At 41.4% G+C, this 57671-nt stretch carries 38 protein-coding genes and 4 pseudogenes (2 of these 42 only partly in view); 16 read left to right on the forward strand and 26 right to left on the reverse strand.

Annotated elements, in window-relative coordinates; genetic code table 11:
- From V7K31_RS24535 to V7K31_RS24565, 7 genes are all read right to left on the reverse strand, one after another.
- A protein-coding gene (locus V7K31_RS24535; protein ID WP_442941373.1) for an amino acid adenylation domain-containing protein crosses the window boundary here: on the reverse strand, window positions 1–3328 show its 5' portion. Its footprint begins 350 nt before the window's first position; the window shows 3328 of its 3678 coding nt (coding positions 1–3328); its start codon is at window positions 3326–3328; the stop codon falls past the left edge of the window.
- Window positions 3329–3352: 24 nt separating this feature from the next.
- Window positions 3353–4408: a TauD/TfdA family dioxygenase gene (locus V7K31_RS24540; RefSeq protein WP_335097496.1), complete on the reverse strand. Its 1056-nt coding sequence runs from the start codon at window positions 4406–4408 to the stop codon at window positions 3353–3355.
- A 74-nt stretch (window positions 4409–4482) separates the two neighbouring features.
- Window positions 4483–5241, reverse strand: coding sequence for a class I SAM-dependent DNA methyltransferase (locus V7K31_RS24545; RefSeq protein ID WP_335097499.1), 759 nt, complete (start codon window positions 5239–5241; stop codon window positions 4483–4485).
- 170 nt (window positions 5242–5411) lie between these two features.
- Window positions 5412–13238 carry an amino acid adenylation domain-containing protein gene (locus V7K31_RS24550; RefSeq protein ID WP_335097501.1) on the reverse strand — a complete coding sequence of 2609 codons (7827 nt, stop codon included), beginning with the start codon at window positions 13236–13238 and terminating at the stop codon, window positions 5412–5414.
- A 30-nt stretch (window positions 13239–13268) separates the two neighbouring features.
- Window positions 13269–14309, reverse strand: a complete 1041-nt coding sequence (locus V7K31_RS24555; protein ID WP_335097503.1) for a TauD/TfdA family dioxygenase — start codon at window positions 14307–14309, stop codon at window positions 13269–13271.
- A 291-nt stretch (window positions 14310–14600) separates the two neighbouring features.
- On the reverse strand, window positions 14601–15152 hold the full coding sequence (locus tag V7K31_RS24560) for a GNAT family N-acetyltransferase (RefSeq protein WP_335097505.1): 552 nt from the start codon (window positions 15150–15152) through the stop codon (window positions 14601–14603).
- Between the two features lie 100 nt (window positions 15153–15252).
- Complete coding sequence (locus tag V7K31_RS24565; protein WP_335097508.1) at window positions 15253–18789, reverse strand: condensation domain-containing protein; 3537 nt, start codon at window positions 18787–18789, stop codon at window positions 15253–15255.
- A gap of 1006 nt (window positions 18790–19795) precedes the next feature.
- On the opposite strand from V7K31_RS24565, the gene V7K31_RS24570 reads away from it, so the two are divergent.
- The 4 genes and pseudogenes from V7K31_RS24570 to V7K31_RS24585 all read left to right on the forward strand — a co-directional run.
- On the forward strand, window positions 19796–22474 hold the full coding sequence (locus V7K31_RS24570) for a TonB-dependent siderophore receptor (RefSeq protein ID WP_335097510.1): 2679 nt from the start codon (window positions 19796–19798) through the stop codon (window positions 22472–22474).
- Between the two features lie 28 nt (window positions 22475–22502).
- Complete coding sequence (locus tag V7K31_RS24575) at window positions 22503–23648, forward strand: PepSY-associated TM helix domain-containing protein (RefSeq protein ID WP_335097512.1); 1146 nt, start codon at window positions 22503–22505, stop codon at window positions 23646–23648.
- Window positions 23649–23758: 110 nt separating this feature from the next.
- Window positions 23759–25063: an MFS transporter gene (locus V7K31_RS24580; RefSeq protein WP_335097515.1), complete on the forward strand. Its 1305-nt coding sequence runs from the start codon at window positions 23759–23761 to the stop codon at window positions 25061–25063.
- 303 nt (window positions 25064–25366) lie between these two features.
- Window positions 25367–25759: pseudogene (locus V7K31_RS24585) on the forward strand (ISL3 family transposase); the annotation flags it as partial.
- Window positions 25760–25893: 134 nt separating this feature from the next.
- Here V7K31_RS24585 and V7K31_RS24590 read toward each other — a convergent pair.
- Window positions 25894–26028, reverse strand: a complete 135-nt coding sequence (locus tag V7K31_RS24590) for an integrase (RefSeq protein ID WP_335097517.1) — start codon at window positions 26026–26028, stop codon at window positions 25894–25896.
- Window positions 26029–26285: 257 nt separating this feature from the next.
- Here V7K31_RS24590 and cobO point away from each other — a divergent pair, with 257 nt between their 5' ends.
- Entirely contained in the window at window positions 26286–26963 is a 678-nt protein-coding gene (gene cobO / locus V7K31_RS24595; RefSeq protein ID WP_335097519.1) for a cob(I)yrinic acid a,c-diamide adenosyltransferase, read from the forward strand.
- Window positions 26964–27484: 521 nt separating this feature from the next.
- On the opposite strand, the gene V7K31_RS24600 is transcribed toward cobO, so the two are convergent.
- The 5 genes and pseudogenes from V7K31_RS24600 to V7K31_RS24620 all read right to left on the reverse strand — a co-directional run.
- On the reverse strand, window positions 27485–28186 hold the full coding sequence (locus V7K31_RS24600) for a hypothetical protein (RefSeq protein WP_335097520.1): 702 nt from the start codon (window positions 28184–28186) through the stop codon (window positions 27485–27487).
- Window positions 28187–28541: 355 nt separating this feature from the next.
- Window positions 28542–29525, reverse strand: coding sequence for an RNA polymerase sigma factor, RpoD/SigA family (locus V7K31_RS24605; RefSeq protein WP_335097521.1), 984 nt, complete (start codon window positions 29523–29525; stop codon window positions 28542–28544).
- A 575-nt stretch (window positions 29526–30100) separates the two neighbouring features.
- Entirely contained in the window at window positions 30101–31831 is a 1731-nt protein-coding gene (locus V7K31_RS24610; protein ID WP_335097523.1) for an ATP-binding protein, read from the reverse strand.
- 223 nt (window positions 31832–32054) lie between these two features.
- Window positions 32055–32849: a glutathione S-transferase family protein gene (locus V7K31_RS24615; RefSeq protein WP_335097525.1), complete on the reverse strand. Its 795-nt coding sequence runs from the start codon at window positions 32847–32849 to the stop codon at window positions 32055–32057.
- Between the two features lie 379 nt (window positions 32850–33228).
- A pseudogene (locus V7K31_RS24620) lies at window positions 33229–33318 on the reverse strand (IS5/IS1182 family transposase); the annotation flags it as partial.
- A gap of 262 nt (window positions 33319–33580) precedes the next feature.
- On the opposite strand from V7K31_RS24620, the gene V7K31_RS24625 reads away from it, so the two are divergent.
- On the forward strand, window positions 33581–34438 hold the full coding sequence (locus tag V7K31_RS24625; RefSeq protein WP_335097527.1) for a fasciclin domain-containing protein: 858 nt from the start codon (window positions 33581–33583) through the stop codon (window positions 34436–34438).
- A gap of 146 nt (window positions 34439–34584) precedes the next feature.
- On the opposite strand, the gene V7K31_RS24630 is transcribed toward V7K31_RS24625, so the two are convergent.
- The 4 genes from V7K31_RS24630 to hemL all read right to left on the reverse strand — a co-directional run bounded on the left by V7K31_RS24630 (window position 34585) and on the right by hemL (window position 39455).
- Window positions 34585–34887 carry a hypothetical protein gene (locus V7K31_RS24630; RefSeq protein ID WP_335097529.1) on the reverse strand — a complete coding sequence of 101 codons (303 nt, stop codon included), beginning with the start codon at window positions 34885–34887 and terminating at the stop codon, window positions 34585–34587.
- A gap of 133 nt (window positions 34888–35020) precedes the next feature.
- A complete protein-coding gene (locus V7K31_RS24635) occupies window positions 35021–35929 on the reverse strand; it encodes a polysaccharide deacetylase family protein (RefSeq protein WP_335097531.1) in 909 nt (302 codons plus the stop codon).
- Between the two features lie 555 nt (window positions 35930–36484).
- Window positions 36485–37717 carry an RNA-guided endonuclease InsQ/TnpB family protein gene (locus V7K31_RS24640; protein ID WP_335097533.1) on the reverse strand — a complete coding sequence of 411 codons (1233 nt, stop codon included), beginning with the start codon at window positions 37715–37717 and terminating at the stop codon, window positions 36485–36487.
- 439 nt (window positions 37718–38156) lie between these two features.
- Window positions 38157–39455 (reverse strand): glutamate-1-semialdehyde 2,1-aminomutase, encoded by a 1299-nt coding sequence (gene hemL, locus V7K31_RS24645; RefSeq protein WP_335097534.1) that lies wholly within the window; start codon window positions 39453–39455, stop codon window positions 38157–38159.
- A 106-nt stretch (window positions 39456–39561) separates the two neighbouring features.
- On the opposite strand from hemL, the gene V7K31_RS24650 reads away from it, so the two are divergent.
- Together V7K31_RS24650 and hisIE are read left to right on the forward strand one after the other, a co-directional pair.
- A complete protein-coding gene (locus V7K31_RS24650) occupies window positions 39562–39756 on the forward strand; it encodes a ChaB family protein (RefSeq protein ID WP_335097536.1) in 195 nt (64 codons plus the stop codon).
- A 95-nt stretch (window positions 39757–39851) separates the two neighbouring features.
- Window positions 39852–40502 (forward strand): bifunctional phosphoribosyl-AMP cyclohydrolase/phosphoribosyl-ATP diphosphatase HisIE, encoded by a 651-nt coding sequence (gene hisIE, locus V7K31_RS24655; protein ID WP_335097538.1) that lies wholly within the window; start codon window positions 39852–39854, stop codon window positions 40500–40502.
- A 19-nt stretch (window positions 40503–40521) separates the two neighbouring features.
- Here the strand turns inward: hisIE and V7K31_RS24660 are convergent, their stop codons facing one another.
- Complete coding sequence (locus tag V7K31_RS24660; protein WP_335097540.1) at window positions 40522–41793, reverse strand: MDR family MFS transporter; 1272 nt, start codon at window positions 41791–41793, stop codon at window positions 40522–40524.
- Between the two features lie 474 nt (window positions 41794–42267).
- Between V7K31_RS24660 and V7K31_RS24665 the strand changes: the two are divergent.
- Window positions 42268–42459: pseudogene (locus V7K31_RS24665) on the forward strand (DUF2811 domain-containing protein); the annotation flags it as partial.
- 310 nt (window positions 42460–42769) lie between these two features.
- Here V7K31_RS24665 and V7K31_RS24670 read toward each other — a convergent pair.
- Complete coding sequence (locus V7K31_RS24670; protein ID WP_335097541.1) at window positions 42770–43489, reverse strand: response regulator transcription factor; 720 nt, start codon at window positions 43487–43489, stop codon at window positions 42770–42772.
- A gap of 646 nt (window positions 43490–44135) precedes the next feature.
- Here V7K31_RS24670 and V7K31_RS24675 point away from each other — a divergent pair.
- Window positions 44136–44762: a CPP1-like family protein gene (locus V7K31_RS24675; protein ID WP_335097543.1), complete on the forward strand. Its 627-nt coding sequence runs from the start codon at window positions 44136–44138 to the stop codon at window positions 44760–44762.
- A gap of 156 nt (window positions 44763–44918) precedes the next feature.
- Here V7K31_RS24675 and V7K31_RS24680 read toward each other — a convergent pair whose 3' ends face one another.
- From V7K31_RS24680 to V7K31_RS24700, 5 genes and pseudogenes are all read right to left on the reverse strand, one after another.
- Window positions 44919–45611 carry an HAD family hydrolase gene (locus V7K31_RS24680; protein WP_335097774.1) on the reverse strand — a complete coding sequence of 231 codons (693 nt, stop codon included), beginning with the start codon at window positions 45609–45611 and terminating at the stop codon, window positions 44919–44921.
- Window positions 45612–45718: 107 nt separating this feature from the next.
- Window positions 45719–46897, reverse strand: coding sequence for a DNA double-strand break repair nuclease NurA (locus tag V7K31_RS24685; protein WP_335097546.1), 1179 nt, complete (start codon window positions 46895–46897; stop codon window positions 45719–45721).
- Between the two features lie 406 nt (window positions 46898–47303).
- Complete coding sequence (locus V7K31_RS24690) at window positions 47304–48089, reverse strand: HAD family hydrolase (protein WP_335097548.1); 786 nt, start codon at window positions 48087–48089, stop codon at window positions 47304–47306.
- Between the two features lie 138 nt (window positions 48090–48227).
- The gene (locus tag V7K31_RS24695) at window positions 48228–48797 is read right to left on the reverse strand and encodes a Rieske 2Fe-2S domain-containing protein (RefSeq protein ID WP_335097551.1); all 570 of its coding nucleotides are present in this window, start codon (window positions 48795–48797) and stop codon (window positions 48228–48230) included.
- A gap of 94 nt (window positions 48798–48891) precedes the next feature.
- A pseudogene (locus tag V7K31_RS24700) lies at window positions 48892–49089 on the reverse strand (metal ABC transporter permease); the annotation flags it as partial.
- Between the two features lie 233 nt (window positions 49090–49322).
- Here V7K31_RS24700 and V7K31_RS24705 point away from each other — a divergent pair.
- The 5 genes from V7K31_RS24705 (at window position 49323) to V7K31_RS24725 (ending at window position 54949) form a co-directional block, all read left to right on the forward strand.
- Window positions 49323–49655, forward strand: coding sequence for a hypothetical protein (locus tag V7K31_RS24705; RefSeq protein WP_335097554.1), 333 nt, complete (start codon window positions 49323–49325; stop codon window positions 49653–49655).
- A 451-nt stretch (window positions 49656–50106) separates the two neighbouring features.
- Window positions 50107–50805, forward strand: coding sequence for a dienelactone hydrolase family protein (locus V7K31_RS24710; protein ID WP_335097557.1), 699 nt, complete (start codon window positions 50107–50109; stop codon window positions 50803–50805).
- A 382-nt stretch (window positions 50806–51187) separates the two neighbouring features.
- The gene (locus V7K31_RS24715) at window positions 51188–51493 is read left to right on the forward strand and encodes a hypothetical protein (RefSeq protein WP_335097560.1); all 306 of its coding nucleotides are present in this window, start codon (window positions 51188–51190) and stop codon (window positions 51491–51493) included.
- Window positions 51494–51625: 132 nt separating this feature from the next.
- Window positions 51626–53017: a GTP-binding protein gene (locus V7K31_RS24720; RefSeq protein WP_335097775.1), complete on the forward strand. Its 1392-nt coding sequence runs from the start codon at window positions 51626–51628 to the stop codon at window positions 53015–53017.
- 207 nt (window positions 53018–53224) lie between these two features.
- A complete protein-coding gene (locus V7K31_RS24725) occupies window positions 53225–54949 on the forward strand; it encodes an ABC transporter ATP-binding protein (RefSeq protein WP_335097777.1) in 1725 nt (574 codons plus the stop codon).
- A gap of 152 nt (window positions 54950–55101) precedes the next feature.
- Here the strand turns inward: V7K31_RS24725 and V7K31_RS24730 are convergent, their stop codons facing one another.
- Window positions 55102–55632, reverse strand: coding sequence for a pentapeptide repeat-containing protein (locus V7K31_RS24730; protein WP_335097563.1), 531 nt, complete (start codon window positions 55630–55632; stop codon window positions 55102–55104).
- 204 nt (window positions 55633–55836) lie between these two features.
- Between V7K31_RS24730 and V7K31_RS24735 the strand changes: the two genes are divergently transcribed.
- The gene (locus V7K31_RS24735; protein ID WP_335097565.1) at window positions 55837–56451 is read left to right on the forward strand and encodes a hypothetical protein; all 615 of its coding nucleotides are present in this window, start codon (window positions 55837–55839) and stop codon (window positions 56449–56451) included.
- Between the two features lie 557 nt (window positions 56452–57008).
- Here the strand turns inward: V7K31_RS24735 and V7K31_RS24740 are convergent.
- A protein-coding gene (locus tag V7K31_RS24740; RefSeq protein ID WP_335097567.1) for a protein adenylyltransferase SelO crosses the window boundary here: on the reverse strand, window positions 57009–57671 show its end. Its footprint extends 795 nt past the window's final position; the window shows 663 of its 1458 coding nt (coding positions 796–1458); its start codon lies off the right edge, out of view; the stop codon is at window positions 57009–57011.

Below are 57671 nucleotides of genomic sequence, written 5' to 3' on the forward strand. Positions count from 1 at the left end.
TATCTTTATTCGGATGAAGTTTTCTCCATTCATAAAAAGCTTCCATAACATGGTCGTCACATTCTATGATTGTGTGTGATTTCACACCTAATTCTTGAATGTAATTTGCAGAAATTCCTCTACCAAAGCCTATTTCTAAGACATCGCCATGAGTCTTTGTAACAATATTTGCCATAGCTTTCATTAGAGGAAGCTGCCAATCCTCCATTATCCGTTGGTCTCCAAAAACCTGTTGTGAGGGATCATAGTTGACTGGACTTTGACTCAAATCCTTACGCACTTGTATAGTTGCTCCAGAAACAAATTGTTTGGATAAACTATGTAAATGTATTAAATCGTCCGTAAACTCATCAATAGCCACGTTAATAAGTCTATCTCTTTGTGTCTCTAAAGGAGTACTAATAAATTTAGGATTCTTGATTTGCAGAGACAAATCAAAGTCCGGCAGTTTTCTCAATCTTTGCAGCGTTCTTTTTTCTTCTTCAAAATAGGTACCCATTTCGCTGTTCAGTATTTGCTCTACCTCAAGCTCAGAGAGTTTCTCGATGTCTGCTAAGAGTTGCTCTGCTGTGTTTTGAGTTAGAGATAACATTTGTGTTGCCAAATTTTCTGTCTCTTCTTGATCAATTTGCTGAGGCTGTACGTTACCTTCTTCTATGGCAACAACTACAACTTCCTGCACTATAGGATGTTGTTTTAAAGCTGTTTCAATTTCTCCTAGTTCAATGCGGTAGCCTCGAATTTTCACTTGGCGATCAATCCGTCCCAAAAATTCGATATTTCCATCTGTACAGTATTGAGCTAAATCTCCAGTTTTATATAGGCGTGCTGTTGGTTCTTTGCTAAATGGGTTAGTGATAAATTTCTGGGCTGTTAGTTCTGGCTGGTTGAGATAACCCAAGGCGATACCGTCACCGCCAATATATATCTCGCCAGGAACGCCAATAGGAACAGGATGAAGGTTTACATCTAAAATATAAATTTGGGTATTGGCAATAGGATATCCGATGGGAATTCGTGTTAGTTCTTGAGACTGGCAAAGATAAACACTACTCCATACAGTCCCTTCTGTCGGGCCGTATTCGTTATATAAAGAAGTTTGTGGAAGATATTTTTGGTGTAGTTTTACTAACTCGCTGGGGCATACCTCACCAGCAACAATAATAGCCTGTAGGGAAGCTAATTGTTCTTGTATTGCTTGTTGCAAAATTAGAGCATAGAGGGAAGGAAGGCTTAAAAGATGGGAAATCTGATTTTCGCAAATTAATTTAACTAGCTTTGGTATTTCTAGCTGTAAACCTTCTTGGGGTAAGACTAAAGTTCCTCCACAGCAAAGTGTCCAAAAGATACCTGCAACTGAACTATCAAAAGCAAAGGATGAAAGTAATAAGAAGCGGCTGACAGATTTTTGATAATAATTAATCCGAGCAGTTGTAGAATGAACGAGGTTTCGATGAGTAACTTGCACTCCCTTGGGTTCGCCTGTGGAGCCGGAAGTGTAAATGATATAAGCTAAGTTGTTAGGCGTAAGTTGCTGTGTTAGATTTTCCTGGTTTTGGCGTGCAATTATTTCCCAATCAGCGTCTAAACAGATAACTTGCGCTTGGTGTGCGGGTAATTTTTCTAGTAATGGTTGCTGAGTTAATAGAACGGGTGTTTGGGTATTTTCTAAAATCCAAGCTAATCTTTCTTGGGGATAAGTTGGATCTAAAGGTACATAAGCACCGCCAGCTTTGAGAATACCAAAAATACCAACAATCATATCAAGCGATCGCTTGACACATATCCCTACCAAAGCTCCTGGTTTTATGCCAATCTTTTGTAGGTAATTAGCGAGTTGATTAGCACGGTTATTGAGTTGAATGTAGGTTAATTGTTGATTCTCAAACTCCACAGCAATATTATTTGGATACTGTTGTGCTTGCTGTTCAATTAACTGATGAATACATTTATCTTTGGGATAATCAGCTTGCGTTTGGTTAAACTCTATTAATAGTTGGTATTTGGCGCGATCGCTTAAAATTTCTAACTCACTGATTACGGCTTCTGGATTTTTTACTGCACTTTCTAATAATGTGTGAAATTGTTCTGACAAGTACTGTATATCTTGTGGATAAAAACGCTGAGAATCATAATGAAACTCTGTAAGCAGAACATCATGATTATGCACACAAGAGAGCTTTATTTTAAATCGCTCTATGCAGGTATAATGGTTTTGAATTGCAAAAGATATATTATCATTGGTATATTTTACATAATTTTCTTCATAATCAAAGCATACAGGGTAATAAGGTAAGTCGGAGGTATTTACATTTTGATTTGTAATTAATTCCCAAGAAAAACACTCCTGCCATTTGTAAAGTTCATCCTCAGTTTCGCCGATTTTTTGTAAGATTTCTGTAAATTTTGATTGCTCTTCTAAATGGCAAGTAAGTGGTAAGTATTTGGCAAATAATCCCATCGCCTCTTGTAGTTCTGGAAATTTTCTGCCATCAAAAATTTTACCAATAAGCAGGTTTTGTTGTTGAGTCAAGCGCCAGAGTAAAACTGACCAGCAAGCTAGCATAAATACAGAACTAGAAGTATTATACCTTGGTGCGATCGCTGCAATATTATCTTTTAAATTAGGATTAATTTTTAAACTCAAAACCTCTGGTTTAAACTCTTTTGCTTCAGCAAGATATTTTTCAAAAGGCAACTGTAAATTGAGAATATCTGAAAAATCTTGCTTGCGCCAATATTCTCTGCCAATTTCAGCCCCTTCTGATTCTATGAATTTATTCTGCCATTCTGAAAAATCTGCATATTGCAGTGGTTCTGCTAATAGTTGCTCACTATTAGCAGATGAACGACTGAGTTCACCAACTAAATTTTTGAGAGTTATTGTATCTGCATAGAGAGCAGGTAAACCAATAAATAATACATGCTTCGATGACGATAAAGTGGCTAAGGATACATGCAAAGGGGAGTCTTTTTCAAAGTCGAAATTTTGCTGATTAAATTCCTCAAGAATTGCTGCAATTTTCGCTTCTTGTTCCTGAGAAGTATAACCGTCTAGATTATAGTGGTTATTTAATCTGACGTTGCCATTAGTAATAACTTGAACTGGAACTATCATTCCAGGTACATATTTAAATGTCGTGCGAAGAATCTCATGACGATTTACAATATTTTGTAAAGCTGCAACTAATTTAATTGTCTCGATATTTCCCTCTATGAGAACAGTAGACTTAACAAAATAAGCCGAACTTGGAGTTACTTGCTGTAATAACCATAAATGTTCTTGTTGAGGTGAAAGTTGAAAACCCTCAATTAGTTCTGTAGGCATATTCATAAATTCCAATTGTAAAATCTAAAGTTCTTTGATATTTAGTGCTTCTGCCATCCCGACTAAAACTTGGCGTGGCCCTAAAAATGGGCGGCGTCCATGCACTGCTAACATATTGTCCAACATTAAGATATCCCCTTTTTGCCAGGGAAAAGTAACCATTGCTTGCTGATAAACTTCGCGCAGAGACTCTAAAACTGAAGGCTCAATTGGAGAACCATCACCATAATATGTATTAGTTGGTAAATCTTCTTCATTGAAACCTGCCAATAATGCCTCGCGGGTATTTTTTTCTAATGTAGAAACATGAAAAAAAGTTGCATGATTGAACCAGACAAGTTCACCTGTTCGAGGATGTTTAACAACAGCAGGCCCAACTTGACGTGTTCTTAAGCGATCGCCATCTTTCCATTCAACTTTTATATCATGAATGTGGCAATATTCTTCTACTTTCGCTTTTTCAGTTGTCTGAAATACAGTCTGCCAAGGTAATCCAAAACCATCACCAAAATTCCGCATATACATTACTTTTTTTTCCATGAAACGTTCTCGGATTTTTGAATCTATGCGTTCAAAAATCTGCCGACAACTACCAACCGGTGTTTCTCCTCCCTGCTGTGCTGGTGTCAAACAAAAAAAGAATATTTTCAAAGGAAAGGTAGGAGAATAAGCATGTTCATTATGAGGAAAGATACTTTGATCGGCGGGGTAATCAGTTGACGTATAAATTCTATTGCTCACTTGAGTACGTGGTGAAGCTCGATAACGATACTCCATCGCTTCAAAGCAAATAGCTTTAATTACCTGCTCAAATCCTACTACAGTATCGACATTAAAACCCCGGAAAAGAATGGCTCCATGTTTCAACAACTGTGTATCTATAAAATCCCTATTGATAAATGCCCAAACTGCTAAATCTACCTTTCTTACAGAAGATTTTATCACCAAAGGAAAGTTTTTTTCAGGTTCTAAATATTCTGTCACAATTAAATTTTGTGAAGATATATTGAGCGATTTACGCTTAAATACTTGACTTTTTAGAGATAGTTGATTATCTGGAGTCTTTTGTAGTTTTTCCATGTCAAGACAGAGATAGTTGAGATGTTAACCAAGAGTATAGACAATTAGAAATTGCTAGTTTTTGATAAAGATAGTTAATCATTTAGTCCTTTGCGGCAAATAAAACAACCAACATGATTTGAGGATTCTATGCCAAAATCAGCTTTTATATCGTAGAAAATAATGTCTGTAAAACCTATCTTTTCTAAAGTAGATTTCACCTCTGATACAGAATAAACTTTATATACAAAATTCATGTTGTAACGCTGCCATTGTCCATCGATTAATTCAAATCTCGTAGTGCGATCGCAACCTAATTCCTTTTCTGTATCGTAGTGAAACTGACTAATCCAGGCATGGTTATCTTTAGCATCCCCTTGGACTTTAGTACGTTGCCAATCTTCTCCACACAGTTCTTCTACATACAAGTCGAACACGAATATACCATTTTCTCGCAATGCCTGATACACATTTCTAAAAACACTTTGTAACTCTTCAAGAGTAATCACAAGGTTAAGACCAACATCTGTGGAAATCACTGCATGGTAAGTAGGCGGAAATTGAAAAAAGCGTGCATCTTCAAGGATAAATTCAGCACTGGGTGCATTTTTTTGAGCATAGCGCAGCATTTCCTCAGAGCCATCAATGCCTGTGACTTGATAGCCTTGTTTTAGCAGTCTTTGTGCTATTTGTCCCGTACCACAACAAACATCTAAAATCTGCGCTCCGTTGGGGAGATGTTGTAACACTAAATTTTCTAATTGAGCTACTACAATATCATGGCGTTCTGTACCTTGGTCATCATACATAGAAGCCAAACTATCATATTCGGAATAACGAGTTGTGGAAGACATAATTAATTTCTCCTATTGGTTTTCAAGGTATACAATGTTTGATGCTTAAAATTCGCAAATTTATACCAATTCAATTAATGATTGCAATATATCCTTGGATGAAGACGCGATGAATCGCGTCTCTACAGATGGTCTATTTGTCGCATTCTTTTTTGAAATTGGTATTACTCTTACTTAGACCTTGGCTTAATGTTCATTAAATTCTGTTGGAGAGTCTTTTGATACTCTTGCTCTTTAACAAGATGTTGTTGGTTGTCTGCTTCAATAAGTATTGCTTTTAATTCATGCAGTTTGACATCAGGCTGTGACACAATGTGACTCATAATTATTTCCAGATTTTTCAATATTTGGGATACAGTAGCAGCCTTAAACAAATCTGTATTGTATTTCAAATCTGCAATTAGTCCTTGCTCTGTATCTGTCACTACTAAGAGTAAGTCAAACTCTGCAACTTTTTTCTCAACATCTAAGATGCTGAGTGTTAACCCTGGCAATTCTAGGGGTGGCATTGGGGCATTTTGGAGAATACATTTCACTTGGAACAAAGGTGAACGACTTAAATCGCGTTCTGGATTGAGTGCTTCTACTAATTTGTCAAAGGGCAAATCTTGGTATGTATAAGCTGATAAAGTGCGATCGCGTACTCTCTCTAGCAACTCCCGAAAACTGGGATTTCCTGCCATATCAGTACGTAACACCAATTGATTGACAAAAAATCCAATTAATGTTTCTGTCTCTGCGTGATTGCGGTTGGCAACATCAGTACCGACCACAATATCATCCTGATTTGTGTAGTAATGCAGTAGAGTCTGAAATCCAGTTAACAGAGTCATAAACAACGTTACGCCAGTATTGGTACTCAATTGTTTAACAGCTTGGGATAAACTCTTTGGTAATATCAGAGTTTGTTTTGCTCCTCGGAAAGTTCGCTGCGGTGGTCGGGGAAAGTCCGTAGGTAATTCTAGAATAGGTAGGTTTTTTAATTGCTGCTGCCAATAGTCGAGTTGGGTTTGTAATACCTCACCCTGCAACCACTTTCGTTGCCAAACAGCAAAGTCTGCATACTGAATAGGTAAATCTGGGAGTGTAGCAACCTCTCCAGTAGCAAACGCTGTATACAAAGGTATGATTTCTTGAGTAATTACACCCATTGACCAACCATCAGAAACGATGTGGTGCATCGTGAACAACAAGATATGTTCGGTTTTTGCCAATTTTAGTAAGCTAGCTCGTAATAACGAACCATTACTTAAATGGAATGGTCTTTGCTGCTCTTCAAGGATCAGATTTTGGACGATTTCTGAAGCTGAATTTTGGATTGTTGTTAAATCGACGATCGCCAATTTCAAATCGTATTTGTCATGAATTTCTTGAACTGTTTGCCCATTCAGCTTACTAAAGGTGGTTCGCAATATTTCATGACGCTTGATAATTTCATTAACGCTTTGCTCTAAGGCGATTACATTCAAGCTACCAGTCAGTTGTACTACTGCCGATAAGTTGTAGATAGTACTACCAGGTTGGAACTGTTCGAGGAACCAAAGACGCTGCTGTGCAAAGGATAGGGGTAAATTACCATCTCGGTGAACGCGCTGGATGGGAGGAATCTCTCTGACTATTTCTGCTTTCATTGCCTTGTGAATTTGTGCGGCTAGTCCAGCTACCGTTGGTGACTCAAATAAGCGACGTAGAGGTACATCAACCTCAAAAGTTTTCCCCACACGAGAAATAACTCTGGTTGCTAATAATGAATGTCCGCCTAACTCAAAGAAATTGTTGGAGATACTAAAGATTTGCACACCCAGGACTTCTTGCCAAATCCCGGCTAATACCTCCTCAACTGGATCGCGAGGTGCGATCGCAGATCCTTCGAGATGGAGTATATCTGTATTAGGTGCAGGCAAGGCACGGCGGTCTATTTTACCATTAGGTGTCAGGGGTAGTGCTTCCAGAATCACAAAGGCTCTGGGGATCATATAACTAGGTAGTTTCTTCTCCAGGAAGCGGCTCAGTTCAGTAATTGCCACTACCTGATCTGGCTGGATAATTACATAAGCTACCAAACGCCGATCGCTAGGTTCATCACCCCGAGCCACAACTACACTTGTCTGCACCCCTGGATGTTGGTTCAATAACGCTTCAATTTCTCCGAGTTCGATCCGGAAGCCCCGAACTTTTACCTGATGATCAATGCGTCCTAAGAACTCTATGCTTCCGTCGGCTTGGTAGCGAACCAAGTCCCCAGTTTTGTAAAGGCGAGAGTGCTTCGCACACGCTTGGCGATCGCAATTTGAAAATTGTTCTTCTTTCACTCCCCTGCTGCTTTGAAAGGGGTGCGAGATGAACTTCTCGGCTGTGAGTTCTCCTCGCTGAAGATAACCACGGGCTAACCCAGCACCACCAATATGCAACTCACCAGGAATTCCCACAGGAACTAGTTTCTGCGCTGCATCTAGGATATAGAATTGTGTGTTGGCAATGGGGCGACCGATAGAGACTATGCCATCTTCTCGCTCTATCTTCTCTACCTTATGAATAGCTGACCAAATAGTGGTTTCTGTTGGCCCGTATAAATTCCACACTTGGCAACCTCCTTTGAGCAACTGATCCGCAAGACTGCGATCGAGGGCTTCACCGCCACAAAGAATTTTTAATTGCCTACTACCCTGCCACCCAGCAGCCAGCAGCAGCCTCCAGGTAGCTGGCGTAGCTTGCATAACTGTAGTACCACAAGAAACTAGCTGTTCTAACAACTGCGTGGCATCAGTGGCCACTTGACGGCTGACTATTACCAAACGAGCGCCAACAATTAATGGTAGGTATAGTTCTAGTGCGGCAATATCAAAGGATAATGTGGTGACAGAGAGGAGGATATCTTGCTGAGTCAGCCCAGGATTCAAGCGCATCGAACTTAAGAAGTTAACGACAGCGCTGTGGGTAATCTGCACTCCTTTTGGTTGACCAGTAGAGCCGGAGGTATAAATCACATAAGCCAAGTTGTCAGCAGTAGCATTATTAATGGGATTGTCAGCACTACCTTCGGGAATTTCCTCCAGACATACTACCTGAGCTTGATGTTGTGGCAACGCTGCAAGTAAATTCTGTTGAGTTAGCAGCACTGAAACTTGGGCATCTTCTAGCATGAATGCGAGGCGTTCAGCAGGATAGGCTGGATCAAGTGGTAAGTATGCACCACCGGCTTTCAGGATGCCCAATAATCCAACCATCATTAGGAGCGATCGCTCTACACAAATTCCTACTAGCGTTTCTTTTCCCACACCCAATGTTTGTAAATGGTGTGCTAGCTGATTTGCACGGGTATTTAGCTGTTGGTAGGTGAGTTGCTGGTCTTCAAAAACTACTGCTACAGCATCTGGCGATCGCTCTACCTGCGCCTCAAATAGCTGGTGGATAGAAACTTTGGGATAATCAGCTTGTGAATCGTTCCAATCTACTAGTAGTTGCTGTTGTTCAGCCTGCGTCAAAATTGGCAAGTCTGATAGCTGCTGATCTGGATTGGCAACAATTCCTTCCAGCAAGGTTTGGAAATGCCCTTGCATCCGAGCGATCGCAGCTGAAGAGAATAAATCGGTGTTGTACTCGAACACCCCGATTAATCCTTGTGCAGTATCAGTCAGTGACAGAGTTAAATCAAACTTGGCTATTTCAGTGTCTACTTCCACCGGAGTGAGACTCAATCCTGAAAGCTTCAGTGTTTCCATTGGAGCATTCTGGAACACGAACATCACTTGAAATAGCGGCGTGTGTCCCAGGTTGCGGTCTGGCTGCAACTCAGCTACTAGCTGCTCAAAGGGCAAATCTTGGTGAGCATAAGCATCTAGTGTTACCTCCCGAATTCGCCGCAGCAATTCTCTAAAACTCGGATTCCCTGATAAGTCGGTACGTAAAACAAGGGTATTGACAAAAAAGCCGATTAGTCGTTCTATCTCACTGCGGTTACGGTTGGCGATCGCAGAGCCGACGAGGATATCGGTTTGACTTGTATAGCGATACAGCAAGGTTTTAAATGCTGCAAGCATTGTCATGAACAGGGTAACTGCTTCCCGTTGCGAAATTGACTTGAGCGCTTGGGAGAGAGTTGGGGAGAGAGTCCACGACTGCTTTTTGCCTCTAAAGGTTTGGATAGCTGGGCGCGATCGCTCGCTTGGGAGTTGCAGCACTGGTAAATCCCCACCTAACTGCTGTTTCCAGTAAGCCATCTGAGAAGAACGTACTTCTGTTTGCAGCCACTCTCGTTGCCAAATGGTAAAGTCTGCATATTGAATGGGCAAATCGGGCAGTGGTGAAAATTTGCCAGTAGAGAATGATTCATAGAGGGCAGCCACTTCCCTAATCAGCACCCCTGCTGACCAAGCATCAGCAACAATGTGGTGGATAGTGAACAGCAAAATATGCTCATCCTCTGCCAGTTGCAAGAGGGTGGTTTGTAGCAATGGACTTTGGGTCAAGTCAAAAGAATGCCGTGCGTGTAAATTAGTCAGTCGTCGAGTCTTTGCCTCTCGTTCCTCTGAAGATAATTTTTGAAGATCCACCACTGGCAAGGTGATGTTGACTGCTGGCGTAATAACTTGCACTGGTTCCCCATTAACGTTGACAAAACTAGTTCGCAAAGCTTCATGGCGTTGCACAATTTCCTGAAAGCTCTGCTCTAGAATTGGGACATTGAGTGAGCCTTTGAGTAGAATTGCACTGGAAATGTTGTAAAAAGGATTGCTCGGATCTAATTGGTCAAGGAACCACAATCTTTGCTGGGCAAAGGATAAAGGCAATGCTTCGTTCCTCGGAACGCGCTCAATTGGTGAAATTTCTAATTTCTCCCCCCTCCTCATTGCCGTTTCAATCAGTTCCGCAAGTCCGGCTATTGTAGGTGTTTCAAATAAACTACGTAACCGCATCTCTACTTGGAAGGCTTCGCGCACTTGGGAAACAACTTGTGTAGCTAGTAACGAATGTCCTCCCAAATCAAAAAAGTTATTGTGGATGCCTACACGCTCAATACCAAGCAGCTCAATCCAAATTCCCGCTAGTACTTCTTCAACTGGTGTGCGAGGAGTTGCCAAACTCGTTTCTAATTCAGGGCGCACGGGGTTTAGTTCTAGCAACGCCTGACGGTCTATCTTGCCGTTGCGAGTTAATGGTAGTGCCTTGAGGATGATAAAGGTTGAAGGTAGCATATACTCAGGCAGTTTCTCCCGAACATAGCCACGCAGTTCATTGATAAAGCAAGGGGATTCCTCCGAAGGTACAACAAAAGCTGCGAGATATTTCTGCCCAGACTCTGATTCTCTTACTAAAACTACAACCTCCCACACATTAGGATGCTGATTTAATACGGCTTCAATTTCGCCCAGTTCGATGCGGAAACCCCGAATCTTAACTTGGTTGTCGATGCGACCAAGAAATTCAATCGTGCCGTTTGACAGATAACGACCTAAGTCACCAGTTTTGTAAAGTCGCGCTCCCGGTACGTCATTGTAGGGATGGGGAATAAACTTCAAAGCCGTTTGGTCTGGCTGATTGAGATAGCATCGAGCCAGACCCGCACCACCAATGTAGATTTCGCCTTTCACTCCTATGGGAGCTAGTTTGTGGTTTTCTTCTAGGATATATATCTGGGTGTTAGCAATTGACCGACCGAGGGGAACTGTTGCTGCCAAATGACGCTCCACTTGCCCAGGCACAATCTCTAAGGTACACACACCTACACAAGCTTCTGTGGGACCGTAGTGATTGAAGATTAGGCAATCTGGGGCATACTGCTGAATCTGCTCGATCAACTGCCAACTAGCAACCTCACCACCCAGGATCAATCGCTGACGGGGCAAGATTAACTTAGCCCAAGAAGATGCCAAAAGAGAGGCTAGATGAGAGGGAACAATTTTAAGACAATCGATCGGATGTTTGTCACAGTATTCTGCCAAGGCTGCTGAGTCAGTAGCACGCTCATAAGATATTAGATGCAGACATCCTCCTGTACAAAGAGCAGGGAAGATAACGGTGTTACCCAAATCGGCAGCTAAGGTGGAAACAGTGGCGAAGTTGATGCCAGTAGGCAAGTTTAATCTATCTATAATGGCATTGACGTAATTAAGAAGTTGTTGATGTGCGATCGCAACTCCCTTCGGTTTACCTGTAGAACCAGAGGTAAATAGTACATAGACTAGATTCTCAGGTGTCGCTTTACTGCTGGGATTCGTATCTTTATTTTGAGCAATAACTTCCCAATCTGTATCTAAACAGATTATCTTGGCTACATCTGTTGGCAAAATATCTAGCCAGCGCTGTTGTGTCAAGATGATATCTGTCTGAATATTTTGCAAGCGTAAGTTTAGACTTGCCTGTGGCCAAGTTGGATCTAGCGGTAAGTATGCGCCACCAGCTTTGAGGATTCCTAATAATCCAATGATCATTTCTAGCGATCGCTCTGTGCAAAGTCCAACTACAACTTCCGCGTTAACTCCTTGTTGCTGCAAGTAGTGAGCTAGTTGATTGACTTTGCTGTTCAACTGTGCATAGGTGAGTTGTTCGTCTTCAAAGACAACGGCAATGTTATCAGGTGTTTTTTGTACCTGTTCTTCAAACAGTTGGTGAATACACTTGGTTTGTGGATAATCGCGCTGATTATTATTTACCTCACATAGCAGTTGTTGTCTTTCAATTTGACTGAGAATTTCCAACTCACTGATTGTCGCATCTGGATTAGCGATCGCACTAGCCAACAAAGTCTGAAATTGCTCTATCAAGCGTTTAATGTCTTCTGCCTGGAATACGCTAGAGTCGTAGTGCAATGCTGCTGTTAATGCATCATCCTGACGCAGGCAAGAAAGCTTTAATGTGAACCGCTCAATACAGGCATACTGCTGATAAATGGTAAACGATACATCAGCACCTATATACTTAGCTGGCTGTTCCTCAAATTCAAAGCAAAGCGGGAAAAAGCGTAAGGTATTTGGTATTAATGCTGCCACCTGTTCCCAGTTAAAATAATCTTGTAATTTCTCTAACTGCTGAATTACTTCGTTATTTTTATATATAAAATCTGGAATTTTAGATGTTACTTCTACATTAATACTTAACGGTAAATATTTACCAATTAGCCCGACACATATCTCTAAATCTTCATATTTTCTCCCAGCAAAAGCTATGCCTATTGTGAGATTTTCTTGCTTGGCTAAACGCCAATTTAATACCTGCCAGCAAGCTAATAAAAACTCCAAGATTGAAGCATTTTTATGTTGAGTTATGATGTCAATTTGTTTTATTAATTCAGGAGCGATCGCAAAAGTTTGCATTTGCGGTTTAAATATTAATTCGTCAATACTTCGCTTTTCAAAAGGAAGTTTTAATCCTTGCAAATTCAACGAAATATCTTGTTTTTGCCAATAGTCTCTACCAGCTTCTGTCTCTTCTCCTTCCAGCAATTCATTTTGCCATTCAGCTAGGTCTGCATATTGCAATGGTTCGTTATCTAATTCTTCCACCTGCAACCAAGCTGCATAAGACTGACTAATTTCTTGCACCAAAATTTTCAGTGTAGCAATATCTGCACAAAGCGCTGGTAAGCTCAAAATTAATACATACTTGGATGCCGCTAAAGTCACTAAAGATAGCTGCAAAGGAGAATCCTGTACCAAGTCAAAAGGCTGTTGACTGACTTGATTAAATAATGCTGTCAGCGAGTCTTCCTGCTCTTGAGATGTCAAACTGCTCAAATCGTAAGTCCTATCCAAACTGATTTTCTGCTTCCCAATTACCTGCAATGGGATAGTCATTCCAGGCAAAGAATGAAAGTTTGTACGGAGGATTTCATAACGATTGACAACTTTATCTAAGACTAATTTCAAGATGTTGACATCTAAATCTCCCTCAATCAAGACAGCACACTGAGAACGATAGGGAAGGTTATCAATTTCTTGTAATTGCCACAGATGTTTTTGCTGGGGTGAGAGTCGAAAACCTTGCATTTCCTCTAGCATTGTAATTCTCTATACTTGGCACTAAATATCTTAATTACTAAATTCTTCAGCCATTCCCACTACAACTTTTCGCACTCCCATAAATGGCATCCGTCCATGTGCTGTGAGCATATTGTCAAGCATTAAAATATCTCCAGCTTGCCACGGAAAAATAACCATTTCTTGTTGGTAAGCAGAGCGAATTTCATCTAGCACAGCAGGTTCAATTGCTGAACCATCACCATAATAAGTATTGTGAGGCAAATCTGATTCTGGAAACTCTGCTAATAATGGTTCGCGGATGCTTGCTTCCAAAGTTGAGATATGAAAGAAGGCAGCGTGATTAAACCACACTAGTTCATTTGTTTGTGGGTGTGTAGCAACCGCCTGACGAACTTGACGGGTTCTCAAGCGATTACCCTCTTTCCACTCGAACTCAATGCCATTGCTACGACAAAATGCTTCTACCTCGGCTGGATTGGTTGTTTGAAAAACTGTTTGCCAAGGTAAGCCAAAGCCGTCGCCAAAGTTACGAACGTACATGACTCCTTTTTGACTGAAGCGATCGCAAATCTTACCATCAATCCGTTGCAACAATTTGCGAGTGTCTGCAATTGGTGTTTCTCCTCCTTGTTGTGCAGGCTGAATGCAAAAAAAGAAAATCTTTAAAGGCCAGGTTTTGGCGTAAGAAAGTTCGCTATGCAGAAAAATACTGGAGTTGGCAGGATAATCAGTTGAAGTATAAATATTACCTTGGATTGGACTGCGTGGTGAAGAGCGATCGCGATATTCCAGCAACTCTCCAGTCACGCTTTTGATAAACTGCTCAAACTCCAGGTAGTTCTTCACCAGAAAATTCCGAAACAAAATTCCTCCATGCTTAAATAGATGATTTGTAATCAACTCCCGATTACTCGCCGCCCATATAACTAAATTAATTTCTTTTACGGTAGGCTGTAACAGCAATGGTAAAGAATTGTTAGGTAAAAGAGGTATCGCTTCTATTAATTCTACCTGCGATAAATTAACACTTTGCCGTCTTTTAGACCTGATTTGATGGAGGCTCATTTGTGAGGAGTCTGGGATTTGCATAATTTGTTTTCTGCAAGTATTGTAATTTCATAAACATCTTTTAGTTTGGCATTGCTAAATCAAAATAAAATATGAATCATCCGAGATATTTTGACACAAAATTATTTTATTTAACTCATTTTTTTTTCATCAGTCTAAATGTTAGTCAATGTACTATTTTAACATCTTATATTGAACGTTTTAATTTACGTTTGTATTCTGTCAATTCTCTACTTTTATATCTACAATTTCAACTAAGCCTAGTAAGCAAAATTTTGGTTTTCCATAATTTATTTTATTAGTTTAACTTATTCAGCTTTTATTTAGCTCATAAAGTACAGCTTCTTGAGCAATTTCCTCAGAAAATAATCTCTCCTTAAGTTTTAAGCCTGCTTTTTCCATAACTCGGATAGAAGCCGTATTTACTGCAAAAGCACAAGCCAAAATACGTTTTGTCCCTAACTCTGATAAACCCTTGAAAATCAGTGCTTTAACCCCTTCAGTTGCATAACCTTTTCCCCAAGAGGCTTTTCGTAACCGATATCCTATCTCAACATCAGTAGAGTTAGCCAATTTAGGATTGAAGTAAGAGGCGTGTATTATAGGTCTAAAGAGAAACCAGCCAATGAATGCTTTGCTTGACTTTTCAATTGCTGCCCAGCAACCGTAACCATCGTATTTTTCATAGTATGCAAAATATTCAGGCAGAATTTGAGTTTGAATGACTATATATGGAGTGGGCTGACCTAAATTTGTTGTAAAACGGAGCACATCAGGATCGCTATCTAATTCAAACAAGTTCTCAGCATCTTTTTCTGTAAACTGTCGTAGAATTAAACGCTCTGTCTCTAAGAAAACCTTCATACATCTTATCATTTATTTTGTACTGCACGAAATCAGAATATTGAATTTATAGCCATTACAGCAAGCTTTAAAAGCATACTATTTTATATAACTCATTTATCTATCCTCCGTTAATAAGCTTACGCTTTATTAGCTTTAGCTTTTGGGTAGAGATGTACTCAAGTTTTTGCTCTTTTGTTAACTGTTGTTTTATGTCATCCTTTGCAAGGATTTTTTCTAATTCGTTCAATTTAATATCTGGCTGTTCAACAACATTACGTAGCAGAATTTCAAAATGAGCAATCATTCGCGCAATAGTCTTGTCATCAAACAAGTCTGTTTTGTACTCCAATGAGCCTTTAAAACCTTCTGCACCTTCCCAAATGGTGAATTTCAAATCAAACTTGGATGTGCCGCTATCAACCTCTAGAGGATGCAGAGTTAGTTCTGGAAGCTCTATAGATGGAATGGGAGCATTTTGCAGAATAAACATCACTTGAAACAACGGATTGCGGCTTAAGTCCCGCTCCGGTTGCAATTCTTCCACTAACTTTTCAAAGGGCAATTCTTGATGAGCGTAAGCGCCCAAAGCTACTTCGCGGACTCGCGCTAACAACGTCCGAAAACTTGGATTACCCGATAGGTTGGTACGCAGCACCAGGGTATTGATAAAAAACCCTATTAGCCCTTGAGTTTCTGCTCTGGTGCGACCTGCTACAGGTGAACCAACTAAAATTTCCTGTTGGTTTGTATAACAGTACAACAACGTCTTGAATACTGCGATGAGTGTCATAAACTGAGTGACACCCTCTCGCTGATTTAATTCTTTTACTGCCTCACTTAGAGCTTTAGGAAATGCTAGAAATTGCTTTTTCCCAGTGAAGGTTTGTATAGCTGGTCGGGGTCTGTCTGTAGTCAGTTGCAGTACTGATAGATTACCACTTAACTGCTGTTTCCAGTAATCAAGTTGGGTATGAAGAATCTCTCCTTGCAGCCATTTTCTCTGCCAATCAGCAAAATCTGCGTACTGAATGGGAAGTTCAAGAAGTGGTGTTCGCGTAGCGTCTCGCAGAGAGGGTAAGCCATGAGAAATAGCTTGATAAATCGTTGCTAGTTCTTGAATCAGAATACCAATAGACCAACCATCCGCAATAATATGGTGCATGGTCAAGAGCAATATATGCTCCTCTGATTTTAGATACAGAAGTTGAACTCGTAGCAGTGGCGCCTGTGATAAATCAAAGGGTTTTTGCGCGAACTCGGTGGCGACGCGCAAAGCCTCAGCTACAGTTGCTTCTGGTAATTCCAAAACTGGTAGTGCCAACTTAACATTTGGGCTAATCACCTGAATTGGTCGCCCTTTGACAGATGAAAAGCTAGTTCGCAAGGCTTCGTGACGCTGCACGACTTCGTTAAGACTTTGTTCTAATGTTGCCAGGTGAAGCTTCCCAGTTAAACACACTGCAATGGGAACATTGTAGAAGGGATTATGAGGTTCTAACTGGTTAAGAAACCACAAGCGTTCTTGGGACAGACACAAGGGTAGTTCTTGATTACGAGGAATGGGCTGTAACGGTGGTTCTGAGGGTTTTGTAGTTGTTAATTGAGGAAGTATTTGCATTGCCAGCAGAATTACACTAGCATCTTGGAAAAAATCTTCGACGGATATTGTTACCCCAAAATCTACCTGAATTCGATTTTTTAAATCGAAGACTATTAGGGAATCCAGTCCCAAGGTATTTAGTGGTTGCTCTGGTTTCACTTGGGAAACTGCAACTTTTAATATCTGAGCAATTTGTTTTTGTAAGTAAGATATCAGCAATGGTAGGCGTGCTTCTGGTGCTGTTGCCATAATTGCTTCACGGCTCAGATTCGTCTCGTTATCAAGGTCATCTGCACTATGGAGGATACTCTGGCTGATAACTTCCAGCTTGTTTGCCAAAAAATTTGCTTTTGTTGCCCGGCGTTGAATTTTACCGCTAGAAGTTTTGGGAATACTACCTGGTTTGATTAGTACTACTGCATATACTTGCACCTCATATGCTTCTGTAACCGCCTGACGAATTGCGGCAGTAACTTCTTCAAAATTTGGTTTGGCACGAAACTCCAATTCCTGCACTATTATTAGCCGTTCTTCATGAGCAACTTCTACTGCAAAAGCTGCACAGCTACTTAACCGCAATGATGAATAGCTGCGTTCTGTAGTTAGTTCGATGTCTTGTGGGTAGAGATTACGACCTCTGATGATAATTAAATCTTTGGCTCTACCTGTAAGGAAGAGTTCTCCATTGTGCAAAAAGCCTAAGTCACCAGTCCGTAAAAATGACCCTGATGGGGTGCTAACTCCTGTGTCTTGAAGATAGGCGTGGAATATTTGCTCTGTCTCTTCTTGCCGATGCCAATAACCTTTTCCAACACTAGGGCCTGATACCCAAATTTCTCCAACTTCGTTAGGTTGACAACGGGTAAGAGTCTCTGGGTGTGCGATCGCAATTTGTTGTTGTGGTAAAGTTTGACCACAACTGACAAAACTTTGACTATCTTCACTATCAATATTTGCTTCAACAACCTGGTTTCTAGAAAGTGCAGATTTTGCAACTGTTTTGCCAGGAGGTAAAGCTTTCTTTATCCCGCCAGTAATCATTAGGGTTGCTTCTGCCATCCCGTAACAGGGGTAAAATGCTTCAGGACGAAAGCCACACTCTGTAAAAGCGTCTGCAAACCGTTTTAATGTATCCTGCCGGATGGGTTCAGCCCCATTAAAAGCAACACTCCAGCTACTTAAATCAAGGGTTTGTTTTTGTTCAGGGGTAATCTTTTGAATGCACAATTCATAAGCAAAGTTAGGACTCCCACTAGTAGTACCTCTGTGCTGAGAAATTGCCTGCAACCAGCGATAAGGTCGTTGTAAAAAAGCTGTGGGAGACATCAAGATGCAAGGAAATCCCCCATACAAAGGTTGCAAAATGCCACCAATCAACCCCATATCATGGTAGACAGGTAGCCAGGAAACAAATTTACTACTAGGAGAATGTTCCATAATTTGGTAAGTCATGGCGGCGTTGTGGACCAAATTGCCGTGACTGAGCATGACTCCCTTTGGTGTGCCTGTAGAACCTGATGTATATTGCAGAAAAGCTAAGGTATCTAGATTGATTTTAGGTTGTTGCCAAGCATCTTCTAGACCTGGCGCTATATCGTCTGTAGTCAACCAGTGGAGACTTTCTAGGTTTGTTGTTTGTGCAAATATGGATTGTAATGTCGGGAGCATCGCTGTTGTAGTCAGAGCAATGCTAGGTTGTGCATCTATAGTAATAGCGCTTATCCTGGGTGTTTTGCGTTGATTACGAGGTGGATAAGCCGGAACTGCAACAACTCCAGCGTATAGACAACCAAAAAAAGCAGTTAAGTAATCTAGTCCAGGTGGATAAAGTAATAAGGCTCGTTCTCCCTTTAAGTTTAAAGCTTGGAGTTGAGATGCGATCGCACAAGAGCGCTTCACCAGTTGTTGATAAGTCAGTGTTGATTGTTGTGTTTCTCCATCTTCAAGGAAGGTGAAAGCAATTGTATCTGGCTGCGTCAAGCTTCTTTGATGCAGAAGATCAACAACCGTCAAGTTACGGTCAATTTCTTTGAAGTTCTTGATTTGTATAGCCATTTGACTTTCCAGAACTAGATGCACTCTTGTTTAAATACTAATTCGTAATTGGTAATGACGCTCTCTACGAGACGCTCTTGCTAGCAAGATCCCCGGAGGGGTACGCGGACTAGCTCTAAGCGTTCGCGTAGCGTCTCTAAGAGTTGCCATGCCGCAGGCTTTACGCTGCGCTAATGTAATTCGTAATTAAAAAAACGGGTTATAGTCCGAATCCTTAGCGGAATACTATACGCTATTGCAAATCTCACCTCAATAAACTTTTAGTAATTTTATTGAGAGCTTTTTTCAACTACTTTGCTTACTTTAGAGGAGAGTACGCCTTTATGCAACTAGCCATTGATAGGTAATACTTATCTATTTATGTCAAAACATTAGCTTTTGTTAAAAAACCCTCTTTGCAATAGATTAAGCTGGTTTCTGGTCAGCGATCGCAGTAAGTACAGCAGTTTTTAAGCGGGCAGAATACAAACCATCGTAAGGACAATATACTGATCATAGGTGTCAACTTAAGCCCAAATCCCATTAAAACCTCGTTTCCAGTCTCAGGCTGGAAATGCAAGTCAAAAGCGGCTCTGCCGCAAGTCTTGAGGCGGCAGCCCTCTCATTAGGCCATTCCCAGTCTCAGACTGGGAACGAGAGAATCTCTCGAAGCTTTCAGCTTTAGTTGACACCAATGGATTCAGATGAATTCTTGTTCATGTCGCTGCATAATAATATACCTAAGCTTATTTATAAAAGTATTTTAAAGTCTTGCAAATATTGATTAGGAGAACATTTTCTCTAGCGGTATTTATCTTATAAATGTATCAATTTGAGTACATCTGCTCAAGAGACTAACTATTTTGTGGCTTTAGGAGACTAAAAAACTTGATAAAGACTGTCAAATATATTGCAATATATTCTCACTTTACTTTATGGCTAAAATAGTTTAATTTCAGATTTAGAATGAAAAAATTTTCTATTAAACCCTTAAGGGTATTAGTAGACCGTGAGGATCTGAATTGGAATGAAACTGAAAAAATTGCTTCCCTACCTGTTATTAACAAGCTCTTTGACTGTGTTGAGCACAACTGCTGCTAGAAGTGAAGAAGTAGGGATAGGTGTATCAGAGCATCCGAAATCAACTCCAACAGATGCTAATTCCAATCAACCATTCACTGTCGAACCAATCAGAGAGATTCAGCAAATCAGTGAACTAGTGCATCCTGACAAGAGTGCAGAGATACTTCGACAACCACCACAACTTAGCCAAGGGGGTGCAACGCAAATTGTACCAGTGAGTGCAGTTAAGGCTAATCCCACCGCTAAGGGTGTGGAAGTGATTTTACAGACTTCCCTTGGTGAAAAATTACAACTAGTAAACCGCAGTTCGGGCAATAATTTTATCGCTGACATTCCCAACGCCCAACTACGCCTAGCTAATGGCGATGCATTCATATTTCGCTCGGCTCGGCCAGTTGCAGGGATTACCGAGATCACGGTGACAAACTTTGATGCCAATACTATCCGAGTGACAGTGATTGGTGAAGCGAGTGTACCGACTGTAGAGTTGTTTGACAGTCCTGACGAAGGTTTGATTTTGAGCGTGGCTAGTGCAGCTTCTTCCACACCACCACAACCAGACCAGCCTACTACTGAAACACCACCCGAACAACCAACCGTTCAAGCTGATGACCCCATTGAATTGGTGGTGACAGGTTCGCAAGATTCAGGATACAGAGTTCCCGATGCAAGTACTGCAACTAAAACCGATACACCTCTACTAGAGATTCCCCAAGCAATTCAGGTAATTCCTCGACAGGTGATTGAGGATCAAAAAGTACAAAGGGTTGCAGAAGTTTTGCGTAACGTCAGTGGTGTCACAGTAAAAACAGATTACGCCGGCACTGATACCTATACCATTCGAGGATTTGATACCAATGCCAACCTCAGAAATGGTTTTAGACAAGATAGTTTCACAGGATTTACTGACACTTCGACTATAGAAAGGATAGAAGTTCTCAAAGGTCCGGCCTCAGTACTGTATGGACAACTAGAGCCTGGGGGTATTGTTAATTACATCACTAAACAGCCACTTAACCAACCTTATTACTCCGCAACATTTTCTGCGGGTAGCTATAGTTACTATCGACCAGAAATAGATATTTCTGGGCCACTCACGCCAGATAACAATATTTTGTATCGCTTTATTGGTGCCTACGAAAACTCTGGTGGATTCCGAGATTTCGCTTTTAAGGAGCTTTATACTTTTGCTCCCAGCTTAAGCGTCAAGTTAAGCGGGAGCACAAATTTAGATTTGCAGTATGAATACCTTAACCTCAACCAATCCTATGACAGGGGTTTACCACCAATCACAAGATCCTTTGATTTGCCAATTAGTTTCAACTTTGGTGAGCCAAGCGATCGCTATAAACTCTTTGCCAATCGGGTAAATGTTGCTTTGGATCATCGGTTCAGTCAAGATTGGCGATTCCGCAGCGCGGTTTCTGTGCAAACTGTTGATACAGCACGTTCCAACTTTCAGCCAGTTGATTTTGAAAATCCCTTTGACGCGGATGGTCACACTGTTGCCAGGAGATACAACAAAGTAGGTGATTACTCTAGAAATTATTCTTGGCAAAATGACTTAATCGGAAAATTTAATACTGGCTCAATTGGACATGAATTGCTATTAGGTTTTGAACTAGGTAGAACTGTTTCTGGCTATCCATTTCAAATTTCTTATAACGTACCATCTCTTAACATTTTGAATCCAGTATATGGTGCAGCAACTCCAACTACCTTTGAAGAAGGATTTCAAGATGAAAATAATACATATCGGGTAGGCCTTTACTTTCAAGATCAAGTGGCATTACTACCCAATTTCAAAATATTGCTGGGTGGAAGATTGGATTTTATCAATTTTAAAGACGAATTTCAGCCTGATACTATTAATGGTGTGGAGACTCAAATCACAGAGCGTTATTATGAGAATTTTTCCCCACGAGTTGGTTTAGTTTATCAACCAACTAAAGATTTGTCTCTTTATGCTAGTTACACTCGTGCTTTTAAACCAAATGAATCTGCAATAGCTGTGGGCGGGCGGCCATTAGAACCAGAAACTGCTACGCAATACGAAGTAGGAGTTAAAGGTGAGTTTTTAGATGGCAAGCTGACGGCGACATTAGCAGCTTATGAAATTACTAAGAATAACGTAGCGACGAGCGACTTGAATAATCTTGGATCTCCATTTTCTATTGCTGCTGGAGAAGTCAAGAGCCGAGGTCTTGAAGTAGATATAGCTGGAGAGATTTTACCTGGTTGGAATGTGATCGCTTCTTATTCTCATAACGATGCCTATGTGAGTGAAGATAATAGCTTACCAGTTGGTGACAGATTAGTGAATGCACCAAGGAATAGTGCTAGTTTGTGGACAACCTACCAAATTCAAACAGGTAATTTGCAGGGGTTAGGTTTTGGTGGGGGAGTATTTTTTGTAGGCGATCGCGAGGCTACTTTACCAAATACTATTACAATTCCTTCCTTCGTTAGAACAGATGCCACTATTTTCTATCGGCGAGACAATTATCAAATTGGTCTCAACTTCAAAAACTTACTTGATACCCGTTACTATGATTCTTCAGGTTTTTTGCTTGCTCCTGGCGCACCGTTCACAGTTTTGGGAACATTCTCAGTCAAGTTCTAATTTTTAGATTCATCAAAAAGTATCTATCATGAGATCGCGTAAATTCCGTGACATAGCCTTTATCCTCCATCGCTATATAGGTTTAGCTGTAGGGCTATTAATAGCTTTTGTCGGTTTGACAGGCAGCCTTTTAGTATTTAAGCCGGAAATTGGGCAGTTTCTAATTGCCCAGCAAGTTAGGTCTATAGTGCCTCAAGAACAAATGGTTTCGATTGATGCTGTTTTAAAAACAGCCAAGTCTGTGAGTGCCAATCGTCCCGATCTCAAATTAGATGGAATTAGGTTGCCTCCTACTCCTGACTCGCCTTATGAAGTCGGTCTTTTTGATGCAAAGTTTCAATTCACTCGGATATTCATTCATCCCTATACTGGTGCAGTAATATATTGGAATGAATCCGATTCTAGCTTTGAAAGGATTGTTCTTAAACTCCACTATGGTCTATTACTAGGTAGAAATGGAGAAATCATCATTGGTATTAGCGGGCTATTGTTATTCATCTTGTGTGTCACAGGATTAATATTATGGCCAGGTTGGCGCAAGCTAATGGCTGGATTCAAAATCAAGTGGAATGGCCATCCCAAACGAGTTAATTTTGATATTCACAAGGGAGCGGGAATTCTTACCGCAATCTTTCTTGCCTTAACTGCTTTTACAGGTTTTTGCTGGAATTTCTCTGATTGGTCATATCCTGTAATTTACGCAGTTACTTTTACTTCTCAACCACCTGAATTAACCTCCAAACCTATTCCTAATCAAGCTCCTTTAAAGCTGTCTCAATTACTGCAAATTTCCCGAACTATTTTTCCTAATGCAGCGACATTTTCAGTCAGCATTACTAGCAAACCAGAAGATCCAGTCTACATCCGCAAACGTCAAAATCATGAAATTATGTTTTACGGAGAAAGCGGAGTTTATCTAGATCAGTATAGTGGTAAGGTATTGCGCGTAGTCAATAGTCTTAAATTACCACTTGCAGACAGTGTATTCTCTGCCTTTGAGTATTTACACTATGGGATATTTTGGGGATTAAGCAGCCGCATTCTTTACGTTTTTGTTGGTCTTAGTCCTACCATTCTTTTAATTACTGGCTTTGTCATGTATCGATATCGTTACCGTGAAAAATCTGTCCGCCACAATCAGGTAATAGAACTATCAAAGAATCGTCAAGCTTAATTGACCGAAAAGGTCACTGGGTACTGGCTACAGAGAAAAAACTTCTACTCTATACCTAAAAGTGCATTGACTGCCAACCACCACAAACCTATAATCTAAGACTCATACAAGTGCGTATCTTCATTATTATTTGGCTTGGTCAAACCGTTTCTATTATTGGTAGTGGGATGACTGGCTTCGCATTCACTATCTGGGTGTGGGAACTAACGCATCAGGTGACAGCAATAGCGTTGTTTGGTTTGTTTGCACAACTGCCACAAGCGTTGATTGCTCCTATAGCTGGACTTATTGTAGATCGTTGGAACCGTAAATATCTGATGATAGTTGGGGATACAGTGAGTGGTATGTTAGCGATCGCTGTCTTACTACTTTATTCAACTAGTCATCTGCAATTATGGCATTTATATTTAGCTGTCGCTATCCGAGGTATTTTTGAGGTAGTTCAAGAACTGGCTTACTCAACATCCATATCTACCATGATGCCCAAGCAGCACTACAGTCGTGTTAGCAGTCTGAGATTTTTAGCTGATTACGGTTCTAGTATCATCGCGCCAACACTAGCAGGCATCCTCTACTCAGTTATTGGGATTGTTGGGATATTAATTATCGATATTATGACTTTTGTATTCGCTGTCACCACAGTTTTGGGAGTACGTATCCCACAACCTAGTATGACAACAGTAAACACTCAAAGTTTCACAAATTGGAAGCAGGAGATTTACTTTGCTTGGCATTACATTGCTGTACGTCCAAGTTTGCTTGCCATGTTAGTGTTAACATTTGTATTTACATTTGCCTATGACATTGGAGGCTCAATCTATTCACCGATGGTTCTAGCGCTAACTGGCAATGACGCTAAGGTGTTAGGCACTTTAGCCTCAGCAGGAGGAATTGGTGGAATAGTTGGGGTATTGCTTATCAATACCTGGGGTGGTTTCAAGCGTCGTATAGATGGGGTGCTACTTGGTATGATAGGTGTTGGTTTGGGCAAAATTGTCTTTGGTATAGCTAAGACACCATTGATTTGGATTCCAGCACAATTCTGTTCATCTCTCAATTTTCCCATGCTTGGCAGTTCCTATGATGCTATCTGGCTAGCTAAGGTTAATCCTCAGATTCAAGGACGTGTTTTTGCGACCCTAAAGGTTGTAACGTTGGTTGCTTCAACAGTTGCTTACTTGATAGCTGGCCCATTAGCCGACTACATTTTTGAACCTGCAATGATGCCAGATGGTAGTTTTGCACCCATATTAGGCTGGATATTCGGCACGGGAAAAGGTTCGGGGATGGCAGTTTTGTACCTCATCTCTTCGTTAGGTATGTTACTTATTGGCTTAAGTGGATATGCTTTCCGCACGCTGCGTGACGTAGAAACCATACTGCCGGATCATGATGCGAAGCTGACGCGCATCTAAATTTGATAATTTAGCGCCTGAAACCGTTTGCTGCTTTACATTGCCTTGTAAAACTAGATGACGAACAGCTTAGTACAGCACGGCAGAAATAAGCAGACTATTAGACTTCTTGCAAAATCATTTTATGGTAAGATAAAAAGTTTTGTCGCTTGATTCAATTGTGCAATGCAGTACGAGCAAACAAAAAAGTGGCGTTGCAGAATAGAAATATGATAGGACTTACGCAAAATATCTCTCAAACTCTGATTTCTCTGTGTCCTCTGCGCCTCTGTGGTTCGTTATTCCGTAACTTGTGCGTAAGTCCTATATGAATTAGAGCGATCGCTCACAGAAAAGCCAAAAGATAAATTAGATAAAATTAGAGAAGCTTCTTTTTTAATAGCTAGAATGCATTCCTTGAAAGAAGATTTTCACAATTTATTTGAAGACAATAAATATCTGGAAACGGGAATGCTAGAATTAATCGATTGGTTAAAGAAAGCTGAACCATATTATCAAAAAAGTGTGCAGACAATTAAACGGTGGTTTGGAGAAATAATTGGATATTTTGAACGAAGGACTACTAGTGGAGTAGTGGAAGGAATCAATAATAAATTGAAGTTAATAAAGCGAAGTGGATTTGGATTTAAAAACTTTCGTAATTTTGAGATTAGAGCTTTACTTTCTTGGCATTATCCTATTAATTTAGCACGTTAAGTACGCAAGAGCCTAGAAATTAGGTTTTCACCAAGACAGGATAAAGGTTTTAGATTCTTTTTCGGAGATGTCTACTTACTAATTTTTGGCTGGTTGCTTTCTCCCTGCCCCTTCTTCCCCCCGTAAGAATGTTGTCATAGTCCGTCCAAGGGAGAGATAGCGTTTTGCTTCTGCTTCTCGGTGACACCCAGATAACGTTCCAAAGCTGCCAAAGTGCGATGTCCAGATATCTCCTGAATGTGTCGCAACGATATTCCTGCATCACTCATCCGGATTTAATAAACCTATTAAACCTATTAAATTATTTAAAATAGCAATATTGAACTCAAATTATAAACTTAGTTTGTATATCATAGAGTTTTACTTACTTGACTGCCAATGATGTTAAAAAAGCCAACACGGTATCAAGATTTTTCCGTAAAATATTACTGGATATATTCAATTATGTAATTTCAGTAAAATCAGAGAATAAACTGAATTTCAGTTCATTATCGAAAGTTTTAACAGTTATTTGCACACAAAGTTGATGACAAACGATACACCAAAAGAATTGAACCCAGACCAAGAGATTGGGCGCTTGATTGATGAAGTTATGTCTTCATCTCTGACTGATGAACAGTACCGCAAAAAGATGCAGCGACGCAAAGAAGTGCAAGACAAGCGCATAGCAGAAGCTGTACCAGAAAAAGGGTTAATTATTGTAAATACTGGTAACGGCAAGGGTAAAACCACTGCGGCTTTGGGGATGGTGTTACGATCGCTCGGTCACGGGTATAAAGTAGCGATCGTACAATTCATCAAAGGTAGCTGGGAACCTTCAGAAAAAAGGGTTTTCAGCTATTGGGAAGACCAGATAGAATTTCACGCAATGGGCGAAGGCTTTACCTGGGAAACTCAAGATCGCGATCGCGATCTCGACAAAGCTAGCGCCGCCTGGGAGAAATCATTAGAATACATCCGCAACCCAGACTTTCATCTGGTATTGTTAGATGAAATCAATATCGCCCTCAAAATGGCTTACTTACCAGTAGAAGACGTTTTAGCGGGTTTGGCGGAAAAACCAGCTAACAAACACGTTATTCTCACAGGGAGAGGCGCACCGGCTGCTTTAATTGAGCGTGCTGACCTCGTAACCGAAATGACCTTAGTTAAGCACCCTTTCCGGGATCAAGGTGTGAAGGCGCAACCAGGAATTGAGTATTAAATCAACTTAAATGCTCATTAGCTTACTAAGGAATAAGAATTAAATAACATACAATTTATGTCCCTGGCTTACCTCACCCCCAATCCCTCTCCGATATATTGGAGAGGGAAGCTTGAGACAGGATGAAGTTTTGCATTTTATTTAATTCACGTTCCTAAATAGCGCCGTGTGCGACTTTATTTCAAACCTAACCCCCAGCCCCTTAAGAGCGAGGGAAGGGGAGCAAGAATCAAAGCCTCTCTCCCTTTGGGGGAGAGGAATGGAAGTGGGGTTCCAAGAATAAGTTGCATCGCGTTAAATAAAAATTAAAGATCAGTCGGTTGCTGCCTCTATAGATTTCCATTGCCGGGTTAATGGAGGTGATTTTGAGGTGTCACAAATTACTAATGAATTCAAAACAAGGCAATAGATTAGGTAATGATAAATGACGATTTATGAAAGTATTCAAAAATTCATCATTCATCATCAATCTTTGGAATTTATTTATCTTAGACTCGCTTTGTGTAGATAACTATTGGAGATTATTTGCACATTTGCAATGTGCGGCGATCGCTAGCACTGATAGAATCTAACCGATGAAAGTCTTGCAGAGCCAATGAGTAAGCATAACTGCTTGACTCATCTTCACCGACCTTAGGCAGTGTACTGCTTGTAGCTACCTGATTCGACTGATTAGTTCTGGCTTCATTTGCTGAACCATTAACCGTCATCGCCAACTCTCCTGATGGGTTGAGTGTACCCTGAAAACAATTAAACTCTGATTCGGGCATATACAATGCACCCGTTACCTTGTCCTGCTGCTTTTGAAATATGATGTAACCTTGACCAACTTGGTTTGGTTTTGGGGATTGACCATAGAGATAAACCCCATCTTTTTCAGGAAAATTCGCTTTTGGTAAAACTCCTGCGCCTTTTGTAGCTTCCTGAGAATCTGGAACCAGCGCGGTGGTTGTAGGTACTGTTTTTCCGTTGTTATGGGCAAAAAGCCACCGATCTCCAGAAGCCCTATTAAGTTGACTTCTCTGCTCTCGAACTCTTCTTAGCTGCGATAGAAGAGAGGGTTCAGAGGTTTTCTGAATCTGAGCCGATGATAATGGAGAATTTGTAACTGATACTACTTGAGTTTGCTTGGCTATAAAGCCCAAACCGAGAAGTAAGCCTAAGCCCGCGAGGGAAATTCCCCACTGACGGGGAGATAATAACTGATGAAGGTTGTTAAGCACCCTACTTCTCCTGTTAAAAAATAAACTAAGTTCTTTAGAACTTACTTAAACTATAACCAAGTCTTAATTGTCAAAGACTTTGTTAACGACTTAATATTACTATTGTCCAAAAAATAAAACTGTCAAAAACTAAAGTTTTTATTTAATTTAGTTCAACAATCTTAGATTACCATCAGTTAGAGTATTTATTCTTTATCTAATAGATTCATCTCATTGGATGAGGTTAATCACAAATTAAACTCCACTACTACAGCGAAATCCAAATATTTTCCTGGTTGTCGGCATAAAAAAATCGCCCCCTGAATTCAGGAGGCGCATCACCTTATGGAGACGTAGCAATGCTACGTCTCTACATTTAGCTAGCAACGTATTCTTGGACATTGGCGCGGCGGCGACGCAGATGAGCCAAAGCTTGATGCTCTAACTGACGGACGCGTTCACGGCTGAGACTCAATCTCTCACCCACTTTCGCCAATGACATTTCGTTACCATCCTCTAAACCAAAGCGTAAGGCTACAACTTCTCGCTGTTGCGGGGTTAGTTCGGCTAGCAGGTTGTTCAAGTCTTGGCGTAAGAATTCCTGGTTGGTGTAATACTCTGGTGATGGTCCATCATCTTCGAGCATTTCTTGCAACTCAGTATCCTGGTTCTCGCCAACTCGCACATCCAAAGAGACTGGTTGACGCGCCATATTCAGGTACTCGCGGATCTGAGCAGGTTCTAGTTCCAGTTCTTTGGCAATTTCGGCTGGAGTCGGCGATCGCCCCAAGCTTTGAGCCAACTCGCGCTGCACTTTTTTGATTTTATTCAGTTTCTCGGTAATGTGGATCGGTAAGCGGATGGTGCGACCTTGTTGGGCGATCGCGCGGGTAATTGCTTGGCGAATCCACCAGTAAGCGTAAGTCGAGAACTTATAACCCCTCATTGGGTCAAATTTCTCTACACCCCGCTCTAATCCTAGTGTTCCTTCCTGGATTAAATCCAGAAATTCCATATTCCGCTTTTGGTATTTTTTGGCAATAGCAACCACCAAGCGCAAATTCGCTTCGATCATTTTTTGCTTTGCCCGCTTACCTTGCGCCACCGTTTGTTGTACTTCCGTTTCCGATTGTTCAACCAGGTCAGCCCACTCTGACATATTCGGTTCCCGGTGCAGCTTCTTCGCCAAAGCTTCCTTGGCATCGATGAGCGTCATCATTTGTTGCACCTGCTTGCCATAGACAATTTCTTGTTCACGGGTTAGCAGTGGTACACGACCAATTTCCCGCAGATAGGTTCGCACCATATCAACCGTGAATTTGGTGTTGAGGTTTTCCGTTTGGGTGTTGACAGTAGGCATTGATGCGTTATCCTCTACTCCGTAAACACAATGTATATTTTCTTACTAAAATCAATGGATAAGGGTAGTACATCTATCACTAAATATCGGGAGCTACCAAAAGCAATTATCAATTGATACAGCCGTTTTTAAGACGGTAAGCCCCGAATGATAGGTTCCCCTACCTTCCCTAAATTTTCAATCTCTTATAAGCACGCTGGTTATTTTTGAGAATTTGTATCTTGAGCAGTTACTGACAGTATATCGAAAATCCGAAGTCGGTATGAGTTCTACTTAGCTTTATATTACGATAAATCAGGCAAATAGTAAAGTATCTTCAGATAAAGCATATAATTATAATTCCAAATTGCTCATTTGCAAAGAAAAATTAAACCTCCTTGAAATTACTGACTATATCTATAGTGACGCGAAAAACCCCTCTTCTGTTGCCAAAACTAGCGGGATAACCGAACTTAATTTGCTGTGACGATGGAGGGATGTCACGAATTGGGCATGGGGCATGGGGCATTGGGCATTGGGCATTGGTTATGACTCATCATTTAACCAATGACAAATGACAACTGACAAATGACTATCTAGAATCCCAGGTCAGCCTTGGCTAGTTCAGCAGCAGCGAATACTTCTGCGTCAGGTTTTTCTTCCCAGGCTGGCTCACCAATTTCTTCGTAAAAAGTTGCGTCGTAAGGACGGGTACGTACTACTACTGGCATCGGGACGGCGTGACCCAATATTAAGGCTTGTTGCTTGGAGTCTAACTTTGCCAGCACCGATCGCAGTCCACTACCACCAGATACACCGGTGAAAATCGCGTCAATGTCTTTTTCATCATTCAGCAAAGCGGTAATGCGAGTTCCAATCTGGGACATAACTTCATTATCTATGCCTGATGGACGTTGATCAACTACCAAAAGTGTGACAAAATACTTCCGCAGTTCACGGGCAATAGTCCCGAAGATAGTACTTTGTACCACTCCTGGGTCAAGGAAACGGTGCGCCTCTTCAATGGTAATCATCAATGGCGTGGGGCGATCGCAAGGATTTTTGCTCTGTAAAAATTTATCGGCTTTCTTGACGTAATGCTCATGAATACGGCGGGTGATCATATTCGTCACCAACATATAAGAGAGCATATTAGACTGGGAACCAAATTCGATTACAACATTCTTCCCAGATTCCAGGCACTGAACAATTTTACTAATGTAATTCTGGGGGCAAACCGCTCGCATATACTTCAAACTATCCATCCGCAATAGTTTGCGCTGCAATGCCATAATCGAGCCTTTGTGTCCCCGCTTCTCGTCGCAGAACATCTCAATTTCTTCATTAGTCATATTCAGCAACTGGACAATCCAAGACTTGCCAAACTCACTAAATAGAATATTGGCGTTATCCAAGGCTGCATCCGAAAGCCCTAAATCTCGACTACATAACTTAATATCTTCAACTTCAATTTGCTCGTAACTCAAATAAAGTTCTTGAGCATCACGCACACCCCGGCGTTTTGTTGATTCTGGATCGAGGGTGTAAACTTCTACCTTACTAGGAAAAAGTTGCTTTAAGCCCTTAACAGTACTGACGTTTTTACCTTCTGCCACTGCTTCCCAGCCATACTCAGAGTGCATATCAAAAATCAAATTTACTGCGGCATTTTTACGGATAACCCCAGCTAAAATTAACCGTGTTAGAAAGGATTTACCAGTACCAGATTTCCCAAAAATTCCATTACTCCGTTCCACAAAGCGGTTTAAATCGATACAAACAGGCACATCCATATCCAAAGGTTTCCCGATGGAAAAATTGCGCCTTTGGGGGTCATCTTCCCAGCCAAATACGCGGCGAAAATCGTCAACACTTGCATCGTAAACTTGACTAAAGTGGCTAGGAATAGTTTTAACAGGCAACAATTCCATCGTCGTGCTGGTTTGTGGCACAAATGAAGCTAAACCCGTGATTGATGGGACGAAGGGATTTGTCGATTTGCCATTTGTTGGAGAAAAAGATTCTTCAGATTCGGGAGTGAACATCAACATCGGCGCGAGGTTGATAGTACCGTATATACCACTTCCGGCTAAAACATCTCGTAAAAAAGTGTCTTCCCAATTGGGGGGATTAGCAGTAATTCGTGCATTAGCAGCTCCCAATGCTACATCTGTCAGCATACAAAAAAAACGCGATCGCATCCCTTGCACAACGAGAAACTTACCCACCCGCATATCTTCCACAGATATATCAGGATGCAATCGAACTTCTAACCCTTCAGTCAGAGAACCTTGAATAACCGAACCTAATGGCTGTCCCGAATTCATCTAATTAATTACATGATTGTTGATGCTATCTCTTATGTTGAATTTTAATTGCATAGGGCAAAAGTTGCGAATTTGTCATGAGTTAGGAGTTAGAAGTTAGGAGTTAGGAGTTTGGAGTTAAGGAGTGTGAGGGAATAACTAATACCCAATGCCCCATGCCCCATGCCCCATGCCCAATGCCCCATTCCCAATGCCCCATTCCCAATGCCCCATGCCCCATTACCTAGTCAATCTCAATAGAAGTTGGGGCACTTCCGGTTGTTGGAGTGGTAATAATTAATGGTTTGCGGAATTGGGCGTAAAGGCGATTGCGCCAGGTGAAGAATGGTGCATAATCTATATTCTCTGTAAAGATTGGCAATCCTTTACCTCTAATAGAAGCTGGTAAATCCAGATAGGGTCCATCGGGGAACTTGAGCAATATCGACAAACCAGCCACAGCCAAATCAGCTAAAGTCGGCTCATCTCCTGTTAAATAAGGACTATCTGCCAGTAACAATGTTAAAGCTTCCAAGTCTTGTTTTAAGGATGCGATCGCAGACTGAATCACATCTGGGCTATAACCTACCCCAAAACCTAACAGTGTCAGAAAGTCACTAGGTACTCCTCCAACCAGACTTTTAAATATATCTGGTGTTGACGTGGGTAATAAAGACTTGCGGAAATTTTGATCTTGACTTATGGCCGCAAATAGTGCTTTCCGACCCTTGATGCCTATGGACTCATCCGCCCATTCTTCTATTAATAAAGTTAAACCCCGTTTTTTGGGATCTTGCGGTATTATTGGGCGATCGGGATACTCTAAGTCTAAATACTTAGCTATTTCCGTAGAATCCGCAATATATCTATTACGATCCTTTAATACTGGGACTTGTTTTTGACCAGTCAGCCGGAACAGTTCTACTTGTCCAATCCCAGGCGTAACCTCTATTTTGCGGTAATCCAGTCCTTTAAAATCTAGAATTAGGCGCACTTTCTCTGAGTATTGAGATAGTTCCCATTGGTATAATTCCAGCATATTGTATACCTTGTAACTGGTCAACTTCTTAACTTTACAATTGTATCTTTAGTTAAACTAATTTTTCTTAAGATTAGTTGCTTGTTATCTATTTAATTGACATTAGGGTTGAACTTATACCTGGCTTTTGGGAAAATTGATTTAGAGGATGTCTGAAAAGTTTTGATAAATAGTTTTAATCACGCAAGTTGTTTGAGCATCAGACGAATCATCGCAACGTAAACAAAGGTTCCTGTCGTTTCCGATAATATTTCATAATCCTTAATACAAAATTTCATAAATTCATAGCGAATTAAAATTGACAAAACTCAGCGCCCCTCTGCGCTTCCCTCAGCGTCCCTCTGCGTTTAAAAAAGCTACGAATTTCGGAAATGCTGTATTTACTTAATCGCCGACACCAGTTAAACCAACCAAAAGTCCTTTCAACAAGCCAGCGTTTGGGTAATACAACAAAACCCTTCTGTTCTTCGTGGCGGGTAGCAACACTTAAAATCCATCGATAGACATCAATTTAAATCTTTTTGGTGTGATAGAGAAAATTTCCTAAATTTACATAGAATATGTGCTAAATATATTTAATACTTATCAGCGTCATCTGAGGTTCGATATTTTATCTCACCAGCACAAATTCTTCTGGGGAAAATCTTACTTTCCTCTTCCGTCAGATTTTGTGCATAGCAAAATGTTATAAATCTTTATGTAGTGTGTGGACAAAAAGACAAACGAAATTTATGAAGACAAATTATAGCAAATTGCTGACCACGTTGACAGGCATAACAGGATTTATTAGTTTCAGCCTTCTCGTTACTTTACCATCTGATGCGAAAGAGGCACTAAATCCTAACCCCAGTATTTTCAAAGAAGCTGCCTATAACCAGGGACAACGCCTTCAAGCAAACGCTCAATACACACCTACTGAGGCTACTTCCGAAAAAGAAAAGGGCAATACCAAACTCCAACCAGTGGTGCAGAAAAGTGGTGGAACACTAAATCCCAAACCAAGTATTTTCAACGAGCCTCCCTATAATCGTGGTAGTGGTACACCTAGTGAACCTGCACCTCTCACCCCAAGTACTACCCCAGAAACCCAACCTACCACACCACCAACACAACTACCATCCACTGGGACACCTACTACAACTCCACCGGGACCCGGAGCAAGCGATAATCAAGGCAAAAACTTGTTAGCGTTGGCAGAGTCAAACGCTTCCTTTACAACCTTAACCAAGGCTTTGAAAGCAGCAGGATTGACTGGGGCTTTGCAGGGTAAAGATAACTTAACTATTTTTGCACCCACTAATGCAGCTTTTGCTAAGTTGCCACCAGATGCTTTGCAAGAATTGTTAAAACCAGCCAACAAAGAAGTATTGATCAAAATCTTAACTTACCATGTAGTTCGTGGTAAGGTATTGTCCACTGATTTGAAGTCTGGCGAAGTTAAAAGCCTTGAAGGCGGCACAATCAACGTTAAAGTTGATCCTGCTACGGGTGTAACTGTCAATGATGCAAAAGTGACGCAGGCAGATATCACAGGCACTAACGGTGTAATCCACGCAATTGATCAGGTTATTTTACCTCCTGACTTGTAGCTTTTAGGTATCAGTACAACCGGAAACATAACTAGGTTAGTATAAAGTATTAATACTTAAAAATCCCGTTCAGATGTTAATTTTGGACGGGGTTTTTGTAATAACGGTGAGGAAGTGACTACAATTGGCTGAGTCCCTAATCTAAATCACTGAGGCATAGGCAGACTACCTTGTAGTATCATCTGACTTGCCCTAGCTTGACAGCTGGCACAGGCACAGCCAAACATCTGCATGGCAAGCTGTTTAACTCTTTCGTTAGCACGTATTGATGGGTATTGGGGATATTCTTGTGAAACTGGTGCGGCAACTGCCTGTGTGTCAGTGGATGTTAAGGTAGGATTGGCTAAATCTTGGGGAGAAAGCTTATTAGCAAAAGCTGGATTGACAGTTAAGAGCGTCAAGGCAAAAAAGCTAGAGCAGCAAACCAAAGCCATTACAATTTTATTCATGATTTTCCTGAGTAGTAAACCTTATTATTAGTTGACTTTAGCGAAAAAAACCTCCAAATCGCCATAAAAATTAAACTTATTTTTAGTTGGCGAGTGGCGATTGATAGAGGCGCTGATTTCCATCGAAATACAATTACTTTTTCTTTGCAATCAGTTTTTGATCTTTATCTTGCATTTCTAAAAGTTCAGGGATAGTAACAAAGCTATAGCCCTGTTTCCGAAAGTTGGCAATAATTTCAGGTAAAGCTTGCACAGTTTTAGAACGATTACCACCACCATCATGCATCAGCACAATCCCACCTGGTTTGGCATTCCTGAACACATTCTTAATTAGCTTTGGTACAGCAGGACGCGAGTAGTCTACAGAGTCAGTTGACCAGAGAATGATGGCATATTTGCTATTTCTAGCGTAAGCAGCCACTCCATTGTGCATGATTCCCCCTGGTGGTCGAAATAAATTTGTTTTAATCCCTGTCACTTGATAAATCAGGTCTGCTGTATGGTCAATTTCATAGGCAGCTGCTTGTGGATTCAAGAATTGATACCAATGATGCCAAGTATGATTACCAATTACGTGACCTTCAGCAATCTCCCGCTTTACTAAGCCTGGATAATTCTTCACGTTCTGCCCAATGAGGAAAAATGTCCCTTTGATCTGATTTTGTTTAAGAATATCCAGTACTTGCGCGGTACTCTCAGGCCATGGCCCATCATCAAAGGTGAGAGCAATTACTTTCTGATCGGGAGTAAGTTTTGCCGACTCAACTATTGCCCCTTGAAAGCGTTGTGGCACAGCATAGGAAAGACCCTTTGTTTGTGCTTGTTGCTGCCAACTTTGAAGCATCATCGCTTTTAGTTCTTCAATCTGCTGCTGAGTTCCAACCTTGGCTGGTAGATTCTTTACATCTATATTCTTTGTACTTTGAGCCTCAGATGAGCTTGACTTGATAAGCATCATCGTGCTTACACTCAAACTGGCACTCAAGACAACCAACGTAATTAATATTTTTTGCAGACCAAAAAATGACTTATTGCCTTCCACTTCATAGCTCCTTCAAGGGTCGAACCATCTTTATTTTCACAATACTTCTAGCAGTTTTTTATACTCTCGTAAGCCTTGCCATGCAAGTTACAGCATGAACAGCATGATTGGTATATTTTTTAAAGTTAGCTCCAACCCTGACTCTGAAAAAATACCTTACCCTACGGATAATCTAAATATCCATAAGTAAAACCTTCACATGAAAGTGAGAGCCTTCTTGCGCGTTAGTTTTTGTATGGCGTATGAGGGGAATTTCGACAACTGTAAAAGGTAATTGATTCTACGTTACTAACATTAATATATTTAATGTAGGTTGAATATTACATATTCTATTGACGAAGCCATTGCGAAATCGTGGCGAAGGTGTGACTTTCCTTGAGTGATGACGGCACAGGGCAGACCGATTAAAAAATTTCTTTGATCCCCCATCGCGCCAGATGAGTAAACATCATTGGCTGCCGAAAGTTCTGCAAATAAGGTTTTAGAGTGAGTCAGAGAATCTCGCACGCTTACTTTTATCTTACTCGCTTAAAAAAGGGACTTCCATTGACACTCTCAGGGCTGAAGCCTCTGAGATTCTTCATTCACAGACTCGCCATTAGACGGCAGGCTTACACCAACCGCCCAAGAGGGCAAATCTCCTGAAGCGTAGCTTCCGGCGTGTCCGGCGGTACTTAATCCTAATTTGAGGATATTAATAGCTGCGTTGATATCTCTATCTTCTACAAACCCACAATGATTACATACATGAGTTCTAGTTGATAGAGATTTTTTGACTTTTTGACCACAATTAGAACAATTTTGACTAGTATAATCAGCAGGAACAGCAACAGTCACTTTCCCGTATTTATGACCAAAATATTCTAACCATTGACGAAAGGTAGACCAACCAGCATCAGAAATTGATTTCGCTAGATGTCGGTTTTTTACCATGCCTTTAACATTTAAGTCTTCATAGGCTACCAAATCGTTAGATTGGATCACGGAATATGCTAATCTCTTGCAATATTCTTTTCGCTGCCTACTTACTCTTAAATGTTTACGGGCATACCTATTTCTAGCTTTATGATAGTTGGATGATTGCCTGACTTTGGCTTTCTTTTTTGCAGTGCTGAACTTCTTGGACTTTTTGCGATAAGCACGATTTAACTCTTTCTCGGACTGACGGTAAAACTGGGGTGATAGCTCTACATTCCCTTTGTTATCGGCAATGAAGTACTTCAGTCCCAAGTCAATACCGACTACTTGTAGGGTAGGCTGGGATTCAACCAAGACATTGACATCAATAGCGAATTGAGCATAGTACCCATCGGCACGATGTACCAGTCGAACACGTTTAATTTGCTTGATGTCGTAGTAGTTAAGATCATAAGTTCCCTTTAATTTCAGGGTTCCTATTCCCTTCTTGTCCCTAAAAGTAATAGCCTTCCTACTAGCAGAAAGCACCCATCCGCTTGTTTTATATTCAACAGAACGGCAGTTTTTCTGAAACTTTGGAAAAGCTTTTTTACCCTGAGCTTTCTTTTTGCAATTATCATAAAATCGAGCTATTGCCGACCATGCCCGTTCAGCAGCAGATTGTCTAGCCATTGAATTGAGTTCATCTGCAAAGGTAAATTCAGCAGCTAACACAGCACAATATTTGTTGAGATCATATTTACCCACTCCAATGTTCTCCATCCAGTAACGTAAGCATTTGTTCTGGATGAATTGGGATGCACGAATCGCATCATCTATTGCGCTGTACTGTTTATTTTTCCCTTTAACCTTGAACTCGTAAATTATCATCGGCTGGACCAACCAATTACATTATTATGATATTCTATTTTGCATAAAACAACAAGTATATCCAAAGAATACAGCGATTAAAATCGCGCGAGTTGCTTATATGCCACAGGCTTTAGCCTCTGGGTTTTACGCTTACCGGGCAATCCTATAAATCATCTATTTTGTAGGGTGGGTAAGATGCCATTTGGATCAATTTAACGTGAAAACCAGTCTAGAAGCAGCTTTTAGAGATTATCTCGTCAAGAGTCTCCGACTCTTAATGCCTAATGGGGGGCTGCCGCCTCAAGACTGGCGGCAGAGCCGCAATTGAGGTACGTTTCCAGCCAGAGGCTGGAAACGAGGTATTAAAAGAGTTTGCGCTTAAGTTGACACCAATAGTAAGATGCCCACCCCACAAGAGATAACTGGATACTTTTTTATTTGGAAATACCTTAACAGTTTACAGACTAGATATTACATCCCGTGCTACTGCTAAAGTCTGCTCAATATCCTCTTCAGTGTGAGCAAAAGACGTAAACCCAGCTTCAAACTGAGAAGGTGCTAAGTAAACACCATGCTCTAACATCCCGCGATGGAAGCGCCCGAATTTAGCTGTATCAGACTTTTTCGCATCTTCGTAGTTATGAACTGGGCCAGAGGTAAAGAATAAGCCGAACATCGCGCTGATTTGACCGCCGCAAACCGCATGACCATTTTCTTTGGCAATTTGCAGCAAACCATCTGCTAGCTTTTTAGTAATCCGCTCAAGATACTCGTAAGTACCTGGCTTTTGCAGCAATTCTAAAGTCTTAATGCCAGCAGTCATCGCCAAGGGATTACCAGAAAGAGTCCCAGCTTGATATACAGGGCCGGCGGGCGCAACCATTGACATAATATCTCGACGACCGCCATAGGCTCCCACTGGCAAACCACCACCAATAACTTTGCCCAAGGTTGTTAAATCGGGAGTGACACCAAATTTTTCCTGAGCGCCACCGTAAGCAATACGGAAGCCTGTCATCACTTCGTCAAATACCAATAACGCCCCATACTCGTGAGTCAATTCCCGTAATCCTTCTAAGAAGCCAGCATCAGGCGCAATAAATCCAGCATTGCCGACGACTGGCTCAAGAATAACGCCAGCAATCTCGTCGCGGTTTTCTTCAAACAAGGCTTTAACGGCTTCTAAGTCATTGTAAGGCGCAGTTAGAGTGGTGCTAGTTGCCGATTTAGGTACTCCCGGCGAGTCTGGCAAACCAAGTGTAGCAACACCAGAACCTGCCTTTACTAGAAAAGCATCGGCGTGTCCGTGGTAGCAGCCTTCAAACTTGATGATTTTCTCGCGGTTGGTGAAAGCCCGCATCAACCGTAAAACTCCCATACAGGCTTCAGTTCCAGAGTTGACAAATCTCACCATTTCGATGCTAGGAACGGCATCGATGACCATTTCTGCCAAAACATTTTCTAGGACTGAGGGAGCGCCGAAACTGGTGCCTTTTTCTAAAGCTTCATGCAATGCTGCAATTACTTCTGGATGAGCATGACCGCAAATAGCTGGTCCCCAGGTGCCTACATAGTCTATGTATTGGTTGCCATCTACATCCCAAATATATGCGCCTTTAACACGATCAAAAACGATGGGTTGTCCGCCCACAGATTTAAAGGCACGAACTGGAGAACTGACTCCTCCTGGCATGAGGTTTTGAGCAGTGGCGAAGACTTCTTGTGATTTTGTTGTTTTAATTGTGGTATTTACCAAAGTTCTCTCCTAATAGCGGTCAATAAAAAGCTCTATCTTAGGATAGGGTCAAAAGTTACTGAGAATTTCTATCCTATAGAATTAACTGAACCAAAAAAATAACAATATGTTATACAAGTCGAATGAAGACTTGCCTTTAGATATTCAAACTCGATTATCTGAAGCATACCAGGATCTTTACCGAGCAGCTTTTAACTCGGCGATCCATTGGTATGGTGAAGCCTCAAAAGCTCACCAAGTCGCGTTGAGTGCTGTAAAAATGCAGTCTGCTATGGAACGCAACGCTTTTGTTGAGAGCTAGATCAGATAATTCAATTTAAAAAAACATCCCAGTTGCTCTATTCAGAATGGTATCGTGAATCCATGAATTATTCTCATTAGAGCAAACTAGCTGGTATGTCTTCTAACGATTCGCGATCGCTGCATTACACCATCCCTGTTGAGGAAATTCGCTACGATGAACGAGGTCTAGTACCAGCAATTGTCCAAGATTATTTGGATGGTACTGTCTTGATGATGGCGTGGATGAATCAGGAGTCGTTACAAAAGACTTTAGAAACTGAAGAAACTTGGTTTTGGAGCCGTTCGCGGCAAGAATTGTGGCACAAGGGGGCGACTTCTGGACATATTCAGAAGGTGCAGAGTATCCGTTATGACTGTGATAGTGATGCGCTGCTCATCGGGGTAGAGCAATTAGGAGATGTTGCCTGCCATACTGGAGAACGCAGTTGCTTTCATCAAATAGAAGGGAAAATTGCCCCACCACCAGGGGATACATTGTCGCAATTATTTCAAGTAATATGCGATCGCCGCGACAATCCGATTGAAAGTTCTTATACCTGTAAACTATTCGCAGGTGGCGATAACAAAATTTTGAAAAAGATCGGTGAGGAAACTGCTGAGGTGGTGATGGCCTTTAAGGATGATCAAGCCGATGCGATCGCAGGTGAAGTGGCTGATTTGCTATATCATACTTTGGTTGCCTTAGCTCACCATCAAGTTGATTTGAAATCGGTGTATCGCAAGTTGCAAGAACGTCGTCAATAGAGCGCACAGATGTGCGCCCCTACTCAGCCAATATCCGATTGAGATACTGTAAAATTACTACGACAATCAGCACACTCAAAGAAAAGCCGAGCCAGAAACTATCAGTAATAATTCGCGGTTGATCTAATGCCCATCCACCCAAGGGATGACCAATAAAATAGCCAATACCCCAGCAGACAGCATTGATGGAGAAATAAACGCCGCGTTGATTTTCCGGGGCTAACTCAGTGACTAAAGAAGCAGCAGATGGGGTATAAGAAACAATCGCCACAGCAAATACTCCCAATGCCAATATTACCCAAACTAGATTATGAGATGGGGCGGTACCGCTTACCCAAATCAGGCCAAAACCAATTGCCCAGAAAATGGCGGAAACAGTAAGTGCGAGTGTATGAGAGCAGCGTTTTAAAGCACTGGTAACAGGCAATTGACAAATGATCGCTATCACCAGATGCCAAGCAAATAGAACGCTAATCGTCGTTTGAGCAAATCCTTCGGTAGTACTTTTTATAACAAAGTTTTTGAAGTAAAGCGGTAGGGTACTGTGTATTTGAGAAATATAGATTGTGAAGAATATATTAACTGCTATGTAGACCAGAAAACGGCGATCGCTTAATACTGCCATCCAAGAAGCAAAATATTCTGTCTTTTCAGATTCCCCCATCTGCTGTTGCTCGGTTTCACTAATTCCCAGATAGATAACCCCAAAAAACACCAGAAAAGAGATGGCATCAATGATAAATAGCCATCGATAACTCCCAATTATCGCGATCAAAAACCCAGCAAGCACAATTCCGATCGCTAACCCCAGATTATCAGCTAGTCGGGCGATCGCAAAAGTTTCGCGGCGATTATCAATCTCGCTGGCGTCAGCAACAACAGCTTCAGCCGCAGGCCAATAGAAACCTATCCCTAAACCGCTAATCAAGCTACCAATTACCAAAATAGTAAAATTACTGGTTGCAGCTAAAACTAGAGAACCACTTGCTGAAATCGCCGTGGCTAGCAACAAAGTGCGGCGGCGTCCCCAGTGTCCAGAATCAGCCAAAGAACCACCTACAATTCGCCCTACAATGCCGGAAATCGAGGCGCTACCCAAGGCTACCCCGACGCTGGTTGCAGATAAACCAACTTGATTGACATAAAAGATGGGGGCGTAAAACAGGGTAAAGCCGGTGCCGACTTCCGAGAAGAATCTACCAATTGCGAAAATCCAGACCTGGGGATGTATCGAGGGCAGCCACGATGATAATTGTGATTGAGAAGCTAATTTCATTAAGTTAAATGTCATAGTTTCGTGACATTTTTGTAATTCTTATCATTGTCTACAATTTTCCTCATTCATTCCACAGGGTTTCCACAGGGATTTTCGTAGTTTTCCACAGGCGCTCAACGAGCCAATGGGCTTCTTAGAGTCTGACTGGGTATTGTTAATTGACAGTGACAAGGAACTTCAAAGACTGAGTTTTTATAAAGTAAAGTAACGAAAACTCGGCTCTAAACCTGATTATTCCGTTCGTATTTATTTTTTATACCATCGTTTTTAACATTTCGCAGCATTGACAAACCCACCCCCTCTTGGCGCACAATGATTCGGCTTGCTTTAATAGTCCGTTCAACCGTTTGCATCAAATGTGTAAAATATATTACCACCAGATGTGGGCGCAGATTGTCAGGCTAGTGAAAGAGCGTGTGAGGTAGCTTAATTGCCGTTTCACCGCAAGCAACTTGTCCCCCTTGATTATCCTCATAGGAGGAAAATCTCATGAAAGCAACGGTTAGCATCTTTACAGAAATTCCCGAAACACTCCACGAATCCTTAAAAAACTACTTAGAAAAGCATCCCGATTGGGATGAAAACAGAGTGTTGACGGCGGCGTTATCATTATTTTTACTCCAAAATGGAGATAGCGATCGCCGTGCTGCCCGAGTCTATCTGGAAACTTTGTTTCACCACTCCTCAGTAGAAATGCCCAACATCGATTCACCCGCAACAGCTAATCTACTAGACACCCCATAGGTACTGGTATGAAGGGCGTTATTCTGACTCATGCCTTAATATGGGCACGGCAAACCGTGCCCCATCAATGGGATTTTGACCGAATAGCGATCGGGCATCTGGGGGCAATATTAAAACAAAAAAGATCAGTATATTCTGATCCTTAAAAGGGTTCCAATAGTTTCTCGTCTTGCCAAAGCCAAAGAAATTCACTGATTACTCCCCCAAGAGTCAACATTCAAGAGTTAAAAAACTCTTGAATGTTAACTCAGGACTTAGCTTCTAACTGCTGGGGATAGCTAGGAGATTCAAACTTATACCCTACACCACGTACAGTTTGAATTAGTGCTGGCTGACTAGAATCAATTTCAATCTTCTTGCGAATTTGGCCGATATGTACATCTACAACTCGCTGGTCGCCGACATATTCATAGTCCCAGACCTCTTGGATTAGTTCTGCACGCCGCCAAACTCGACCTGGATGACTGGCTAAAAAATGCAACAAGTCAAATTCCAGAGCAGTTAAGAGTACTGCTTGGTTATTAAGTGCCACCTCCCGTCGCACCGGATCAATCATAAGTTTTTCAAATACCAAGCGTTTCTGCTCGGCGCTAGTTATCACTCGCTGACGCCTCAAAATAGCTCCGACTCTGACTTCTAGCTCTCCCAACCCAAAAGGCTTGGTAAGATAATCATCAGCACCTTTAGAAAAACCGCGAATTTTGTCAGCTTCATCAGCACGGCTAGTCAACATCAGAACAAAAACACCATTACGACTTTGCATCTCTTGGCAGAGGTTAAACCCAGTTACATCTGGTAAATTCACATCTAGAATTACCAAATCAGGGTTAAACTGCTCAAATAGAGCTAAGGCTGTTTTTCCATCTTCGGCAGCCTCCACCTGATAGTTCTGCTTCATCAAAAAGCGTTGGATTAAATTCCGAACCGCAGGGTCGTCGTCAACTACAAGAATCTTGGCAGGAGCCATGACCATTACTTTGCACAAAAATTCGTAAGATTAACAAGAGGGTTGCGTAAAAACGCAGTTGCCACTTTGGGACTAATTAAGAACCTACATGGCTATGCTATAAGAATCCTGATCATCTAAAGATAAATACTCTAATCAGGATTGTGAGCGATGAGAACGCTAAACTTCTGTTAGCCACAGTATATAGGCGCTCTGGCTTTAGCCGCAACAGTTCTTGAGATCAAAACACCTTCTTGATCCCAGTTAGGTGGTAACTTAAAACGTTTTAATTCTAAATCGAGATGTGGATATATACCACAAGCGATTATTCAGTATAATTAAAAAAACTCTGTTAGGGTACAGTAAGTCGCCAAATCTGAAACAGTAAAGTTGATTTTTTCATCAAAACTATGTGTTTTAGGTATTCTCCGTTCAAATTCTAGATTAGAGCCAGAACTGGGTAACGACATGAGGGTATACACGGAGTTATGGCGATATGTTAAAGTGACCATAGTTGAAATTAGAAAGTCGATCAAACTAACCCGTGCTACTATCCTGGTAGGGCATAAAATAGATCGAAACTTTATTTTCGATCAAAACAAAACCTAAAGCTGTTTTTTCTTCGACAAAAGACTGCCGCTGACTGAGGCTGAAGTAACAAACTCCCATGAGCGATCAAAATCCCTACGAAAAACTTGGGGTATCAGAAGAGGCTAGCTTCGATGAAATTCAGGATGCTCGTAATCGCCTATTCGAGCAACATAGTGGCGATGTCAAGCATTTAGAACTAATTGAAGCGGCTTACGATGCGATTTTAATGGATCGCTTACGGATGCGCCAGGAAGGTAAAATTAAAGTTCCTGAGCGGATTCGGTTTCCAGAGTTGCGAGTCCAATCGCCTCTTAAAGAAAGTCCAACCCCTAGCGAGCAGTCACCTGCATGGCTGCAACGGATGCTGGATCAGCCAACGCCTGCGGATATTCTCTTACCAGGAGCTTGGTTTCTTGGTTTGAGTTCTATTAGTCTGTTTTATCCAGAGGGAGGCGATCAGATTTTGCAGTTAGCATTGGTGGTTGGGGTAGGTACTAGTATTTATTTTCTCAATCGCAAAGAAGGCAAATTTGGCCGAGCAGTTTTGTTCACCCTGGTCAGTTTAATCATTGGCTTAATCGCAGGTGGACTAGTTGCTAGCTGGCTCTTACCACAAATATCATTTACTAGTCTGGGAACGAATCAGTTCTCTACGGTAGTAACGTTTATATTGTTGTGGTTGGTTAGTAGCTTTCTACGCTAAATTGCTATCCGTAAGCAAGTTTCTATAAAGAAGACATGATTGATGTGTGTTCTTCTCAAATAAGAGAGTCAGGAGTCAGAATACCTATTTTGACTCCTATTTTAATTTTCAACCTGAATGCCGATTAATTCAAGCTGTTGTAGCTCCAGAGCCTTTCTAGACAAGGTGTTTAGGTTTTAAGACTAAATCTACAGCAGCGCTGAAATCCTTAACGATTAAGTCGGGGTGGTAAAGTTCCAATTGGGTGTGATCGCGGATGCCAGATTCCACAGCCATCACCTTAATACCATAATTTTTAGCGGCGGTGATGTCGGCTTCGGTATCTCCCACCATCCAGGTATCAGCAGCCGGGGGTAGTTCTTCTAATGCCCTAGCCATCAACAAAGGCTTATCTTCAATATCACGAGTTTTAATGTAATCGTTACTCAGGCAATAACAGCGATTTTCCGGGAAAAATCTCCCCAAATCGTATTTTTTAAAGGCATAATCTAGTTCTAGAACTCGGCGCATGGTCATAACTGCCAAATCAATTCCAGCTTGTTGAATTTTTAACAGTGCATCCACAGCACCAGGCGCGAGAGTGTCATAGTTGAAATAAGCTTCTGTATGCACAGTTTGCCGCCGCAACTGGGCGAATTCTTGTGCTTGGGTTTCATCTAACCCAGAATTTAAGGCAATTTGTTTTTCAGGAACACGCGATCGCTTTAACTGCCAAAATTCCGCTTTCGGAAGCTCTTGCACTACTTGGTTTGGGCGACGGGTTGTCTCCAAGCAGAATTGATAAACACGGTAGTACCGTTCGGAAACATCAATAATAGGGCCGTCGAAGTCAGTAATCAGTCTTAGCATCGGCACAAAATGTTAATTTTTATTAAAATTATCTCAGATATATGGCTATTTTTCGAGAGTATCAAGTCTAGCTAAGGGTTTTTTGTAAACTCTTCCTAGCAGCTAATTTAAGCAATACTCCCCCGCTTTCTGGCTTCTTTGTAGGAAGTTCCCACATTTTTCAGGCCAGCTTTAATCATTTGTTGTTCGAGGAGGGCAAAAAAACGCGCTCTATCGCCACCTTTTACCACTGCTTGATTATGCGCTTCGGCGATCGCTACAGGGTAGCCATATCCTTTTTGTACTTGTGCTAGCATTAGTCCCAATGCTTGATCTAGCATGGTTGCATTATCCGCTACCCATGCCGGAACTTCGATTCGGGCGATTTCAGTACCAACGTGGACGTAGCAAAAATAAATGGTTTGCTCACCGTAGAGTTCGAGAATTGGAGAATTACTGCGCCACAGGGTACTGCGTTGTCCTGGTTTGAGTCGGGTAGCCCAAACAGAAGTGTCTCGCAACTGTTCAAAAATTTTACAAGGTACTTTTTCTAGCTGATTTGGGCAATGACTTTTACAGTCTGGCATTGGATGGGGACAAGCCAACAACCGTAAAAAGTTCATTGTTTCGATGCTGCGAGAGGCGCTGAGATAGCCCATCAACGGAATTTGAGCATCACGCATCTGCTGCCAAGCTTCGAGAATAGGGGGTAAAATGCGATCGCGTGCATCCATTGGTAAGTGTTCTAAAAACCAGTAAATTAACGAACCATCTACCATCGCTAGTGCTGGCGTTTCCCGTTGCGCTACACTACAGGCAAGTTCTGCCAACACTGTTGTTTCTGAAGCAGTGCGGCGGAAACTCATCCATTCCTCGGTTTTAATTCCCCACTGCCGAGACATATATAAATCTTCTGGGCGATAAAATACCTCTGGCAAACTATCGAGTAGCGGATGGCGATTTTGTCCGTAGTGTAAGACGACTCTGCCGATATTTAGGAGATAACAGTAAGCAATTTCGTGATGGTTGGGGGCAATTTGCGAACCATCGGTAGCGATGACAGTATGAATTTTTGGAGGAATTGAGATATCAATGCAGGTTTCTAGCGGCTCAATTGGAGTAGCATTAGCAAAGAGAATGCGATCGCGCCATTTTTCCTGGCGCTCTATTAAATCTTGTTGACATTCGTAAGCATTTTTGAGATGTTGTTGTGCCAATTCTAAACGCTGGCGACTGGCAACAGCTTCTAAAGTAAGATGCTGACTTAAACCCTGCATTTGTCGCGCCAGTTTTGTCAGGTCAAGCATAAAGGTAAGTAAAGAGTAAAGAGTTAACTGAAATGGAAGGACGGAAGCTCTGATTTCTAATCTTTATTATTTACGTACATCTTTTAAATATTCTGCTTTGTTGATTTCAGTCTACTTGAGGGCAATACGCTTGGGTTAAGGAAAATTGTAGGTTGGGTTGAGGCTTTGCGAAACCCAACAAACCTGCCCAAATGTTGGGTTTCGTTCCTCAACCCAACCTACGCAGCTTAAGGTTTTTTGCGCTAACCCAAGCGTATTGTACTTGAATGGACTTGGGCTATTAGCCCGGAACTTAATTTCCGGGCTGGATATCGATAGGGGCAACAATTTGACTGTTACAAACATCTGGGCAATAACAACCCCTTTTAGGGTGAAGGCATCAACAGATTATTGCAACTTTAATATATTAAAGCCAACTTGAGAAATCTTTCGCAAATTGAGACAGTGATAACAACTGAATTTGCCGATCATTTTGGGCAGCTTCCCGTTCTGCTTGGGTATTATAGCCCCAGTCTGCAAGGAAGAGTTTCACATCTTCAAGCTCTATTTGCTGTTGGACTAACTGCAACGTCTTGAGTCTATCTTCTACAAACCATAGACTAACTGGCTTGTCTGTTTCTGCCTGCTTTAATTCTCGCAGAATTTCGTATTTGGAACGCTTGATTTCTTTGCCAAAAATCGCTGCTGCTGGTAAATTAACTCCTTCTTGTTGCAACAACTGCTGTATAAAACGCCCTTCTTTAGTTGTCACAATGTATAGCTTAACTCCACTGTCAAGAGTTAATTTTATTTTTTCTACTACACCCGGATAAAATTTATGCAGATTTAGCCAACCATCTAAATCGTTGGTAATCCATTCATCCCGTTGGTTATCTAGTTTCGCACCAATTTCTTTTGCCTGTAGCTTGTCATTTAATAAAAGTTTTGGGGCGATGCTTGCCCATTCATGAAGAATCTTTTCATCAGCAATTCCATCTACCAATGCTTTGATTAAAACTGGCATTTCCCAACCTGTTTCAATTACAGGTCGTAGACGATAGAATCTCAAAGCCAAATCATCTGGTGGTGTGTCGTTAACAGGCGACCAAATTTCACAGTAGATGTGCCATGCTACCTCAAAATATTCAATTAGTCCGTCGCAAATCACTCCATCAAAATCCAGGGCTAAAATCGTGGGACTACTTGCGGTCATTGTTTTGAGGATTAAAACTGCTGTTGTCAGCTTACCCGACAAATTCAAATCATGCAGTAATTTTTATTAGTCTTTTATAATTTATAACTTGCTCAAAAAGTATAGCGGCATTGTCGAATATGATTTTATACTGGTAGGTTAACGAGGATCTACAGCCGGTTTGCGATCAATTAAACGAACTTCGTTTTGCTTGACTACTACAGTGATTAGTGGCAGAGAACGTTTAGCAGGTCCATGAACGACTCGACCCTGAGAATCGTATTCAGACCCATGACAAGGACAAATAAAGTGATTCTTCTCAAGATTCCACTCAACTGTACATCCTAAATGGGTGCAAATTGGATTGATAGCGTACTCAGCAATCTGTGGTCCGTCTTGAATGATCAGATAATCAACGCTATGATCTGGCAAGCCTTTGACAAAAATCGGAATTCCGGGCTTTGCGGTTGCCAATAGTGTATTAGCCTCAATTTTCTTGTCGTCTTTAGCCAGTGCCACAGATCCTGGAAGATAATTTTGACAGCGCGAATTCTTTGGATACAGTGAGCAAAGGGTTTCTAAGTCTATCTCATGACTTTGGCTGACTTTGGGAAATAGATATCCGATCGCTACTGATGTAACTGTAGTACCTAACATGTAGGTTAAGAAATCTCGGCGCGTTTTTATCCTCGCTGGAATTTTGCTATTAGTAGAAGAATTTTCTTTCATGACTTGATTTACCAATAAATGTCTAATACTATACTACGACGCGATGCATTAGGATTATCCTTTGGTTTTAAAATACTTAGCGGTAAAAATCCCGAACTAAAATGACACCGACAGCTTTCAGGCTGGCGACAATTGTTAAAGCTATTAGCACCATAAGTCCAAAGTTCAGCCGATTCAGGGGCAAACCTCCGGCTTGATCACCTAAAGGATTAAAGGTGTAAAATAAAAGTTCTTTATAGAAGAAAACGACAACTATTAAAATAATAGCAGTGTACCGCACTTCATCAATGCAAAGGGAAGTCATGGTTATTCCCACATCAAAATGATGGAAGTGAATACTCGCAGCATTGGATAAAAATATATATCATTCCAACCAAAGAAGTAAATTCATCTGAGCGAATATCTAACCTAAGAGGTGTTTTGCTCAAATCTATTCTTAAAGTCTCTCCAGAGAAAGAACTCTTTGTCTCTTCGATTTTCTACAGTGTTATTGGTAAAGCTACATTGTTTAATACCTGGAAAACTATGACTGATAAAAATCAAGAAAATAAAATTAATCAACCAGTGAGCGAAGATTCGGATTCGCGCCAAGAACCGAACGTGAAGGAAAGAAACTTAACTGCGAATCCAGGAGATAGAATCGCTGATGAGTCTCAATCAGTTGAAGAGAAGGCTCAACAGGTAGCTGTTGATGATGTACCAGACATTACAGGCGACAAAATTACAGTCCCGACTTACTTCGTTGTGGATGAACCGAACGGCGAAAAGAAGGCACTCCACCACGTTAAAGATGCTGAAGAAATTTCCGACGTAATTCGGCAAGCACGAGTTGACGAAAATGGAAATCGCATTTGGTAGTAGTCCTTCATTGAACAGACACAGGGACACAGGGAATTCTTTCTTTGCGTCCCCGTATATATCTTGTTTTAACAGTAAAATCTAAATTTAAGGAAGCAGCAGCAAACATAGAGTTACGGCAAGAACTCAAATTAAAAGATATGGACAGAAATACTGTCAGTAAATTTGAAAAAGCCTACCTAGCTACTTCTTTTCTAGAGCATCTATATTATATAGATCATGACTTTCGGTTAGTTAAGGAATAAGAATTAAATAACATCCAATTTATGTCCCTGGCTTACCTCACCCTCAATCCCTCTCCGATATATTGGAGAGGGAGGCTAGAGACAGAATGAAGTTTTGCATTTTTTTTATTTAATCCACGTTCCTAAGAGTCAATGACAAGTAACACAGCGACCAAGTTATATAATAGCTGTTCGTAGAGGTAGAACTAACAAAATTTTCTAATGCTATGCCAACATTACAACGACAAGTTGCTTCTACCGACAGCTACAACTACCTGCTATTCTTGCCAGATGTCTTACGACAAGATACTTTGTATCAACGCAACGAAACACAACAGCCACTTTTGCCAACAATCCTGTTTTTACATGGTGCGGCTGAGAGAGGTTCTGACTTAGATAATGTGAAAAAGCAGGGTGTTACCAAAATTGTTGAACAACAGCCAGACTTTCCTTTCATTGTCATTTCTCCCCAATGTCCGCGCGGTCAACATTGGAATGTAGAACGATTGAGCGCCCTTCTAGATGAGGCGATGTCTGACGAGAAGCCCCAAAGCGCCTACGCATGCTATATTGATCCAGATCGGGTTTACCTGACCGGCTTAAGTATGGGTGGTTACGGAACATGGCATTTAGCAGCAGCACAGCCCCAAAGATTTGCAGCGATCGCGCCTATCTGTGGGGGTGGTAATCCACAAGCAGCACGTAAGTTAAAAAATCTTTCCGTGTGGGCATTTCACGGAGCAAGGGATAATGTCGCTCCCTTAAGGGAGTCTGAAATCATGGTTTCTGCACTCAAAGCCTGCGAAGGCGATGTAAAATTTACAGTTTACCCAGAAGCCGCTCACGACTCCTGGACGCAGACATACAATAATCCAGAGTTGTATGAGTGGTTTTTGCAGCATCAACGGCAGCAGACTGTAGGTTAAAGATATTGATCCCAAGGAATTAGTGCAACAACCTGTTGCACTAATTCCTCATGTGGATAAGCTTTAGCAAAAGAAGCCGATGATTTAAATTTGCTAGGATTTACGCAATGGCGATCGCTAAAACTTCAACATATTTTCATGAAAAATATTTTTTAGCGCCCAAAGATTAAAACTTCTAAGAAGTCGTCCCTTACACCTTTGACATCAGAGTATATAGCTTCAATAATGTTCTTACGTAAAAATCCATATTCGTATAGGACTTCTATTTGATTTTTGCTAAATATACTGAGAGCCAAAACCTGATCCGGCTAACTCTCAGTCAGCTTGGCTTTTACAAATCAAATGGGATTGCTATATAAACTGATATTAATAGGGTTGCATTATGCTTTTATCGAATTCAACAACCAGCTTAAAAACTCGCGAAAAAAATAATAAAATCGGCACAGTTTTTTGGACTCCTAGTAATATTTTCCTGCTGACTGGATATTTAATCACTCTACCGATTTTTACATTGATAACTTTATCCTTATTATTGCCCTTATTCAGTGCTAGTTTATTCGCTTTCATTGGAACCTCGCACTACTCTACATCGATTCCTTGGATAGATAATGCATCTGAATGTGAACATACTGGGAGAAACTGGCGCGATCGCAAGTGTTGGGATAATCAACATAATCCCCTGTTCTGAATGGATACCGCACAAAGAAGGTATGCATTCTGAACAATTGGTTAATTTGACAAAACAGGTTGATATCCTGGGAATTAGATCAAAATGGATATGTAGCCTGTTGTTTGTCCAACCTTGAATCAACCTAACTTCGTGCGTAATCTGCAAGAAACTCACTTAAATCGTGCCCGCGCCAGTCTCAGACAAGCGCTGTCTTGGTATGGATATCTTCGCAAGTCAGGACAGTTGTCATCTAACCCAGAATTGGCAGGTTTGATGAAACCGGAATTAGAAGCTTTGAATTCCACACTCAATAAGCTGGACTCTAACATCATTAGAATTGCTGCTTTTGGTTTGGTGAGTCGTGGAAAGTCAGCAGTTTTAAATGCCTTACTGGGAGAGAAGATTCTGCAAACTGGACCTCTAAACGGTGTCACTCAATGGCCGCGTTCCGTGCGTTGGCAGCCCGGTGGTAAAGTACTAGTAGAGTTAATTGATACCCCCGGATTAGATGAAATTGAGGGTGAGTCACGGGCGGATATGGCACGAGAAGTAGTGCATCAAGCTGATTTAATTTTGTTTGTCGTGTCTGGTGATATCACGCGCACTGAGTATCAAGCACTGCTGTCATTGCGGGAAGCACAAAAACCCCTGATTTTAGTGTTTAACAAGATAGATTTATACCCAGATACAGATCAAGGAGCGATTTACCAAAATTTGCAACAACTGGGTGCAGGGAATCACGCCACATGCTCCAATTGGGGAAACCCCTCTGAGCGAGTGGCTCCTCAAGCGAAGCCTCTACTCCCTGATGAAATTGTGATGGTGGCGGCGGAACCAGCACCTATGGAAGTGCGGGTTGAGTGGCCTGATGGGCGTGTAAGTTATGAATGGGAGACACCACCACCGCAAGTAGATGAACTCAAAGAGACAATTCTGAATATTCTCAATCGAGAAGGGCGATCGCTTCTGGCTTTAAATGCACTTATCCAAGCACGGGATGCAGAAGCCGCCATCGCTCAAAAAACCATCGACTTACGCGAACAAGAAGCCGAAAATATTATTTGGCAATTTAGCAAATACAAAGCTTTGGCAGTAATGCTCAATCCCATTGCTTTTTTAGATATCCTTGGCGGAACTGTCGCCGATTTAGCTTTAATTCGCGCTCTAGCTAGATTGTATGGTTTGCCGATGACTAGCTATGAAGCCGGGAAAATTTTAAAAACGATTTTATTTAGTTCCGGTGGCTTGCTGCTGGGAGAATTAGGCAGTAGTTTACTTTTGGGTTTGGGTAAAAGTACGGCTGCAATAACCAGTGGTGACAATCCCAGTAATATTACTGCCTTTGCTGGCAGTGCAATCGCTCAAGCTGGTATCGCCGGTTATGGAGCATACTCCGTTGGCAAAGCTGCTCAGGTGTATCTCGAAAAAGGCTGCACTTGGGGACAGTTGGGCGCTAGCAGCGTCATTCAAGAAATTCTTTCTCAAGTTGACCAAAACACAATTCTGTATCGTCTGCGCCAGGAATTAGGATTAAAGTTATAAGATTTTTGAGTTGTCTTCCGAAAAGTTTCCGGTAAGCACATCCTTTCTAAAGCTGATGAGTAGAGCCGTAAACCTGTTGTTCCAGGAATTGTCTAAAATAATTCTCCTGAATGCTAAAACAGGTTGCAACTATTAGTTAATTATTCAGAAACTCCCCAAAAGCTGATAGCGTCAAACAAAGGAGAATATCGTTGTGGACGTTACAGCTTGAAAACGCGCTCTAATTACTGGCTACTACTGCCTTATATCCGACTCCAGTGGCAAACCATCACCAAGGGAATTGTTGGTATCTTGGGATACGTGCTGGCGACATTAGTATTGATCAATCTCGCCGGGAAATTGGCAACTCCCTTTGCACAAGGTAATGTAGTCGCGATCGCTCAAATAACTGGCAGCTGTGCCTTAGTCTTTCTTGTCAGAGGCTTGTTTCAGTCTATACAAGATATGTACATGGCGAAAGCTTCTTTGAGAGTTGCTTTTCATCTCCGCCAGCAAGTCTACGCGCATCTTCAAAAGCTAAATCTCAGCTATTTTGAAACTGCAAAAGCAGGTGATTTATCTTACCGCCTCACGGAAGATGTTGACCGCGTTGGCGAAGTAGTAAATAAAGGATTTCACGACTTTATCCCCTGCATTTTGCAGTTGGTAGCAATTCCGATTTACATGATTTACCTGAATTGGCAACTGACACTAGCAACGGTAATTGTTGCGCCACTGATGGGTATTTTAGTCGGCTGGTTTGGTGAACGGTTACGCAAGTATTCCTTAAAAAGTCAAAATCGCGTGTCGGGTTTATCAGCCATCCTCGCGGAAGTTTTCAACGGTATTCGTTTGGTACAGGCTTTTGCTGCCGAAAATTACGAAATCGCCCGCTTTGGACATGAAGCAGAACGCAGTCTCAAAGCAAAATACTCAACCGAACGCCTGAAAGCGATTCAGATTCCGATCATCGGATTTCTGGAAGCCTTAAGTGGGTTATCGTTACTGATTGTGGGAGCGTGGCAAATTTCCCAAAACAACTTGACAGTGGCGAATTTTTTCAGTTATCTGGCGGCGGCGGCGCTGTTAATTGATCCCATTGGTCATACTACTAACAACTACAACGAATTTAAGCAGGGTGAAGCATCTGTTGACCGCGTTTTTGAATTGATGGCAATTCAGCCGACGGTGACAGAAAAGATCAATGCGATCGCTCTGGCCCCAGTCAAAGGCAAAGTAGAATATCGTCATATTTCCTTCGCCTATAAACCAGGTGAACCTGTATTAAAAGATATCAGTTTATTAGTATCGCCAGGTGAAGCGATCGCTCTTGTGGGTGCTTCTGGTGCTGGTAAAACCACATTTGTCAATCTCCTACCACGTTTTTACGACCCCGAAGTTGGGCAAATCTTCATTGATGGTGTTGATATTCGGGATGTGAAGCTGCATAGTCTGCGGCGACAAATTGGGATTGTTCCTCAAGAAACCATCATGTTTTCGGGGACAATTGCCCAAAATATCGCTTTTGGACAAGATGTTTTTGAGATGGAAGCAGTTAAAAAGGCGGCGAAAATCGCTAATGCCCATCAATTTATTAGCCAACTACCAGAGGGTTATCAGACTTGGGTGGGTGAGCGTGGGGTAAACTTATCTGGTGGACAGAGACAAAGAATTGCGATCGCTCGTGCTGTTCTGCTCAATCCCCAAATCTTGATTCTGGATGAGGCGACATCAGCCTTAGATTCTGAGTCAGAAGCACTGGTACAGGAAGCCTTGGAAAGATTGATGGAAAAACGGACAGTGTTTATTATTGCTCACCGTTTATCAACAGTCAGACGGTGCGATCGCATTTTAGTTATCGAACAGGGACAAATTGTGGAATCGGGAACCCATGAAGAATTATTAGCCTTAGAGCGTCGCTATGCGCGGTCTTATGCCCAGCAATTTAGTTAGAGGCAGGGGAAGTTCGAGGTTTGGAGACAACCGAATTAGTTTTTGAGTTCACAAAATCGGTTTTTGAGCTAGAAGAATGAGTATCTATACTGGATGAAATTTTGGGTTCCCAAAAGAACGAAATATATGCGGACAGCAATATTGTATTGTATTCAATACCCAATATTGTCGTACCAAATACTTCCATCTTCCATAATGGTATTACTGAAAATAGCCTTACGAATGTTATAGAAGCCTTCGACCGAACGCAAATCGGCATTGGTGAAGTTAGCACCATCGAAAGAGGAGTGGTTCACGAAAGCATCCCTGAGAATAGCATGGCTGAAATTAGCGCCATTAAAACTGCATTGGTACATTTCGGCTCTGCTCAAGTTGGCGTTGACAAAGGAAGTATTGTTGAAGTTTGCTTGACCACCTCTAACCTCACTCAAATTAGCGCCGTTAAGGATGGCTTCATTCAACTCAGTTCCTTCCATGTAGGCTCCTCTGAGATTAGCTCCACTGAGATTAGTATTGTCCAGGTGAGCAGCTTCCAAAAAGGCTCCTTCCAAGTTGATCCCGCTCAGGTCAGCCCCACTCAGATCGACCGCTCTCATGAACAAACCAGTTCTGCTACAGTTAACACTCCAAGCGAAGTTTCTTTCTCCCGCTTCATACCTATCCAACATTTCTTCAACATCCATAAGTCAAATTCTGTATTAACCAACACGTATAAATATATTAGCCACCTGCCAGAGGGTTATCAGACTTGGGTGGGTGAGCGTGGGGTAAACTTATCTGGTTATTCCCAGAGATATTCTCGTTCGATTTTATGGAGTTGGTACAGATAAAATTAATGATGCAAACGTGCGTGGTGAAACAAAACAACCAGCCCAAAGTGTAAGCCAATGACTAATAGCAATGAGTATGGTTTTAAGAGTCAAAAGTCCATATCAAGACTGGAATTGGCATGGTACATTGTCTTGCGAAGCGTGGCAATAGGATTAATATCTGGAGGTGTACTGGGTGCGCTTTTTGGTCTTTTGTTTTTTGTTTTGACGGGAATAGTTGGTGCTGGATTAGGCTTAGGACTGGGGTTAGTTAATGGGCTGTTGCTGAGTGTCATAACATGTCTATTCTTTTACCCACTAAAGTATATTCGGCTCTATCATGTGACAGTCAAGGTTATTAGTGCTTCTGTCGCTGGAGTCGGAGTAGCAATCTTCGGTCCTTGGTACTTTTCTTCCACATCTATGACACCCAGTTCAGCAGTTTTGATTGGCTTTGGCTCTGTAATTGCGTCTGTGATTGCTGGACTGGCAGGATGGTTAGCAGGTCAAAACATTTCTCAATGGTATGAACAAAAAACTAAAGGAGACAGGCGAGAAGCAACAGTCAGGAAAACACTGCATAGTACTATTACCCCAAACAAAGCAGACCAACATCTAGAAGCTATTCTGTTGTCTAAAAATTGGGGCTGGATATGTGTTGGTTTACTTTCGTTTCTGTATTCTTTTGTATGAAACAGGCTTTTGGAACTTCTAGTCTGTGGTAGTCAGAATGTGGTTTATTGTCTTCGTTCTCCTCGTCTTTATACATCAGTAATAGCAGGTTTCAAAGTAGTCCTTCCTGTAATTTTGGTGATCATTTTGATAGTTAAGTTCTTGCAAAGTCGATACAAGAAGCACGATAGTTAGTTGATAAACTGAATGATTAGTTTCGTAAATGTATTTATCCAAATTCGGTTTTCTGCGTTCCAAAAGAACGAAATATATGCAGACAGCAACATTGCATCGTATTCAATACCCAATACTGTCGTAATATAGCAGTTATCAATTGCATGGAATACAGACCTAACCCCCAGCCCCAAACCTTGTAGCCTTTGGGAGTAGTCTAAAAGCCTCTTTCCTTTTAAGCTACCGTGTACACACAAGTCATCGAATTACCCAAAACAAAAGAAAAACCTCACTCTATCCTATCTTTAATCCCTCTCCTTAGTAAGGAGAGGGACAGATTTTGTGTAGCAAAATCAGGGTGAGGTATTGCGCGATAAATCTTAAATGGCCTCTCCCCTTGCTAACTATCTCCTAGACTGAATTCCCTTGATTAACTCATAAAAAGGTTGCCAATTATCTTCCTGAGCAATTGCTTCCCAAATAGATTCAATCAAAGGTCTTAATAATGCCGTTTGCGGATTATGAACAGCTAGAGTTTGGGCAATTACATCGATGCGATCGCTATCAAAATCATTCAAAATTTGATGATACAGTATGCACCAATCATCAAAAATTGCTGATGCACCCGGCACTGGTACAATATCTGAACCATTCATTACAAAACCTGGTTCATCTCGCCATTTAGATGAAAAAGTGCGAGCCATCTCATAAAAGAATTGGTGATAAGCAACTTGGCTCACTTTCAAAAATTCAATCGTTAGATTCAAGAGTTCTGGAGCTTGTGGATGTACCAACTCCACAAAACCTAACTTTTTCAACATCAAAGAACTGTATTCAGCTTGATAATATTCATCAAACCTAGCTAAACCAGCCTCCATTTCGCCTTTATCTATGATCGCCTTCAAAGGTTCCTGGAGGATTTCTAAATTCAACTGGCAAATACTTGGTTGATTACCGTAACAGTAGCGTCCAGAATAGTCAAAATATGCAGCTATAAAGTAGGGGTCATAAGTAGGGATAAATGCGTAAGGACCATAATCAAAACTCTCTCCCGTAATCGACATATT

Origin of the sequence: Nostoc sp., from assembly GCF_036917675.1 — a bacterium.
Classification (GTDB): domain Bacteria; phylum Cyanobacteriota; class Cyanobacteriia; order Cyanobacteriales; family Nostocaceae; genus Nostoc.

What these genes read in the sequence shown, in the direction of transcription:
- V7K31_RS24540 (WP_335097496.1), bottom strand. Translation starts at nt 4,408, where the DNA reads ATGGAAAAACTACAAAAGACTCCAGATAATCAACTATCTCTAAAAAGT.
- V7K31_RS24545 (WP_335097499.1), bottom strand. Translation starts at nt 5,241, where the DNA reads ATGTCTTCCACAACTCGTTATTCCGAATATGATAGTTTGGCTTCTATG.
- V7K31_RS24550 (WP_335097501.1), bottom strand. Translation starts at nt 13,238, where the DNA reads ATGCTAGAGGAAATGCAAGGTTTTCGACTCTCACCCCAGCAAAAACAT.
- V7K31_RS24555 (WP_335097503.1), bottom strand. Translation starts at nt 14,309, where the DNA reads ATGCAAATCCCAGACTCCTCACAAATGAGCCTCCATCAAATCAGGTCT.
- V7K31_RS24560 (WP_335097505.1), bottom strand. Translation starts at nt 15,152, where the DNA reads ATGAAGGTTTTCTTAGAGACAGAGCGTTTAATTCTACGACAGTTTACA.
- V7K31_RS24565 (WP_335097508.1), bottom strand. Translation starts at nt 18,789, where the DNA reads ATGGCTATACAAATCAAGAACTTCAAAGAAATTGACCGTAACTTGACG.
- V7K31_RS24570 (WP_335097510.1), top strand. Translation starts at nt 19,796, where the DNA reads ATGAAACTGAAAAAATTGCTTCCCTACCTGTTATTAACAAGCTCTTTG.
- V7K31_RS24575 (WP_335097512.1), top strand. Translation starts at nt 22,503, where the DNA reads ATGAGATCGCGTAAATTCCGTGACATAGCCTTTATCCTCCATCGCTAT.
- V7K31_RS24590 (WP_335097517.1), bottom strand. Translation starts at nt 26,028, where the DNA reads ATGAGTGATGCAGGAATATCGTTGCGACACATTCAGGAGATATCTGGA.
- cobO (WP_335097519.1), top strand. Translation starts at nt 26,286, where the DNA reads ATGACAAACGATACACCAAAAGAATTGAACCCAGACCAAGAGATTGGG.
- V7K31_RS24605 (WP_335097521.1), bottom strand. Translation starts at nt 29,525, where the DNA reads ATGCCTACTGTCAACACCCAAACGGAAAACCTCAACACCAAATTCACG.
- V7K31_RS24610 (WP_335097523.1), bottom strand. Translation starts at nt 31,831, where the DNA reads ATGAATTCGGGACAGCCATTAGGTTCGGTTATTCAAGGTTCTCTGACT.
- V7K31_RS24615 (WP_335097525.1), bottom strand. Translation starts at nt 32,849, where the DNA reads ATGCTGGAATTATACCAATGGGAACTATCTCAATACTCAGAGAAAGTG.
- V7K31_RS24625 (WP_335097527.1), top strand. Translation starts at nt 33,581, where the DNA reads ATGAAGACAAATTATAGCAAATTGCTGACCACGTTGACAGGCATAACA.
- V7K31_RS24630 (WP_335097529.1), bottom strand. Translation starts at nt 34,887, where the DNA reads ATGAATAAAATTGTAATGGCTTTGGTTTGCTGCTCTAGCTTTTTTGCC.
- V7K31_RS24640 (WP_335097533.1), bottom strand. Translation starts at nt 37,717, where the DNA reads ATGATAATTTACGAGTTCAAGGTTAAAGGGAAAAATAAACAGTACAGC.
- V7K31_RS24650 (WP_335097536.1), top strand. Translation starts at nt 39,562, where the DNA reads ATGTTATACAAGTCGAATGAAGACTTGCCTTTAGATATTCAAACTCGA.
- hisIE (WP_335097538.1), top strand. Translation starts at nt 39,852, where the DNA reads ATGTCTTCTAACGATTCGCGATCGCTGCATTACACCATCCCTGTTGAG.
- V7K31_RS24660 (WP_335097540.1), bottom strand. Translation starts at nt 41,793, where the DNA reads ATGACATTTAACTTAATGAAATTAGCTTCTCAATCACAATTATCATCG.
- V7K31_RS24670 (WP_335097541.1), bottom strand. Translation starts at nt 43,489, where the DNA reads ATGGCTCCTGCCAAGATTCTTGTAGTTGACGACGACCCTGCGGTTCGG.
- V7K31_RS24675 (WP_335097543.1), top strand. Translation starts at nt 44,136, where the DNA reads ATGAGCGATCAAAATCCCTACGAAAAACTTGGGGTATCAGAAGAGGCT.
- V7K31_RS24680 (WP_335097774.1), bottom strand. Translation starts at nt 45,611, where the DNA reads ATGCTAAGACTGATTACTGACTTCGACGGCCCTATTATTGATGTTTCC.
- V7K31_RS24685 (WP_335097546.1), bottom strand. Translation starts at nt 46,897, where the DNA reads ATGCTTGACCTGACAAAACTGGCGCGACAAATGCAGGGTTTAAGTCAG.
- V7K31_RS24690 (WP_335097548.1), bottom strand. Translation starts at nt 48,089, where the DNA reads ATGACCGCAAGTAGTCCCACGATTTTAGCCCTGGATTTTGATGGAGTG.
- V7K31_RS24695 (WP_335097551.1), bottom strand. Translation starts at nt 48,797, where the DNA reads ATGAAAGAAAATTCTTCTACTAATAGCAAAATTCCAGCGAGGATAAAA.
- V7K31_RS24705 (WP_335097554.1), top strand. Translation starts at nt 49,323, where the DNA reads ATGACTGATAAAAATCAAGAAAATAAAATTAATCAACCAGTGAGCGAA.
- V7K31_RS24710 (WP_335097557.1), top strand. Translation starts at nt 50,107, where the DNA reads ATGCCAACATTACAACGACAAGTTGCTTCTACCGACAGCTACAACTAC.
- V7K31_RS24715 (WP_335097560.1), top strand. Translation starts at nt 51,188, where the DNA reads ATGCTTTTATCGAATTCAACAACCAGCTTAAAAACTCGCGAAAAAAAT.
- V7K31_RS24730 (WP_335097563.1), bottom strand. Translation starts at nt 55,632, where the DNA reads ATGGATGTTGAAGAAATGTTGGATAGGTATGAAGCGGGAGAAAGAAAC.
- V7K31_RS24735 (WP_335097565.1), top strand. Translation starts at nt 55,837, where the DNA reads ATGACTAATAGCAATGAGTATGGTTTTAAGAGTCAAAAGTCCATATCA.